Raw genomic sequence first — 56,925 nt, forward strand, 5'->3', positions numbered from 1 at the left:
CGGCGTGTACTTCTTGCGCTGTTGACTCACAATGAACATCCTCTCCTACGGACACAAGATCCGCACTAATAGGGTGTCCACTAAACGAGGGTAACCTCACATCGAAAACGCCCAAGGCCTCTGCACCCGATGCAACCTCGCCAAAGAAGCCCTCACCGTCACCACCACAACCACCAACACCACACCCCACACCACCACCTGGACCACCCCAACAGGCCGCACCTACACCAGCACCACACCCACATACGACAGCTAGGCAACCTGAACACCACGGGAAGAACGCTCGCGACAGATGCGAGAGTCTCGACAGATGCAAGAGTCTGAGGAAGCGGCCGCGCTGCCGAAAGCGGCACGCCGCCATTAGCGAGAGGACACCAGAGCCATTCGTGGAGATTGTCCGGGGGGCGAGAGGCGTCCCCTGCATTGGAGCGATGGGGCGCCTCAGTTCTGCCACGGGTCCCGGCCCGCGCACCTAGGATTGAGAGCGTGAGCACTAACGAACAGAAGAATGACCTTCGACAGGGCGCGGGCGAGCGTCGGAACGAAAACCTGGCTGCCACCGGCACCGACCCCAACACCAACAGTTCCGCCTCCACCGCCTACGCGACCCAACGCCCGAGCCGCATGCTCTCGAGCGTGTGGGGCGACGAGCAGCACGCCGTCGAAGCCGCGCAAAAGTGGGCACGCGAGCACACCGCTCTCGCCCACGACCCCAAGGCCACAGCGCGCCCCGCGGCTGAGCTCGACGCCGCAGTCAAGGCCCTCGCCGGCGAGATGATCACGGAAGAGGGCATCGGCGCCGACCGCGCCCTCGAGATCTACGAGAACATCCTCATCCCGGCAACCCGCGCCGCCGACGACCCCATGAACCTCGCCTACATTCCCGGCGCACCCACGCGCGCGGCCGTCGCCTTCGACAACGTCGTGAGCGCCGCTAACGTTTTCGGCGGCGTGTGGGAAGCCGGAGCGGGCGCAATCTGGGCCGAGAACCAGGTGCTGCGGTGGCTCATGGATCTGCTCGGCTGGCCCGAAGAGTCCGCTGGCGCCTTCGTCTCGGGAGGCACAAGCGGCAACCTTTCGGCGCTCGCCACGGCACGCGAGAAGGCCCGCGAAGAATGGGCCGCCCGCGGCGTGTTCATGGACGGCCGCCCCACAACCGGCTTCAAGGTCGCGTGCGCGAGCAGCGCCCACTCCTCGATCCGCAGCGCGGCGCGCCTCCTCGACGTCGAAGTCGTGACCGTTCCCGTTGATGAGCGCGGACACCTGAGCGGCCCGAATCTCGCACGCGCCCTCGACGAGAACCCCGGCGTGTTCGCAGTTGTCGCCTCGGGCGGCACGACCAACGCCGGCATCGTTGACGACATCCGCTCCGTGGTCGAGGTCGCTCACGCGCGCGGCGTGTGGGTTCACATCGACGGCGCTTACGGTGGCGCCGCCCTCGCTGCCCCGAGCGCGCGCCCGCGCTTCGACGGCATCGAACAGGCCGATTCCTTCATCGTCGACCCCCACAAGTGGCTCTTCGCCCCATACGATTGCTGCGCCCTCGTGTACCGGGACCCGAGCCCCGCCTACCGCGCGCATTCTCAGCACGCCGAATACTTGGATTCAATCGTGAGGTCCGACGCTAACCCGAGCGATCTCGCGGCCCATCTTTCGCGTCGCACGCGCGGCCTCCCGCTGTGGTATTCGCTGCTGACGCACGGCACGGCGAAGTACTCCGAAGCGATCGAGAAGTGCCTTTCGACCTCGCGCGCGGTGCGCCGCGGTATTGACGACATCGACCACCTCGAAATGGTCATCGAACCCGAGCTGAGCGTTCTCGTGTTCCGCCGCCCCGGCTGGACCGACGAGCAGTATCACGAGTGGTCGCAGCGCATGGCCCGCGACGGCGTGATCCTGTGCATCCCCACCAAGCACGGCGGCGAAACGGTGCTGCGACTTGTGTTCGTGAACCCCGATACGGAAGCGGACCGCGTAATCGCGGTTTTGCGCGACACGATGGCCTAACGCGCGTCTCAGAGCGAGTCCGCGAGCGCGAGGCTCTCGAATTCGGCAAGCACCGTTTCATCGGCATCGCCCGCGGCGCGAGCGCGTGCCATACGGCGTCGCATCGCCTCAATCTCGTGCGCTGCGGCTCGGTCTCGGCCGTCGGCTCGCATGTGCGCGAGCAGGTGTGCGCGTGCCCGAAGCGCCGAAATCGTCGCATCGCGGCGCAACTCGGGGGTGCTATCGAGGTCGTCGGCGACGCGCTCCGCAAGGCGCGCGACCTCATCGTGCGCGGCAACTTCAGCCCGCTCCCGCCCCATCATGCCGAGTGCTTGCGCCCGGATCCGCTCGGCGTGCCACTGACCTGCGAGGTCGCCTGCGCGATCCGCAAGAATTTTTGCGCGGTTAACGGGGATCAGCGCCTCATCCGGATTGCCGAGAGCGAGGCGCGCAATCGCGATCGACGACCACGCGTGGAAGCGCACATGCGAAGCCTCGACGTTCGGCGCAAGCTCCGCCACAACGGCAAGAGGTCGATCCACCGCCTCTGCTCGCTCAGCCACGAGTGCAGCGCGCACGAGGGTAAGGCCCAGTTCAACGGCAACGTCGGGAACACGGGCCACAGCGTCGTTCTCCCCCGCGGCTTCACACCACGCAAATGCCTCTGCTGCGGCATCGTAGGCATCCGTCGGACTAAAAACGCGCGCCCTTCGCCCTGAACGCACACCCCCAGGGTCGAGCACAGAAAGCGCGAACCTCTGCAAGAGAAGCGCTCGAAGAGCCTGGTCACGACCTTCCGCAGCCTCGAGCTTTTCGAGCGCAGCCCTGCATAACGCAGGCGACGGCGGCACAGCCGAAGTCACGATCTCGACCGCTCGCCGCTCGAACGATTCCGACGGTTGCCCCGCACACCACGCCTCCAACCCTGCACGCCGCTCCCGCGCGAAAGCACGCCGATCGGCGACGGCAAAAAGCGGTGCATGCCATGTGAAAAGCGAGCCGGCATCACATTCGTGCGCGGCTCGCTTTTTCATGGTCTCAGGCTATCAATCGCGAAATTCTACTTCTTGGCCTTCGCGATGATTGCTTTCACGAGGTCGGCTTTGAGCGTGCCGGGCTTTTCACCGTCGCCCATCCATTCCTCGCCATCGATGTATACCGTCGGGGTGCCCACCTGGCGTTCCTGGCCGACCTCTTCGATAGTCGCGACGTAGTCGCGGTACTTCTCGTCGAGGACGGCGTTCTTGACCTCTTCACTCGCGCCGGCCTTCACCGCGGCTTCGGCAACCTCGGCCGTATCGGGCGTGGGGTCCTCCGGCGATTCGGGCTGGAGCGCGAACATCGCGTCGTTCATGCCCCAGAACAGCTTCGGATCCTCAGCCCACGACGCGACGACGGCACTCGCCGTATCGTTCGAGAAATTGAGGCCCGTGACCTTATCGAGCATCGGGCGCGGGTACACGCGATAGTTGATATACCCCTTCTCAACGAGCTCGCGAATGTCCTTATCCTGCGCCTCGGCAAAGAGCTTGCAGTGAGGGCAGCGGTAATCGACGAGCAACTCGACGGCCGGCCCCTTGGAATCGGGGTTGAACTCGAGGTAGGGCCTCGATTCGTCGAACGGCACGCTGACCGCAGCGCTCTGCGTGGGCGACGGCAGGGCGGGGGCGGCGTCGGCATCGCCGGAGTCCGACGCTTGCCCGCCTCCCTTGCTCCCGGAGTTTCCGCATGCGGCAAGAAGTGCCGCGGCGGTTGCGCCACCAGCAAAAATCGCGGCGCGGCGGGTGGTGACAAGGCGGTTCAGGGCAGGTTCGTGCGAAGTCTTGTGACTATCCATGGAGCTATTGTGGCGCTTCCGGTTGAAGAAGCCTCGGGACTCATGGGGACTGAGACGAAAATCGTGCGAAATGTTCACGATGTGGGCAGCGGGCGGAGCGGAGCAGGGCGCTCACGTGAAGCCGGAAGTTCCATGACAATAGTTTCGTGGCGAAGGCCCGAATCACTGATCCACTCTTTCGTTTCCCCCGTGCGCGCGTACCCAAGGCGCTCCCAAAACGGGAGGACGTCGGCGTTGGTGTCGACCACCGTGAGGCGCCACCGCGCAGGAAACTCGGCGCGAAGTGCTCGGTGAAAGGCACGGGCGAGCCCACGACCTTGATGGCTTGTGCGCAGCTGAAGAAGGCCGAGATACGTGATGTCCGGGGACGGCCACCCCACGACAAACGAGGCGACTCCCGCGAGTTCATCGTCGACCCACAGACCCACGACGTGGTGATCATCGGCGCTCACCTCGGGCGGTTTGTCGCTCAGGAGCGAGGCCACAGTGCGGGAATCGGCTTGCTCGCCGTTGACGCGCATCGCGTAGCCGCCGTCATCCCGAAGAACGCGAAGAATCTCGTCGCTATCGGTCGAATCGAGGGAGCGAACCACGAGCATTGAGGATCGCTCCTTTCTTGCGGTTATTGAGTGGCGGCTGGCCGCCAATTATGCCGTAGCGTGGGCCAACTTGACGGTCGCACCACCAGCAGAAAGTGTGGCGCCTTCGATTGAAGACGCCTCGGATTCTTGGTGGCCGAGACGAAAACGTGAAAAATGTTCACGATATGGGCAGCGGGGAGCGTCTCGCGCGTGCTGCGGATCAAAATCGTGGGCGAGTTTCGCGGATCTGTCATCAAGCGACAAGCGCCGGCCCACGCCGTGCGCGGCGTCGACTACAAGCCCGGCATCTTTACGAAAGTGCGCGTGCGGGTCGAAGGCGGGCGGGATGTCACCCTGATACCGAATAAGAAGCACGACGCCGAGCGCTTCCGCGACGATCTCGATCTACCGGCGTCGGCAGATAATCCTCGATACGCGAGAATGCATCCTGACCGACTCCAAAGCGTTCGATGGCCATCTGGCGCAGGGCTGACTGAATGAATCCGAAAACGCCACAGAGTGGACCTCGCCGGGTAAGCGTAACCTCACGGTCGAAATCGTCTTGTACCTGCCTGATCATGAAAGGAAGAAGCTCCTGGATCGGCCCTCCGCGAATCGCGAGAATATCCATCTGCGAATGCTTGGAGGCCAGAGTCCGCTGAAAGGGTTCAAAACCGCAAAGTCATCGAGGATTTCCGTACGCTCGAAGTCGAGAGCGGGACCACGATTTGCGACACGCTCGAGGAGACACCCCACATCGCGCCCAGCCTGGCCAGCCTCAGGCTACGCCTCCCCTCGTCGCCCTTGACCTAGATGGTCACCGACAACCCTTCGGCACCGAAGCGGGCCGCATAGTCGCCTTACTCGGAAAGGTAGTCCGTCGCAACAGGCCATCATCTACCTCCTCCACGTGGGATTCTCAAACCTCAGATCACAACTGCACACGTTTTACTCCCCCGTAGTACTGATCGCCGGGCACTTCCGGACCTCTAGCACGCCGGACGTGCCCATCCACTGCAGAAGCTCGCTGCGTGGTTGTTGGCGTTAGGTGAGTTCGGCGATGCCTACACGCAGGGCAAAGAGCGCAAGCTGTACGCGGTCCCGGGATTGGGTCTTGGCGCGGAGGTTGCCGATGTGAGTTTTGATGGTGGGCATGGTGAGCCAGAGTTCGTCGCAGATTTCCTGGTTGGTTCGGCCTCTGGCGATGAGAGCGAGGATGTCGTGTTCTCGGGGTGTGAGTTCATCCGCGAGGCGATGATCGGTAGGTGAGGCTTCAACTGCGGAACCTCGCGGGCGCTTCCGGAACGTCGTGAAGAGTCGGCGGGTGGGGCCGGGTGAAATGACGGCGTCGCCGCCGTAAACGGTGCGGATCGCGGCGACGACATCGTCGGGAGCGGTGTTCTTGACCAGAAAGCCTGATGCGCCGGACTCGATTGCGGAGAGCACGTATTCGTCGGTGTCGAAGGTGGTCAGGATGATGATCTTGCTCGATGTACCAGCGGCGACGAGCCGCTGAGTGGCGGCGAGCCCATCGAGGGTGGGCATCTGGATGTCGAGGAGTAAGATGCTCGGCGCTTCACGAGCATGCTGGCGGAGAACATCGGTTCCATCGATGGCCTGCCAGAGGACGCACATGTCGGGTTGTGCGTCGAGGATCATCGCGAGTCCCTCGGTGAACAGGAGTTCGTCGTCGGCCAGTCCGATCGTGATCATGACCGTCTCCAGGGCAGAGTCGCTTCGACGCGCCATCCTCCGGTGTTCGAATCAGGGCCGGCGGTGAGCGTGCCTCCGAGTGCGCGCGCACGTTCCTGCATCCCAATGATCCCACGGTGCGAGTCATCTCGTAGCGAGGTGTGCGGGTCACTGATCGCGGAATTCAGAACGGTCAGTTCGACATCGTGATCGTGTACAAGGATGCGGACACTACCGTTTGCACCGTCAGCGTGTTTCAACATGTTGGTGAGGCTTTCCTGGATGATCCGGTAACCGGCGAGACCGACCTGATCGGGGATCGATGAGAGGTCCCCTTCGATGTGCAGCCGGATCGCAGATCTCGTATATTGCAAGTCGCTTATGAGTTCACCGACATCCCGCAACGTCGGGGTGGGGCGCATGGATGCGTCGCCGTCGGCATCAGTGGTGAATACGCAGATGAGACCGCGTACGTCATCGACGGCGGTACGGCTCAGGCGCCCAATGTTTGCGAGTATCTGATCGGCGCGCTGCAGATCGGTGCGCATGACGTAGCGGGCGCCTTCCGCCTGTACCGCGATCGTGTTTAGGGAGTGGCCGAGCACATCATGCATCTCACGAGCAATGCGGGTGCGCTCATCGACAGCAGCGAGCCGCCGCTCTACCTCCTGTCGCGCTTCAAGGAATGCTGTGCGCTCAAGAGCATCTTCGTAGCGTGTTCTCCGGTTGCGCCGGATCACGCCCACTAAGACGGCGATAGTGATCTGCGCCGCAGCGGCTACAGCGGTCACCAGTCTTATCTTCGCGCCGCTGTCCGGTATGGGCGCGGGCGAGGTGAGTACCGCCGCTCCTGCACCGACGTAAATGGCAGCGCCGTACCCCCACCGCCACGGCGGAAGCAGTCGCGTCTGCGTGGTGTATGCCGCAATCGAGCAGACCGCACCGGCGAAGACGGTCAGCTCTCGCACCGCTACGAGATGCACGACAAGCAGAACCCCAACGACAGCGAGAACGAGTCGCGGGCGCAGGCGGCGAAAGACTAGCGCGATCGAACAACCAAACACGACAATGCCGAAAGCTGTCTGCTCGGGCGTCGCGAACGACAGAGCGGGTCGGCTGATCGCCCCGAGAACACCGACGATTACCGCGAGAAAGATATCGGCGACCCAGGGGCTCGCCTGCCAGATGACACGGAGCCGTCTACGTATCGCGGGGCTAGTGAACGGTTCCATACCTGACTAGCGTACGGCGCAGTCCTGGATTGGGCTTCATACCCCGGTATGAAGCCCAACTTCGTGCCACAGCACGATCCGCTGCACGGCCGGCCCGGGGATCGTAGATAACGTGACCGATCCGAATGAAACGAGGCACGTATGAACAGCGCCATCACTACTCACGAACTGACCAAACAGTTCAAGACCCACACGGCCGTCGATTCCCTGAACCTTGACGTCCCGCAGGGCGAGGTGTACGGGTTCCTCGGCCCGAACGGTTCGGGCAAGTCGACCACGATGAAGATGATCCTGGGCCTGACCCAGCCGACCAGCGGCGACATCGAAGTCCTCGGCGAACCGCTCACGCGCGCATCGCGCACCAAGCTGCTGCCGTCGATCGGGTCGATGATCGAAGCTCCTCCCGGATACGGGCACCTCACTGGCCGCGAAAACATGCGGATCATTCAAGACATGCTCGACCTGTCCGCGGCACAGATCGACCACGCACTGGCGACGGTCAGGTTGACCAAGCATCAGCACAAGCTCGTCCGCAACTACTCCTTGGGCATGAAGCAGCGCCTCGGTATCGCCATGGCGCTCGCACGTGATCCTGCGCTGTTGATTCTCGACGAGCCTACGAACGGTTTAGATCCCGCCGGGATCGAGGAAATCCGCATGCTGCTTGTGGACCTGGCCAGTCAAGGGATCACCGTGATGGTATCGAGCCACCTGCTCGACGAGATCGACAAGATGGCCAGCGTCCTGGGCATCCTCTCCAGCGGGAAGATGATCTTCCAGGGCAGCCGCGACCAGCTCTTCGAACAGTCCGTGCCCGATCTGATCATCGAGACCTCCGACCCGCAGGCCGCCCTCGCACAAGGGCTCACTGCGACGCGGGTTCCCGAGGGCATCCGGATGAGCGGGATAGACAAGGGCCAGGCCGCGAAAGTCATTTACCAGCTCGCTGTCGCAGGTGTCCCAATCTACGAAGTGCGTCGTGTTGCTCAGAGCCTCGAAGACGTGTTCATGGATCTCACCGGCAGGGGTGGGCTGCTATGAAGCGCACAATCCGACTCGAATTTCGTAAAATGCGCCGCTTGCGCACGTTCCCCATCACCGCAATCCTCGTCATCGCCGTCGCGGGTCTGTCCAGCTTCTCCCTCTTCGCGGGCAGCACGCAGGAATCGTTCAACGACCCGGACGCGTTGCCCTGGGCGGGCCTGATGGTGACCTACACCCTCATGGCCGCGATGACCTCCCCGATCCTCGCCGCCGTGCTCGCCAGCCGACAGACCGACATCGAACACTCTGGCATCGGCTGGACCCTCGCCTCCACCGCTGGCTACTCACCCGGCATGCTGTGCCGGGCGAAACTCGTCGCGCTCAGCGCGGTCCTGCTGCCCGCCGTGATCGTGCAGACCCTGCTCGTGATCGGTATCGGCCTGTTCGCCGGTATCCGCGTGCCCCTCGATCCGGGGCCGTGGGTTCTGTACACGGGGCTGCTGTTCCTCATCGATGTCGCGTTCCTCGCGCTGCACATCTGGCTCGCCGCCATCGTGGAGAACCAGCTCGTCTCCGTCGGCGTCGGCATGCTCGGCGCGTTCCTCGGCGTCTTCACACTCCTCACCTCGACCGCCATCGCCCGGCTCATCCCCTGGGGGTACTACGCCATGATCTCCCCAATCGGGCAACAGGGAGACCGCCTCGTGTATCTCACGCCGCCGTTCGGATGGATCGCCGGCTTCCTCATCCTCGTCGGCATCGTCTTCGTCGTCGCCACCCGACATCTCGACCGGATCGAAAGGTAACCCCGTGCTCCGCGCAGAAATCCTCAAACTCAAGCGCTCCGCCACCTGGATCATTGCGCTCATCCTCCCGCTGCTGGCCGTCACCACCGGGACGATCAACCTCGCCAACAACCCCGACACCCTCGACGCCGGATGGGCATCCTTCACCTCGCAGGTCACCCTCTTCTACGGACTACTGTTCTTCTCCATCGGGATCGGCTTGATCGCGTCCACCGCCTGGCGGGTGGAACACCGCGGCACCAACTGGAACCTCCTCCTGACCACCACCCGCAAGCCCGTCAAGCTGGTCGTCGCCAAGGTCCTGGTCATCATGATCCCCGTCGCGTTCATGCAGCTCGTCCTCGTCGCAGGCACCCTGATCTCGGGCACGCTCGTACTCGGGCTAGAGGGAGCGATCCCGTGGCAGTTCGCCCTCATCGGCGCGATCTCCGTCCTCGCGGCCCTGCCTTTGATCGCCATCCAATCTCTGCTGTCAATGCTGCTCAAGTCATTCGCGGCACCCGTCGCAATCTGCCTGCTCGGATGCGTCGTCGGCGTCGCTACCGTGACCAGCGAAGCCCTACGCCCACTGAGCTTCCTCTGGCCGCAAGCCATTAACACCCGCGCCCTGAACCTCGGATCGACCGCGCTCGCTGGCTCTGGTGGGCTCAGCGCCCAGAGCGCGTTGCCGCTCATCGGTACGGCGCTCGGCCCTGCACTGATCATCGTTCTACTCACCGTCACGGCGATCCGCACCGTCAAACTCCGTTGAATGGCCAGCATGCACACCGCCCACGTCCAAGAAGATCGGGACACACTCATGGATCTTGCAAGTAGCGATGTCCGCAAGTGGAACCATAGGAAGCAGACGTTATAGCCGTGTCCGCGAAGGGATGCGCTTGCACGTTCACTGGCATCGCGATGCAACCTCGCGTCGCAGTGATCGACCGCTTCATTACTCGCATCGGCACAGTAGGAAGAGGCGGCAGATGTACTTCGCCAAGCTCGCCCGAGCCCAGTGGGCCATTACTATCTCCTCGCTCTTCTCAAAAAAGAACGGAGCCGCACCCGCGTCTGCCTCGACCAGATCACCACGCGTCTCGACCCCCTCGCGCACCAACATCGATGCCCCGACCGAGGTCACCGCAGATACAAAAGAAGCCCGGCATTACGCCGGGCTTCAATACTTTGTGGAGCTAAGGGGAATCGAACCCCTGACCTTTTCATTGCGAACGAAACGCTCTACCAACTGAGCTATAGCCCCTGAACCGGATCTACTTTACCGCACCAACAAGGCTCGCACCGAATTGGGGCGGTGACTTCCTCATCACGTTTGCAGCGAGGAAAACTCACCGAAGACTCGGTCCCTCATAGCATCGAAGAGTGACGACACCCGCCCCTTCTGCTGCCCCACGCACCGACGCGCGTGCGATCCTCGCGCTCGCGATTCCCGCGCTCGGCGCGCTCGTTGCCGAACCGCTCTTTATTCTCGTGGACTCGGCCTTTGTGGGGCACGTGTCCACGGCTGCCCTCGCTGGCCTCTCGATCGCCTCGACGACCCTCACAACGGTCGTGGGCCTCGCAATCTTCCTCGCGTACTCGACAACGGCAGCGGTGGCCCGCGCCGTGGGCGCCGGCAACATGACGAGGGCGCTCACGAAGGGCATCGATGCGACGTGGCTCGCCGCCCTCATTGGGCTCGCATGCGCGCTCGTGCTGGGCTTCGGCGCGGATGTCGTGATCGGCTTCTTCGGCCCCCGCGCCGAGGTTGCACACGAAGCATCGACATACTTGCAGATCTCCGCCGCAGGCCTTCCGGCGATGCTCATGATCCAGGCGGCCCTCGGTCTCGTGCGCGGCCTTCAGGACACGCGCATCACGCTCATCATCGCGGCCGTGGGGGCAGCGCTCAACGTTCCCATCAATTGGGCCCTCATTTTCGGCCTCAGCCTCGGCATCGCGGGCTCCGCGATCGGCACGCTCATCTGCCAGTGGGGTATGGCGGCGTGGTACATCGGGATTATCGTGCGCGGGGCCCGACGCCACTCGGTGAGCCTCGCCCCGAACTTCTCGGGCGTGAACTCGGCGTGGCGGGAGGGCCGCTGGCTTTTTATTCGCTCCGTGACGATGCGGATCGTGCTCCTTACGGCCACGGCCATCGCGATCAAGCTCGGCGAAGTCACGCTCGCCGCGCATCAGCTCATGAATTCCGTTTTCTCCCTTACGGCGCTCGCCCTCGACTCCCTCGCGATCGCGGCGCAAGCGCTCACGGGCAAGCACCTCGGGGCGGGCGACCGCAAGAGCGTCGAGTCCGTGACGCGCACGCTCGTGCGCTGGTCTTTCGTCGGCGGGATCGCGGTCGCCGCCGTGCTTCTCCTCGCGTCATTCGTGCTCCCCCAGGTGTTTACGCCCGATCCCGCGGTGCAGCGCTCGCTCACGTGGGCGCTTATCGTGCTGCTCATCGCGCAGCCGCTCGCGGGCTACGTATTCGTGCTCGACGGGGTCTACATGGGCGCGGGCGATGCCCGCTACCTCGGACTCGCCGGGCTCGTCACGATGGGTGCGTATCTCCCGTTTGCCCTGGGGCTCTGGTGGGTGTCCGACGCCGGCCTGCTTCCCGCTGATTCCCCGTTCGCACTGGCACTTCTGTGGGCCATCTTCACGTTCGTGTTCCTGGCCTCGCGCGCCGCGACACTCTGGTGGCGCGGCCGAAGCGACGCGTGGATGCACCTCGAAGAACACGAGAACGCCGAGGCGTAGGCGAGCGTCGGAACCACCCTACGGGACGCTTGCCTGCACGAGCCTGCCGTGCCCACGCACTGTGAGGGGTCCTTCGCTCGCGGCGATAAAGACGGCCTCGCCCCGCTCAAGCGTGTCCACTCCCGCCGAGGTTTCGAGGGTGAGCGGCCCCTCGATGCACAACACGATGCGCGGGCCAGTGCCCACGAGCGTGCGCGCCACCGCGTCCGCGTTCGTCCCGCCCGTCTCGCTCGTGAACGTCGAGAGCTCGAAGTCGTCGATCGGCGCGAAGTAGGCGCTCGTGGCGTCGCTCAGGCGCTCGGGCGCGATGCGGATCGGCGGGGCGGCGGTCACGGACACGCACTGGAGGAGCTCGTCGGCGTCGACTTTCTTGGGGGTGATGCCGGCGCGCAACACGTTATCGCTTGAGGCCATGATTTCGACCGCGAAACCGCTCAAATACGAATGCAGAGCACCCGCGGGAACAAACATCGCTTCGCCCGGTTTGAGTGACACGGGGTTGAGCAGGAGCGTTGCGGCAACGCCGGGATCGCCGGGGTATTTCTCGTTGAGCAGCGCCACGGCTCGGTCGATGCGAGGGGAGGGCGAGCGGTGCGACTCGAGGCGCGCCGCGCATTCGTTGGCAAGCACCGTGATGTCGGCCGGCTCCGGACGCATGGCAGGGGCGACGAGCATGCGAAAAGCCGCGCGCATTCCGTGCGCGCTCGGCTGCGAAACCAGGAGGGCGAGCATGCGTTTCGCGAGCGGCGCCTCGAGCCCCTCGAGGATCGAGGCGGCCTTGCGCGGGGTGCGGAATCCGCACAGTGCCTCGAAGGGTTCGAGGGCGAGGACCATTTCTGGTTTGTGGTTCGCATCGCGGTAGTTGCGCTCGGGAGAGTCCAGCGGGAGGCCCGCGGCGTTCTCCGCCGCGAAGCATTCGCGCGCATGCTCTCGCGTGGGGTGCACCTGGAGTGAGAGAGGCTCCGCGGGCGCGATGAGCTTCATTAGGTACGGCAGTGCGCCATCAAACGCACGCGCGACGGAATCGCCAAGCATCCCTTCGGGGTCGGCGCTGATCGCTTCGTTGAGCGCGAGATCGCTCGAGGCCACGGTGGCGGGAGCGAGCGGGTGAGCACCGAACCACAGTTCGGCCCAAGGCTCGCCGTCGGCTGCCGTTCGAAGGAATCGTGGCAGAACGGTGGGCGAGCCCCACGCGTAGCGCTGGCGATGGCCGTTGATTCGCCGCATCCTCTGCCTTCCGCCGCCAAGGTGTTACGAGAATCAATCCTAAACATACCCCCCACCCCATAAGGAAACCTTTGGGCGCCTGTAGACTTGCAGGCATGGATCCTCGCAGACTCGTGATCTTCAACAGGGTGGTCACCAAAGGCTCGATTGGCGCTGCGGCGCGTGAACTCGGCTGGACTCAGCCCGCGGTTTCTCAGCACATCGCGGCCCTCGAAAAGGACACGGGCATGCAGCTCGTCGTGCGCGGTACGGGTGGCGTGACCCCCACCGAAGCTGGGGCCCGTCTCGCCGTGCACGCCGCCGCTATCGCGGCGAACCTCGAGGCAGCGGAGACCGAAATGAACGACCTCGCCGCCTTGAAGAAGGGGCTCGTGCGCTGCGCCGCCTTCCCCTCGGCTGCCGCCATGCTGCTACCGCCAACCCTCGCCCGCATGGATAAGGACTACCCCGGCATCGAGCTCGGCTTCACCGAATGCGAGCCGCCCGAGGCGCTCGAAGGGGTGCGCGGCAATAACTTCGACGTGGCAATGATCTTCCGCTACGCGCAAACCCCGGCTGACGAAAATGAGTCACTCGAGTGGACGCCCATTCTCGCCGATCCCGTGCGCCTCATTCTGCCGCGAAATCATCCCCTCGCTTCGCGCGATGACATCTCGATGAGGGACCTCAAGAACGAGGCGTGGGTTGCGGGATGCGATCGCTGCAGCGCGAACCTCCGCCACCACGCACAGGTCGCGGGCTTCACGCCAAACATTCGGTACTGCACGGACGATTCGACGGTTGCCCAGCGCCTCGTGGGGCACGGCACGGGCGTCGTTGCGCTCCTCCCCGAAATCGCACTTGAGGCCTACCCCAACGATACTGTCGTCATCAAAGAAGTCACCGAACTCGACAATCGCGTGATCGGAATCGTGAACCGGCCCGGCGCCCTCAAGATTCCGGCAATCGCCGCGTTCGTCAACACCCTCCGGCACAACGCGAACGCCCACGGCTGCACGCTCACCCACGCCCACGTCCACCTTGATACGGGCGATCTCAGTGAACTCGAGGCGCTCGCCGACATCGAGGCCAGTGCGCGGGAAGGAGCCGAACAATGACCACTCACAATCGCTCGCACGGCCCATCCGCGATCCGCCTGTGGGCCCGCACACTCATGTTTCTGCTCGTGGGGGCCATTGCCGCGGCGATCTGTGCGTACTACGGGTGGTGGATCACGATGACGATCATCCTCGTGCCGACGCTCTTCTTCGCGTGGTGGGTCTCCCCCGTTCGCAAGGGCCAACACACGCCGTGGCTCGAGGCGCTGCAACGCCGCGCCCCGGATCACGCGATCATCGTGTGGTCACCGGTCAGCCGGCACAGTGCTCAAATCCAGATCGGCCTTCAGCCAACCGACCCCCGCACGACGTGGGTGAACTTCCACCAGGACACCGAGGCGTGGGCGTTCGCGCAGCAGCACGGCGGTTTCGCGGCGCTGCCCATCGCTATCGTGGGCGAGACGATCCTTGAGGGTGCGACCTCGGGCCAAGTTTTCGATGCCCTTGAGAGCACACCCGCCGCGGGCACTAGCGAATCCGGCGAAGAGCCCTCGCGCTAGATCCAGTCGAGGAAGCGGCGCACGTACTCGTCCCACACCGCCCATTCGTGGGCGCCGGGCGTGTACGTCACCTCGTGAGCGTGGCCGCGCTCTTCGAGCGTCCGCACGAATGTGCGCGTCTCTTCGAGCAGGAAATCCTCCGTCCCACACCCGATCCAGAGCCGCGGGAGCGATCCCGGCTCGGCAGCGCGCGCGAGCGCATTCACGTCATCGATTGCGGGGAACTTCCCCTGCTCGACGCCCTCGAAGAACGGCTCGTACACGCTGCCGGCCTCGGGCGTGAGGCCCTGCCCCCACACGCGCGCGGGCATCGCATGCCCGAACTCGGTGTAGTCGCGCTGGGCGACCGCGAGCGCGCCCGAGAATGAGCCTGCCGCAGCGAAGCGTTCGGGCTGGTTGAGCGCGAGTTTCATCGCGCCAAAGCCTCCCATTGAGAGGCCGGCAACGAACGTGTCCTCGCGAGCCGTCGAGACGCGGAAGGTCTGGTTGATGAGGGCGGGAAGCTCCTCGCTTACGTACGTCCAGTATTCTTCGCCGAGCACTTCGTCGGCATAGAACGAACGGCGCACCTCGGGCATGACCACGCAGATCCCCTTCGCGGAGGCGTAGCGCTCGATGCTCGTACGGCGCGTCCATCCCGTGCAGTCATCGCTCAGACCGTGCAGGAGGTACAGGACCCGAACGTGCGGCTCGCCGTTGTCGTCGAGGTCGATCCCTCCCGCCATGCCGATCTGGCCATCGGTCTGCTGCGGATAGAGCACAACGGCGCTCGTTCCCATGCCGAGGGCGGGCGAGTGGAAATCCATGCGTGAGTGAATCATGGCTCCAGCGTAGTCGCCGCTCCACACTCACACCCATCCACATTTGACTAGGGGCGCTAGTCTTGAACATCAAGGGGCTCTAGATTTACCCTATGGTCAAGCCAATAAAGTACCGCGACGCTGCCAAGGTGCTTCGGGCACGAGGGTGGAGACATGACAGTACGCGTGGCTCGCACGAGAAGTGGAAGCACCCCTTGAACCCTTCCCCGATCATCCTTCCAGCTCATCCAGAAATTTCGCCGGGCGTCATTCGAAGCATCGCACGAACGCTCGGCTCCCAAGCACCGAAAGAGTGGAGGTAGCACTCATGGTGGCTTCGCCATTTCACGTCCTTGCTCGCCGCGAAGGTCGATGGTGGGTTGTCGAGATTCCGGCCCTCGATATCGCGACTCAAACACGCAACCTCAAGGATGCCCGCGCCGTCGCAGCCGAGGCCATCGGCCTTTACCTCGATGTCGACGAATCAAAGGTGACCGTCGATCTCTCGATCCAGCTTCCGCGCGACGTGAGCTCGACATGGCAAAAAGCCCGCGACCTTGAGGAAGAGTCTCGAAAGACTTCCGCCGAGGCGGCCCGCCTCTCACGCGCTGCCGTCCGCACCTTGCGCGCAAGCGGCATGAGCCAACGCGACACCGCGGAGGCACTCGGCCTTTCGTATCAGCGCATCGCCCAGCTCGAGAAACAGACCGCTCCCACCTAGTGAAACAGCCCACATAAAACGGGAGCCGCCGGTAAAATCGTGCAGGCCATGCACAAAAACTCCGCGACCTCGCACCCGCATCCGATGATCCGGCTGTGGCGAATCGTTCGGCCCATACGCGTCCGTCTCATGCTCGGTCTCGTGTGCGCGATCGGCAGCGCGGTACTCGGGCTCATGATTCCTCAGGTGCTCGAGCGCCTCGTGAATTCCGACCTCGTCCAGGGTGGCACCGCTGCAGCTGTGTGGACCGCGGGCGCAACCGTGCTCGTGCTCGGTATTTTCGAGGCCCTCCTCCTGTTCCTCCGCCGCGTATTTGCGCTCGTTCCCGCAACCGCCATCGAACGCGACATGCGCACCGACCTGTACGACAAAATCCAGGACATGCCCGTCACCTTCCACGACCAATGGAGTTCAGGGCAGCTGCTCTCGCGCGCGATGAGCGATACGAACCTCATCCGTCGCTGGATCGCCTTCGGCGTCATCATGGGCGTGACCACAGCCGTCACGACCATCGTGGGCATCGCACTACTCATCCGCGCGAGCTGGATCCTCGCACTCGTCTTTATTGCAGCGGCGATCCCGATCGGGATTTTCTCGTTCCGGTTCAACCGGCAGTTCTCCACCCTCTCTCGCCTCTCGCAGGATCAAAACGGCGACCTCGCCACCACAATCGAACAATCCGTGCAGGGCATCCGCGTACTCAAAGCCTTCGGCCGTGGCCCCACGGCTCTCGAACAGTTCACCCTCCAGGCCGATGAGCTTCGCGGAACCGAGGTCAAAAAAGCCACCGCGATCGCGCGCTTCGACATGCTCATGTACGGCCTTCCCGAGATTGCCACCTCCATCAGCCTCCTGCTCGGGATCTACCTCACGGCACACGGCCACATGAACCTCGGCCAATTGAGCGCCTACTTCGTGACGGCCGTGCTCGTCACGGGCCCCGTGCGCATGCTCGGCCAGCTGTTCGGCATGCTCATCAATACGAACACCGCGCTCGACCGCTACTTCGAAGTCATGGACGCCCCGAACACGATCGCCGATCCCGAGACGCCGACGCTCGATCCCGGGCACACGTTCTCAGGCAGGCTCGCCCTCCACGACGTCCACTTCCGCTACTCCGATTCGCCCGCGCACATGCCCGACCTCCTCGACGGCGTGAGCCTCGAGGTCGAGCCGGGCGAGACGATGGCGCTCGTGGGGATCACGGGCTCCGGCAAATCCACCCTGCTTCAGCTCGTGCCTCGCCTCTACGACGTCACATCCGGCCAGGTCACGATCGACGGTCACGATGTGCGCGACATCCCCCTCGACACCCTCCACCGGATCACGGCCTTCGCGTTCGAAGACGCAACGCTTTTCAGCGATTCCGTTCGCGACAACGTGCTCCTTGGGGCACCCGGATACGAAAGAACCGTCGGAACCGTCGAGTTTGCGGACAGGCTCTTTGGTTCCGACGGCACCGTACCCCCGGTGACGCGCACGTCCATGCGAACCGCCGAGCTCGATCGGGCCCTCGAACTCGCCCTCGACACAGCCGACGCGCGCTACGCCTACGACCTGCCCGAGGGCATCGAGACCCACATCGGCGAGGAGGGAATGAGCCTTTCGGGCGGCCAGCGCCAGCGCCTCGCCCTCGCGCGAGCAATCGCTGCGAAACCCACGGTGCTCCTCCTCGACGACCCGCTCTCCGCCCTGGATACGAAAACCGAGGAGCGCGTCACGGAGCGGCTGCGAGAGGTGCTCTCGCACACGACAACTCTCATCGTCGCGCACCGCACGTCGACCGTGGCGCTCGCGGACCGCGTCGCACTCCTCGAGGATGGCCGCATCACGGCTGTCGGCACACACACGCAGCTCATGGCCTCGAGCGAACGCTACCGCTACGCGATCGCGAACCAGGAAGAAGAGGCGCGAGGAAACCGAAACCTGACGCGGGTCGCGACAGAAACGGGAAGCCTCGAGGTCGCCGAGATTCGCAAAGCGGTTGACGAGAAGGGAGGTGCGCGATGAGCCAAGCGGTCGAAGAAGAAGATCACGAGCTCACGAAGGAAGAAAACCGCGCCTCGCGCAAGCGCTCGCTCGCGCTGCTGCGCGAGCTGCTCGCGCCCGAAAAGGGTTCGATCGTGCTTGTCGCCATCATGGTGGTTCTCGCGCAGGCCGCTGTCGTGGCAGGCCCCGCGATTCTCGCGTGGGGCATCGACCACGGACTTCCCGCACTCATCAACGGCAACGCACTCCCCGCACTCGGCGCCGCCGGTCTCCACGCGACCTGCGCGATTCTCGCCGCGCTCCTCACGTTCGCCTTCACCCGCCAGTCCTCCGTCATCGGCCAGAGGCTCCTGCTCGAGCTGCGCCGCCGCGTTTTCCGGCACACGCAGCGCCTTTCTCTCGAATTCCACGAACGCTATACCTCCGGGCGCATCGTCTCTCGCCAAACGTCCGACATGGAGGCCCTGCGCGAGCTTCTCGAGTTCGGCGTGCCGATCCTCATCGGCTCGAGCCTCTCGATGGTTCTCACCGCCGCATCAATCGTCGCGATGGACTGGCCAACCGGGCTCATCATGCTCGTGCTGCTCATCCCGTGCATCGCCCTCACCGTGTGGTTCCAGGTGCGCTCGCGCATCGCCTATCGCGGCATGCGCACCCACTCGGCAGCCCTCATCGTGCAGTTCGTCGAGGCGATGAACGGTATCCGCGCCGTCAAGGCCTTCCGCAAGGAGGAATCGAACTCAACCGAATACCGCGCGCTCGCCGAAAACTATCGCCGCGCGACCCTCAACTCGATCTCCGTGTTCGGCATCTACCAGCCCGCGCTGCGCCTCCTCGCGAACGTCACGGTCGCGGCGGTCCTCGTCGTGGGCGGCTTCCGCGTCCTCGCGGGCGACTTGAGCGTGGGCGTGCTCCTCGCCCTCGTGCTGTACGCGAGGCGCTTCTTCCAGCCCGTCGATGAGATCGCGAACTTCTACAACTCGTTCCAGTCGGCCACGGCGGCACTCGAGAAGATCAGCGCGCTTTTGTGGGAGGTTCCGACGGTTGCCGAGCCCACCGTCGCGCACGCAAAATCTATTGCGAGCGGCCGCGGGGCAATTCAGTTCACGGATGCCGAGTTTCGCTATAGCGAGGATGGCCCCCTCGTGCTCAAGCCCCTCGATCTCACGATTCCCGCAGGCCAGACCGTCGCACTCGTCGGGCAGACGGGTGCGGGCAAGTCGACCATCGCGAAGCTCGTCTCGCGTTTTTACGACGTCACGCAGGGCTCCGTGGAGCTCGACGGTGTCGATCTTCGCGACCTCACGAGCGAGGAACTCACGCGCAATGTCGTGATGGTGACCCAAGAGGCGTACCTGTTCAGCGGCACCGTTGCCGACAACATCGAGTTAGGGCGGCCCGGCGCGAGTCGCGAGGAGATCGTCCGCGCGGCGAAAGCGATCGGGGCGCACGAGTTCATCGAGGCCCTCCCCTACGGCTACGACACCGACGTGAGCAAGCGCGGCGGGCGCGTCTCCGCTGGTCAGCGTCAGCTCATTTCGTTCGCGCGTGCGTTCCTCGCGAACCCGAACGTGCTCATCCTCGACGAAGCGACGAGTTCGCTCGACTTGCCGAGTGAACGCCTCGTGCAGGAGGGCCTCACGAAGCTCCTCGGCAACCGCACGGCGATCATCATCGCTCACCGCCTCTCGACCGTGATGATCGCGGACCGTGTGCTCGTGCTCCACGATGGGGTCGTGGTCGAAGACGACGCCCCCAGGGCGCTCATCGAGCAGGGAGGCCGCTTCGCCGCCCTCTACAAAGCGTGGCAGGATTCGCTCTAGGGTTCCTCGGCTTCACTCGCGCCTTCACCTAACCGCTCTAGTACTTCCTTGTAGCGCTCAAGGCCGAAGGCTGCTGCGTCGCTCACGATGCGCTCGTGTTCAGCCTGATTCGTCGCCATGAACTACTCCTTTTCCTAGTTCCATGAGCCGCATCGAGGTTGCCGTTGCGCGCTCGAGGTTACGCGGGCCGTCCTTGAGGGCCTCGTCAAGGGTTGAGACGCCCTGCACGATCGGCACAAGCGCGCTCACACCATGAGCGTAAAGCACCTCGGCGCCCTCACCAATGCGTCCCGCGAAGACCACGCACGGCACGCCGTGGCGCTGCGCAAGCGCGGCAACACCCGCGGGGGCCTTACCGTTAAGCGTCTGCGCGTCAATCGATCCCTCGCCGGTGAGGACAAGATCGGCGTGCGCAATCGTTCTTTCGAGGCTCACCGTACGCGCGACGAGATCGAAACCCGGCTCGAATCGCGCATCGAGGAACGTCGCGAGGGCCCAGCCGAGCCCACCCGCGGCGCCAGCACCGGGCTCGGTTGCATGAGCCCGGGCGCCAAGGGAAGGGTCCGACGCTTCCGCAGCCTCCACGAGTTCCCCGAGGAAACCCTCGAGCTTCGCCACCGTGGCGGGATCCGCGCCCTTTTGCGGGCCGAAGACCGCGCTTGCACCACTCGTGCCGAGGAGCGGGTTCGTCACGTCGCACGCGACCTCGATGCTGATCTCAAAGAGCCGAGGATCGAGGCCGCTCACGTCAATGCGGGCAAGGCGCCCGGCTAGAGAGGCGGGTACGGGGGGAAGCGGGCGACCGTCTGAATCAAGAAAACGCGCGCCGAGCGCACCGAGCATCCCCACCCCGCCATCATTCGTTGCGGAGCCGCCAATGCCGATGATGAGCCGGCCGCCCTCGCCAAGCCGATCGAGCGCGGAGGAGATGAGTTCGCCGACGCCGCGCGTGCTCGCCCTCATCGGGTCGCGCTCCCCCGATTGAAGGTGCATGAGGCCAGCGGCACTCGCCATCTCGAGGACCGCTGTGGACGGCTGCGCGCCTGGGGCGAAGGCGTACTCGGCGCTCACGGGGCGGCCCAGCGCATCCGCAACGGCGACGGAATGGAGGGTGGCCTCGAGCGCGGAAGAGAGGGACGCGGTGAAACCCTCACCACCGTCGGAAACGGGGACGCAAACGCACTCGGGGCGCGGAACCACGGAACGCACCCCGCGGGCAATGGCCTCGGCGGCCTCCCCGGCGCTCATCGACTCCTTAAAAGAATCGGGCGCGATCACAATCCTCATTTCGAGCCTCCCTGCCCTTGCCCCACGGCGACCTGGGCGTCTCCCGCCAGCTCTCTCACAGTGAACCTACCGGCTCTCCCACAGAAACCGTCAAGGAGGTACCGTGGAAACATGTCCCAGACCTTAAATTCCGATCCAACCCTGCTCTCGAGCCCCCGAGAAATTCTCGAGGCACTCGTGCGGATCGACAGCACCTCCCACACCGGGAACCTCGAGACGATCGAGCTGCTGCAGCGGATTTTTGCGAGCAAGGGCGTCACGACCCACGTGTTCCGCGAAGAAGATGGGCTCGACGCGAACCTCGTCGCCGTGTTCCCCGCAAAGGGCGAAAGCGCTCGTGAAAGCACCGATCGCAGGGCGAAAGACGTGCTCGGCGAGGACTACGGCACGGGTCGCGGCGGCGTGAACCGGCTCGATGGTGAGAGCACACCCGCGCACGTGCAGGGCGCCGAGCGCCGCGGCATCCTCATCGCGGGCCACACCGATTGCGTGCCCGTCACGGGGCAGAACTGGAGCAGCGATCCCTTCGAGCCCACCGAGCGGGACGGAAAACTCTATGGTCGCGGCACCGCCGACATGAAGGGGTACCTCGCGACCTTCACGGCCCTCGCCGACCGCTTCCTCGCGGCCGAGCTGACCGAACCCGTCTACCTCGCGGCGACGTGGGACGAAGAAACGAGCTGCAACGGTGCGCGCGAACTCGTCAAGCAACTCGAAACCCTCGATATTGCGCCGCGCATCGCCTACGTCGGTGAGCCCACGATGATGGACGTCATCACCGGCCACAAGTCGATGAACGCGTTCGAAGCGGACTTCCGCGGGATTGCGGCGCACTCGAGCCTCCTGCCCCGAGGTCTCAACGCGAACCGCTACGCAGCGGAGTTCACGACCTGGTTCCACGAAGAAATCATCGACCGCGGCGTAGCCGAAGGCCCGAACGATCCCGCCTTCCTCGTCCCCCACATCACGGGCGGTGTGAACCGCTTCGATGGCGGCAACGCGATCAACACGGTCGGGGCGCACGCCCACCTGCTCTTCGAATACCGCGCCCTGCCAAGCGACGACGCGATCGCGATCGCCCGCCGCATCCAAGCGAAGATCGCCGAACTCGACGACGAGATGAAGCAGGCAATTCCCGCCGATCCGGCCGATCCCGAGCAAGCGAAAAACGTCGGCGCGAGCCTCACGATCCGCTCGCTTCTCTACCCGCTCGATTGCGGGACCGACGGTGACGCCGCACAGCTCGCGCGCGAACTCGGCATGACCATCAGCCCCACGAAGGTCACGTACGGCACTGAGTCAGGCATCTACGAGGCCGCGGGCATGAGTGCCGTCGTGATCGGCCCCGGCGACATCGCCCAGGCCCACGGCGCCAACGAATACGTTGACCTCGAACAAATCGACAAATGCGAGGCGTTCTTCCTCGCCCTCCTCGAGAACCTGAGCGCCTCGTAGCTCAAGCGTCGCGAGAACCCCACTTCACCACACTCGACCAATCAGAAAGGCACGCAGTGAACAGCAAGCCGGCGTCGAAACACGACCTGCCCGCGCCCAAACCGGGCACCCCACGAAAAATCCTTGAGCAGGGAACCTTCCGCGAATACAGCCGCGTCGAAGAAATCCTCACGAAGGAATCGGCGGGCGGCATTGCTCTCGTCATCGCGACGATCCTCGCGCTCATCTGCGCGAACTCCCCGCTCGCGGACCTCTACTTCACCATCCGCGACGCCCACTTCGGCTTCGACCTCGGATGGCTGAACCTCAACCTCTCGGTTGCACACTGGGCAGCCGACGGTCTCCTCGCCGTGTTCTTCTTCCTCGTAGGCCTCGAGCTCAAGCACGAGTTCGTGCGTGGCGACCTGCGCGACCCGAAGCTTGCCCTCGTGCCGATGCTCGCCGCGGCCGGTGGCGTCGCGGTACCCGCAATCATCTACACGCTCGTGAACCTCGGTGGTCCCGAAGCTTCCCACAACGGATGGGCGATTCCCGCCGCGACCGACATTGCGTTCGCCGTTGCGGTGCTCACCCTGATCGGCTCGAAGCTTCCCGCCGCCTTGCGCACCTTCCTCCTCACCCTCGCCGTTGTCGACGACCTCATCGCCATCCTCATCATCGCGATCTTCTACGCGGAGGAAACGAAGTTCGTGTACCTCCTCGCGGCAATCCCCGTCATCGCGATCTACGCGCTCGTCGCCTACAAGGCCGAATGGCTGTTCAAGAAGCACTACTCTGCGGCCTGGATGATCCTCTTCCCGCTCGCGGTCATCACGTGGATCCTGTTCTACAACTCGGGCGTGCACGCCACCATCGCGGGCGTCGTACTCGCGTTCTGCGTGCCCGTCCATGCCCGCAGCGCCTACGGCAGCCAGCATTCGCTCGCCGAAACCCTCGAGCACAGGCTTCGCCCGTTCTCGACTGGCGTTGCCGTTCCCGTGTTCGCATTCTTCAGCGCTGGCGTCGCCGTGGGCGGCTTGAGCGGTCTTCTCGACGCCTGGACCACGACCGTCGCCCTCGGCGTCATCGTGGGCCTCGTGTGCGGCAAGATGCTCGGCATCACGGGTACGACCTTCCTCGTCACGAAGCTGACGAAGGCGAACCTGGACGACGAGATCAAGTGGATCGACCTCATCGGCATGTCCGCCATCGCCGGTATCGGCTTCACCGTGTCGCTTCTCGTTGCTGAGCTGAGCTTCGATCCCTCGAGCCCGCTCGTGGAAGACGCAAAGGTCGGGGTGCTGACCGCTTCGCTCCTCGCCGCGATCGTCGGCTCGATTCTTCTTATCCCCCGCAACAACCACTACAAGAAGATCGCCGAACTCGAATCGCGAGACGAGAACCAGGACGGCATTCCCGACGTGTTCTCCGACGACACCTCGCGCACGTCGCAGCCATAGGGCTTCGCACACCGCCCGCATGAATGGGGCTCGGGTCACACGACCCGGGCCCCATTCGCACCTCAGCCTGTAATGTGGGTGGCTGGTGTGCCGGGAAGTCTGGTCGGCACGGGCGAGGCTCCGGATGCTTCGCTCGTTGACAATGCCCGCCGAGCCCCAAGGACTCCCATGACGAGCAAGCACAAGAGCCGTACCGACGCGATCCTCGCCCGCGGCACCTACCGCGAACTCACGCGCATCGAAAGAATCCTCACGACCGAGACCACCGGTGGCCTCATCCTCGTCGGAGCGACCATCCTCGCACTCCTCCTCGCAAACTCCCCTGCCGCCGACGCCTACTTCTCCCTGCGCGACATGCACGTCGGTTTTTCGACAAGCTGGCTGGACCTCGACCTCTCCCTCGCACATTGGGCGGCCGACGGACTCCTCGCGATTTTCTTCTTCCTCGTAGGCCTCGAACTCAAGATGGAGCTCACGAAAGGAGACCTGCGTGATCCCCGCCGCGCGTTCGTGCCCGTCGCGGCCGCTGCGGGAGGCGTCGCGCTGCCGGCCCTGCTCTACTCGGCCATCAATGCGGCAAACCCCGAGACACTCGGTGGCTGGGCGATTCCCGCCGCAACCGACATTGCCTTCGCCGTCGCAGTCCTCGCAATCGTCGGCTCAAAGCTCCCCGCGGCGCTGCGCACCTTCCTCCTGACCCTCGCGATCGTCGATGACCTGATCGCCATCACGATCATCGCCGTGTTCTACTCGAGCGACCTCAAGCTCCACTACCTTGCCTTCGCGCTCATCCCTCTCGCGCTCTACTGGCTGGTCGCCAACAAGGCCGAGGCACTCTTTAAAAAGCACTACAGCGCCGCGTGGTTCGTTCTTCTCCCGCTCGGCCTCATCGTGTGGGCGCTCTTCTACAACTCCGGCATCCACGCGACGATCGCCGGCGTGGCCCTCGCCTTCATGATCCCGGTGAATCCGCTTTCGAAGTACGGCGAGCGCTACTCGCTTGCCGAAACGTTCGAGCACCGCTTCCGCCCGCTCTCCTCGGGCATCGCCGTGCCGATCTTTGCATTCTTTAGCGCGGGCGTCGCCGTCGGCGGCCTCAGCGGGCTCGCCGAGGCGTGGACCTCAAGCGTTGCGCTCGGGATCACCGTCGGTCTCGTCGCAGGAAAGATGCTCGGCATCGTGGGAACGACGTTCCTCGTGACGCGGATCCGAGGCGCAAACCTCGACCCCGACATTAAGTGGATCGACCTCACGGGTGTCGCGGCGCTCGCCGGCATCGGCTTCACCGTGTCACTCCTCGTGGCCGAGCTCAGCTTCGACGTTGCCAACCCCGCGCATGATTGGGCGAAGGTCGGCGTGCTCACCGCTTCGGTGCTCGCCGCGATCGTGGGCGCCGCTATCCTCACGCCGCGAAACGCCCGCTATGCGAAGATCGCCGAACGCGAAAAGGTCGATGTGAACCACGACGGCATCCCCGACGTGTTTGCCGACGATACTTCGCGCACGAAGTAGCCGCCGGGGAATAGACCGCCGCCTCTACTCGGCGGCGCCCTCCTCGCGCTGCGCGTAGTACGCGATGCGGTCGGTATGCACCCAAATGCGTGCCGCATCCGAGGTAAGCGTGAGAAGCGCGAGGGTGCTCAGCCCAACACCGAGCAGCTCGGTGGCACTCGCCGCTCCCGCGGGCTCGAGCGCGGCTACGCTAATGCGCGCAAGCGAGTCGAAGGCGAGAAGGGCCATGAGGCCGAGCCTCGCCCACCTGTTGCGACCAAGCATGAACAGGAACAGCAGGATCTGCCCCGCAACGAGCACGGTGAAAGGCAGAAGCGGGGCTTCGCCGAGCTGATCGAAGCCGAGGGCGCGCACGATGCCGTCGGCCTGCGCGGCCCCCGATCCCTTCGCCCACACGAGCCCCCACAGAGCCACCACCGCTGCCGCCTCAAGCGCGATCATGAGCCCGACGAACCCGATCGATGGGGGCGGCAGGTGGTGGTCGCCGACGTTGCGGAGTGCCTGCAGAAAATCCTCGCGAGCGCCATGCCATTCGCGCTCGAGCGACTGCATGAGTTCGCGCGGGCGCAGCGAGCGTCCACGCAGGTAGAAGATACCCGTGGCACGGTTGCGCGGCTGGATCACCGCGGTGGACCCGGTCGAGCGAGCCTCGGCGCCCGTCACGTCAACGACGGGCAAGTGGCCGTCCGTGCGAAGCGGATCCCCGCCGCCGTTCCTGTGGTGGTAGGAGGTCGAATAATCCTTGATAACGCCCACGGGGATCGCGTGGTCGGCGTGCAACAACGTATCGACGACGTAGTTACGTTCAACGTCCGTGTTTTCGTCGATCTTGTGCGTGACCTGGAACGTGAAGCGCGAAAGCCCCACGCCGCGGTCGAACGTCGCCGCGGCAAGCCACGTTACGCGGTGCCCGCCGGGCATGACCCACTTATGCGGCACTCGCCAGAACCGGATGTGGTGACGCCTGAGCGTCGTACCGCCCACCTCCTGCTGGTAGGCGAACTCGTGCCGTCGACCAAAGAGGAAGAGCGAACTCACCGGGGCCTGCGGGTAGGAGCGTCGAAGAAGAAACGAGATTACCGCGCGCCTCGCGCTGTGCAGCGTGTTCTCCTCCGCGAGAACCCAGCCGGCCTTGCGCATCGCCACGTGGATATCCTCGGCTGAGCCTTCGAACGCAAGGTTCACGGGGTCGCCCAGCAGACCGTCAGCCGTGCGCGTGCGCCCCATGAAGTAATCGGGAACGTACACGGCCGTGAGCGCCTGGTGAATGCGCGGGAGAGCGACGTAGGTGAACACGAGCCAAAACACGAGAAGGTTGACGAGGCGCCTCGGGTTGGTCGTGAGGCCCTGCCGCAGAAACACGTAGGCAAGCACGAGCGAGAGAACGGTCGCGAGCAGCACGAATAGGGCGTCAAGCCGAGGGTAGATCTCGAGGCGCGGGCGGTCGTGGCTATGGCCGGCCGCGTGATCATATTCGGGATACGTGAGCGGAACGGGCCGCTTCCACTTCGCGAACCGGGTGCGTTTCGTGTGCGGCGGGCGGGGCACGACGCGCGGTTTCTCCGGGAGAACAAACGGTTGCGACGGTCGCCTCGCCTCAGCGCGTGCGCGCCCCCCGTAAGCCTCCATGCCGCTCATTGTACGGGCGGCGCCTCCCGATCCCGATGATTCAGGGACCGCCCGATGGAGATTTATAGGCTTGTGTGAGGCTTTAGGAAGAAGGATTCGATGACCTCTACGAGCGAGTTCGCGTCGACAAGCCCGCTGCTCACCCTCAATGACGGCAAGAAGATCCCCCAACTCGGCTTCGGGGTGTACAAGACTCCGAACGATGAGGTGGAGGCCGCGATCGAGTGTGCGTTTGAGGCCGGCTACCGGCACATCGATACCGCGAAGCTCTACGGCAACGAAGAGGGCGTGGGGCGTGCCGTGCGAAACTCGGGCCTCGAGCGCTCGAGCGTGTTCGTCACGACAAAGGTGTGGAACGACGATCACGGGCGCGAAAAGACGCGCCGCGCTTTCGAGGAGAGCCTCGAGCGGCTCGGCCTCGACTACGTCGACCTCTACCTCATCCACTGGCCCATGCCCATGAACGGCCTCGCGGTCGACACTTGGGAGGAACTCATCAGGCTCCGTGAGGAGGGCCTCGCGACCTCGATCGGCGTCGCGAACTTCCCGGCACAGCGCATCGACGAGCTGACGGAGGCGACGGGGGTTGTGCCCGTGCTGAACCAGATCGAGCTCAACCCCTATTTCGCGCAAAACGACCTGCGCGAAGCCAATCGCGAGCGCGGCATCTTGAGCCAGGCCTGGGCGCCCCTTCATCGCGGCAAGGGCCTCTTCGACGAACCGATCATCCGCGAGATCGCCGAGCGCCTCGAGGCAACCCCCGCGCAGGTCGTGCTCACGTGGCACCTCGCGCTCGGCACGATCGCGATCCCGAAGTCGGTGACGCCGAGCCGAATCCGCGAGAACTTCGACGCGCTCAATGTGCGCCTCACGCCCGAGGACCTCGCGGCAATCGCGGCCCTCGACCGCGGCGAGGCCGGGCGCACCGGCTTCGACCCGGAAACCATGGAGCGAGGAGCTGGCTACCAAGGCTAGACACCACGCACCACAGCCCCCGACAGTCCGTGCCCGCCAACCGTAAGGAGACAACAATGGCCTACGAAAGCCCACTCACAACCCTGAACGACGGGAAGACAATCCCGCAGCTCGGCTTCGGCGTGTTCAAGGTTCCGAACGATGAAACCGCCGCCGCCGTCAAGGCCGCGATCGAGACCGGCTACCGCCACATCGACACCGCCGCCGTCTACGGCAACGAGAAGGGCGTTCGCGAGGGCATCGATGCCGCGGGCGTTGACCCGAAGGACCTTTTCATCACGACGAAGCTGTGGAACGCGAACCAGGGCTACGACGAGACAATGCGCGCCTTCGACGAGTCGATGGGCAAGCTCGGCCTCGACGTGCTCGACCTTTACCTCATCCACTGGGCGTGCCCGAGCTTCGGCCTCTACAACGACACGTGGAAGGCCTTCATCGAACTTCAGAAGCAAGGCCGCATCACCTCGATCGGTGTCTCGAACTTCCCCGCGGAAAACCTCGAGGATCTCATTGAGACGAGCGGCGTGACGCCCGTCCTCAACCAAATCGAGCTTCACCCCTACTTCAACCAAGCCGAGCTGCGTGTCACCAACACCAAGTACGGCGTAGCAACCGAGGCGTGGGGGCCGCTTGGCCAGGGCGGTGACGTCCTGAGCGATCCCGCGCTCGAGGCCATCGCGAAGGCTCATGACGCGAGCATCGCCCAGGTCATCCTCGCGTGGCACCGCCAGCTCGGCACCATTGCGATCCCGAAGTCGGTCACGCCTTCGCGCATCGCCGAGAACTGGGAGTCGCTCGGCCTCACGCTCAGCGGTGAGGAGATCGAGAAGATCAACGCCCTCTCGCGCGCCGACGGCCGCGGCGGCCCGGATCCGGCCACGGCGGATTTTAAGTAAACCGTCGGCGGCGAAGTTTCGTTCCGCCAAGCGGAAGGTAACAAGTTCACGAACACTGTGCGGAACCTGCCCGCGCCCTCTTCCCCGGGGGCGCGGGCCTTCCTATTTTGGAGGCATGAGTGACGCACGCACCCTTTCACGCACCGACTTCACGTTCCGCGCACGCGGTCATTTCGCGCTTTCGCAAGACGAGGCGTGGGACCGCATGACCCAGCAGTGGCTGCCCGCGTGGCTCGGCCTTCCGTCGATCCCCCTCATGGTGGGCGGCCCCCTCGTCAAGAACCCCGGTAAGAACCGCCAGATCATCGGCAAGGTGCTCGGCTCGGCACTCGGGCACCGCATCCGCGTCGAGTACGACAGCCCGCTCGTGAGCGCTCGCATCATCGTGCAAGCGACCCTCATGGAGGACGAGGGCGCGACGGTCCTCGAGCTCGATGTGGAGAACGCTCCGTCGCACGACGCACTCGAAACTCTCCGCGAAGTATGGGGCGAGCGCGTCGCGGCCGCCGAGGCCGAAGTTGCCCGTGAGCACGAGGCGTATCGAGCACTCTAAACACTCGCAAACCGCATACGCGAAAGCCCCGCCCGACTGGGCGGGGCATCCGTGCTGTTCACGCGTGAATGACATCCATGTAGTTCTCCCCAACCGTGGACAACGTTGTGGATAACTCTGTTGAGGCGGGGCTATACGAGAGTGAAACCCCGCCCGACCGAAGCGGCATTAGACAAGGTAGCCCGCCTGTGCCGCGAGCCACCACTTCACCGCGCACGCGGCGATCAGCAACACGACGAGTCCCGCAACCACGCCGCCGTGAATGAGCGCCGATTTTTTCGCGACAGCAACGCGATCCGCGCCAGGTTCGGCGGTCGGTCGGGTTGCGAAGAAAAGACCGACGGCTGCTGCCCCCACAACGAGGCCTCCAAGGTGGCCCTGCCACGAGATACCCGGGTAGAGGAAACCGATCACGAAGTTGAGCACGATAAGGATAAGAACCTGCGTGCTCTCCGCACCGAGGCGGCGTTGGAGGATCAGGAGCGCACCAAATAGGCCGAAAAGACCGCCCGAAGCGCCTACCGTGCCCGTGAACCACGCATCCGTGCCCATGCTTGACAGAAGCAGCACGGCGGTGTGCCCGCCGAACACGCTCACGAGGAACACCGCGAGATATCGCCAGTGGCCGAGCGCACGCTCAAGGAATTGACCCACGGCCCACAGGGCATACAGGTTGAGACCCACGTGCGCGATTCCCCCGTGGAGGAAGCCGCTCGTGAGGAAAGTCCACGGCATCGCGAGCGAGCGGAACGGCGCGAACATGAACCACTGCGAGAGCGTGCGGTCAAGCCCGATGAACTGGAGCGCGAAGATCACGGCGCACAGCCCCATGATCGCGTATGTCACGACGGGGAGGGTGCGCACGGGCTCGGCTCCCACAACGGTTCGCGGGGCACTCTGACGCTGACTGTGTTCGGCCTCGCTCACACAGTCGACGCAATGGACGCCGACGGCGGCCCGGCGCTGGCATTCGACACACGCGGGGCGATCGCAGCGCTGGCAGCGGATAAGAGAGGGCCGATCCGGGTGGCGCGGGCACACGGAGTCCGTACTACTCGTGTAGTGCGGCTCTTCCGCGCCCGGCTGCGGATCGGCTCCTTTTCCGTAGCTCTGGGACATCGACGAAGTGAACCTTCGGGTCAGTCCTCGATGGTCACCGAGTTGATGACGACGTCTTCGAGCGGGCGATCACGCATGTCGGTATCGACCTTGGCAATCTCGTCGACGACCTTCTTCGAGGCATCGTCGGCAACCTCACCAAACACGGTGTGCTTGCCGTGCAGGTACTGGGTCGGGGCAACGGTGATGAAGAACTGCGAGCCGTTGGTGCCCGAGGGGCGGCCCGTGATGGCGTTCATGCGCTTACCGGCATTGGCCATCGCGAGAACGTAGGGCTCGTTGAAGTTCTTTTCCGAGATTTCATCGTCGAAGTTGTAGCCGGGGCCGCCGGTGCCGGTGCCGGTCGGGTCGCCGCCCTGGATCATGAAGCCATCGATGATGCGGTGGAAGATCACGCCGTCGTAGTAGGGGCGCTTTTCCTTGTCGCCCGTGACCGGGTTCGTGAATTCGCGCTCGCCCTTCGCGAGCTCAACGAAGTTCGCGACGGTCTTGGGGGCGTGGTGAGCGAACAGTTCGAGGCGAATATCGCCGTGATTCGTATGAAGCGTTGCAAACATGACTCGATCCTCCCACACCCTCGCTGAATATCGCCGGGTGGCACTCGGTCATTCTGCATAGAAACTGTGATCTACCGCGGCGCCGCTAGTAGGCTTAAGGCATCGCGGCGTGGCTACCACCCGCACTTCCAGACCGCCGCCGGGGTAGTCCGGCGCACGAACGAAAGGGTCAGCGATGGCTTTCACCAATTCCAAGCGCGAGGCCAAGAAGGCCGCGAAGAAGCACGCAAAGCACGCGAGGAAGCAGGCCGAAAAGCAGGCAAAGCGCGCGCAGAGCACGTGGTACAAGGCGCTCAACAACGCCGGGCCGCTCTTCAACGAGGCATCGAAGGAGGCGCGTAAGCGCGCCGAAAAGTTCTACGGCGACTACGCCCCCGAGGTTGAAAAGCGCGTACGCAAGGGCCTCGATGCAGGCCAGGCACGCGTGAGCGGGCTTTCGAGCCGCCTTTCTGATGAGTTCGATCGCAACGTCGGCCCGCGCGCTCGCAAGTTCCGCAGCGATTTCGAGGCTGACTACCTCCCCCGCGCTCGCCGCACGGCGGATGCCGCGAACACGACCCTCAGCGCGGCCGTTGCCGCCGCTGTGGATGCCGCTCGCGCCGAATGGGAGAAGGGCGCGCCCGAGATCCGCACCGCCGCCACCACGAGCCCCGTTGCCGACAAGAAGAAGTCGAAGGTCGGCACCGTCCTCGTCGTCCTCGGTATTGCCGCGGTTGCCGGCACCGCCGGCTACCTCGCCTGGCAGAAGACCCGCCCCGTCGAAGATCCGTGGGCCCCGCCCGCGGACTTCGCTCGCTCGCACTACCCCGCAGCTGGCGTGAGCGAAGAAGATTCGACCGAAGTTTCCGATTCGGTAGCTGCAGCCGAGGCCGGCGACGTCTCCGAGTCCCTCGCCGATGGCGAGAAGGAAAACACCCACAAGGGTGAGTGACACTCCGCCGCACAGCAGCACGAGCCCCGTTCCCCACGCCCGCCGTGGGAGCGGGGCTCTCTCGCACACCCTCGCGCCTCTCACGCCGGCGGATCTTCCGCACCTGTGGCTCCTCCACTCGGATCCGCGCACGTTCACGCTCGACACGATCGGGCCGCTCGAAACCGTCGACCAGATGCAGCGCGTCCTGGGCATGTGGCTCGACTCGCATGAGCGCGACGGCTTCGGTTACTGCGCCATCCGCGAGGCAGGATCGGGCGAGTTCCTCGGTGTCGCGGGGCTTTCCGCGATGCCGCTCGGGAAGCGCTGGGTCGCCAACACCTACGTGCGTTTAGCGCCGAGGGCCTGGGGAACCGGGGTCGCCACGGCCGCGCTCACGACGTGTCTTCGCGAGGTCGCCGCGCTCGACACCGCGCCGCGCGAGGCCGCGTTTATTACCGCGGAGCACAACCTTCCCGCGCGCCGCCTCGCCGAGCGCCTCGGCTTCATCCTCTCTTCCGAAAGCGACCCGACCGAATCTGGCGCCCACGTCGTCTACCTCCTCGATCTCCATGACCACACCTGATCCCCGCTCGCCCTTCGGTTTCGCGGGCCGCTACGCACCCTCGCCGAGCGGCGATCTGCACCTCGGCAACCTTCGTACGGCCATCCTCGCGTGGGTTTTTGCGCGCCGCACCGGCCGTCATTTCCTCATGCGCATGGAGGATCTCAACCGCGTGAAGGAAGGAAGCGCCGCGAGGCAGCTCGAGGACATGGAGGCGCTTGGCCTCGACTGGGACGGCCCTGTCGCCTGGCAGTCGACGCGACTTGACCTGTATCGACGGGTCGTGGCGGCCCTCGATGAACGCGGGCTCGTCTACGAGTGCTATTGCACCCGCCGCGAGATTCACGAGGCGCCGTCGGCCCCTCACGCCCCGCCTGGGGCGTACCCCGGAACATGCCGGGACCTCACCGAAGTCGAGCGGGAGGCCGGTCGCACGAAGATGCGCGCGCTGAATCGCGAGCCGTCGCTGCGACTGCGCGCGGATACGCACTCCTACGAGGTCACCGACCTGTACGCCGGGCACACCCTGGGCGACGTCGACGACTTCGTGCTCGTGCGCGGCGATGGGATGTTCGCCTACAACCTCGTGGCGGTGGTCGACGATATTGAGACGGGCGTCGATCAGGTCGTGCGCGGGGATGATCTCCTCAGCTCGAGTCCGCGCCAGGCCTACCTCACCGACCTACTCGCGCACGCCGCGCCCTGGCTTTTCCCGCACCCTGATCGCCTCGGCGCGGGCCCGACGGTCGCCGGGACAGCCTCGCCACCGCCTCCGTCAGCGCGCCTCTCCTACATTCACGTCCCGCTCGCCCTCAATACAGATGGGGCGAGGCTCGCCAAGCGAGACGGGGCCGTGACGCTCAGGGATCGCCTCGCCAAAGGCGAAAGCCCCGAGGCCGTCGCCGAAACCATCGGAGACTCCCTGGGGCTTCCGGGGTGCCGAAGCGCCCGCGACATCCTCGAGGCCTTCGACCCTGGCGCCTTGCCGCGAGCGCCATGGATCTACACGCCCGGCGAGTGACCCGGCGCCTAAATCACGCTCACGCCGAGCAGCGTACCGATGCCGTAGGAGACGGCCATCGCTGCCGTGCCGCCGAGAATCGTGCGGATCGTCGCCCGGCCCGCTTTCGCCTGGCCGAGGCGCGCCGAAATAGAGCCGGTGAGGGCGAGCGCGATGACAACCGCGAGAACGACAGCGGGGACTTTGAAGGCAACGGGCGTGACGAGCACGGCGATCAACGGGAGGAGGCCGCCGAGCGTGAATGCGATGAGTGAGGCAAAGGCGGCGCCGAGCGGCGATGCGATCGACTCTTCTTCAATGCCGTAGCGCACGCGGGCATGAGCGTCGAGCGCGTCGTGCGCGCTCATGCGTTCGGCGGCTTCGCGCGCAAGGTCTTCGGGGATCCCGGTCTCCTCGAGAGAGGCCGCGAGGGCTGCGAGTTCACGTTCCGGATCCGCGGCGAGACGCTGCCGCTCACGCTCGAGGAGCGAACGTTCGGTGTCTCGCTGCGTCGAAACGGACACGTACTCGCCCATCGCCATCGAGAGCGCGCCGGCACTGAGCGCGGCGGCACCCGCGATCGCGAGAGCGCCGAAGGTCGGGGTTGCGGCGGCGACGCCAACGACCATGCCGGCGACGGACACGATGCCATCGTTTGCGCCGAGCACACCGGCACGCAGGCGGTTGAGGTTCGCCGATGACGCGGCGCGGTCGTGGGTGTCCTCGGAGGAGGTTTCTGAGGCGGTGCTAGAGCTACTCATAGCTCTCACGCTACGTCGCTAAAAACCTTGCCCGCTAGACCGGGAAGCCTACCCTTAGCGTCCTTCGCCACCCTCGACAGCGGCCGCCGGTTTATCGTCGTTCGTCTTCGGCGCCCACAGAAGCGAGGCGATAATCGCGATGATCATCGAACCGGCAATGACGGCGAGCGACAGCCAGATCGGGATCTCGGGGATCGAGTGCACGAAGTGTCCGAATCCGGAATTCTCGGGCCACAGCGGCGCCTCGTGGGCTGCGTGAATGACGAGCTTGAGGCCGATGAAGGCGAGGATCGCCGCGAGACCGTAGTGGAGGTACACGAGGCGATCCACGAGCCCGCCGAGCAGGAAGTACAGCTGGCGAAGGCCCATGAGCGCGAACAGGTTCGTCGTGAACACGATGAACGGGTTCTGCGAAATGCCGAGGATCGCGGGGATCGAGTCGAACGCGAACATCACGTCGGTCAGGCCGATCGTGAGGAACACGAGCAGCATCGGCGTGAAGACCTTCTTGCCGTTCACCACCGTGCGGAGCTTGTTTCCGTCGTACTCATCGTGAACGCGGATGGCCTTCTTGAGCTTCTTCATGACGAAGCCGTCCTCGGCCTCCTCCTCTTCCTCGCCCTGGACCTGCTTATAGGCCGTGTAGAACAGGAAGATCGCAAAGATGTAAAACACCCACGCGAAGGAATTGATCACGGCGATGCCGAGCAAAATCAAGATCGCACGCGCAATGAGCGCGATGATGATGCCCACCATGAGCACCTCTTGCTGGTATTTCCTCGGCACAGCAAACTTCGACATGATCACAATGAACACGAAGAGGTTGTCGATACTGAGCGAGTATTCGGTGAGCCAGCCCACGATGAATTGTCCCGCGACCTGGTGGTCGGCGAGGAAGTAGAGCGTGACGGCGAAGATGAGCGCGAGCGCCACGTAGAACACGACCCAGCCGATGCACTCCTTGAAGGACGGCACGTGGGGGCGCTTGAGAACGAGGAGAAGGTCGATAACGAGGATCGCAACGAGGACGATCAGCGAAATGACCTCGAACTGCAGGGAAATCTCACCCATCGGGGTCCCTTCGGGCTGGGGGCGGTGGAAATGACGAGGGCGCCTCACATCATGGGGCGCCCGTCTTCGGATTGTGTCTAGTCTACGTGTTCACCTTGGACGAGAGTCGAGCGAAGAGGTCAGGAATCACCTGCGCAATGTCGCTTGCGAGAATCGGCGCGTGGCCCTCACCCGCTGCGAGGGCCGCGGCGTGAGCGTGCAGGGTCACAGCGGCTTCGCACACCGCAAGGAGCGTCCGACGGTCGCCGCGCTCAAGCCCTTGCGCGATCTGTGCGTGGTTGAGCGCCAGCAACGCCCCGGTGATGCCCGCGAGCGCATCGCCCGTTCCCGCGGTCGCGAGGCGCGTCGTGGGCGATGTGACCGCGAGAGTGTCGGTCCCCGGCGCGGCAATCCACGTCGTGTGCCCCTTGAGGATCACCGTCGCACCAGTGCGCTCGGTGAGGGTCTCGGTGGCCTCGCGAGGCGAGGCTTCGATGCGGCCACGGTCCCAGCCGTCGAGCAGAGCCGCGGCCTCCCCCGCGTGAGGGGTGAGAACGAGGCGGGCGGAGAAATCGTCGGAATTCGCACGCGCCAGGGCGGGACTCAGCGCGCCCGCATCCGCGACCAGATGGGCACCCGGCGAGGTTTCCGTCATGCACGCGCGCACGGCCTCAAGACGGCCCGGCCCTTCCCATCCGGAGCCAGCCACGAATACCTGTGCACGGCCGACGGCGGGGACGACCTCGGGTGTACGCGCTATCACCATGCGCGCGACGGCTTCGGGCCCGAGGTAGCGCACCATGCCCACGCCGCAGCGGGCCGCCGCTTCACAGCCGATGAGCGCCGCACCCGGGTAGTGCTCGCTGCCCGTCGCCATGCACACAACGCCGCGCGTGTACTTGTGGTCGCGTTCGGTAGGCGCGGGCCAGTAGCGGGCGAGGTTGTCGAGACCGGTCACGAGAAGAGCTCCTTGACGTCGTCTGCGGTGATCTGTGCGCTGAACGCCTCGCCGCCGTCGGTGAGCGAATCGAACAGCGCGCGTTTCTTCTCCTGGAGCGCGAGGACCTTGTCCTCGATCGTATCTGCCGCAACGAGACGGTAGACCATGACGCGCTCCGTTTGGCCGATGCGGTGCGTGCGGTCAATCGCCTGGTTTTCGGCGGCGGGATTCCACCACGGATCGAGGAGAAACACGTAATCGGCCTCGGTGAGCGTCAGGCCGAAACCGCCGGCCTTGAGGGAGATGAGGAATACGGGATCGTTGCCCTCGCGGAAGTCTCGGATGACGTCGGCTCGATCGCGGGTCGAACCGTCGAGGTACTGGTAGGCGATCTGGCGTTCCCGAAGCTGCTCCGCGACGCGCGCGAGGAAGCTCGTGAACTGCGAGAATACGAGAACCCTGTGGCCCTCGGCGACGACCTCGTCGAGGCGCTCGAAAAGAACCGCGAGCTTCGTCGACGGCGCGTTCTTATCGCCGCCATCGTCCACGAGCGCGGGATCGAGCGCGAGCATCCGCAAGAGCGTGAGTGAGCGAAACACGATGAAGCGGTTCTTGTCCATGTCGTCGATGAGGCCGAGGACCTTCTTGCGTTCGCGTTGAAGCACCGAATCGTAGATCCTGCGGTGCGCCCCCTCGAGCTCGACCTTGACGACCTGCTCCTGCTTCTGAGGAAGGTCCTTCGCCACGAGTTCCTTCGTGCGCCGCAGCATGAACGGGCGGAGCCGGCGGCGAAGCACGGGCATCTTCTCCGGATGCTCGCCCGATTCGATCGGCTGCGTGAAGTGGGTGCGGAACTGCACGTGAGGGCCAAGAACACCCGGCGCGACGATCGACATGATCGCCCACAGGTCCCCGAGGGAGTTCTCCATGGGCGTGCCGGTGATCGCGAGGCGAAACGGCGCCTTGATCCTCTTGACCGCTTGATGGATGCGCGAGGCGCGGTTCTTCACGAATTGGGCCTCGTCGAGGATGAGGCCCGCAAACTGTTCGCGTGCGAAATCCTCCGAATCGATGCGGGCAATCGTGTAACTCGTGACGACAATATCGGCGCCCTCGATTTCGCGCCGCAGCTCCGTTTTTCGGGCGCGCCTCGTGCGATCCACGAGCGCAACCTTCAGGTTGGGCGTGAAGCGCTCGGCCTCCGCCTGCCACACACCGAGCACGCTGCTCGGCGCCAGGACGAGGAAGGGGCGATGGGTGCCGGAAGACGTCGGACCTGAACTTGCCTGGGCGGAGGTCTCCCCCGCGTGCACCATCACCGAGCCGTTCCCCTCCCCCGCGCTCGCCGTCTCTCGCGCGTGCTGGATAAGCGTGAGCGCCTGGAGGGTTTTGCCAAGCCCCATGTCATCGGCAAGAATCCCGCCGAGCCCGAGCGAATACAGCAGCGCAAGGAACTCGAAGCCCTCACGCTGGTAGGAGCGCAGCTTCGCGTGCAGCCCGGCTGGAATGGGCGTATGGGGGATGGCCTCGAGGTTCTTCAGTTTTCCGACGGTTTCTTCCCAACCGTCAGCAGCCTCGGTCGCATCCGCCGCGTCGGCGAGATCCTCCCAGAACCCCACCTGATACTTCGAGATCTGCTGGCGTTCGGGGTTCCATTCCGCGAGAGCCTCCCCCTCGGCGATGAGGGCGCGCAGGGCATCGAATGCCGGATGCTCAAGCGAAAAGTAGGTGCGATCCTCGAGCAGAAGCGTCGACTGCCCCTTCGCGAGCGCCACAAAAAGGGAGGGGAACGGGATCGTTCTGCCCTCGAGCGTGACCTCGAAACCAAGGTCGAACCAATCATTCTTCGAAGGATTCTCGGTCTGCCTCACGCGCACGGAAGGATCGCCATCGAGTTCACGATAGGTGTGGCGCGTGCCTGAAACGGTGACGTCGATGCCGTCCATCGCCTCGAGCTCAGGCAGAACACGCGTCGTGAAGTGGGCGGTGTCCACGTCGCTCAGCTTCTCGGTGCCTTCGGGGGCGCGGTCATCGGGGCGCGCGCCGCCAACCGTTGGCCACAGGTCACGCACCTCGGCAAGAAGCTCATCCTCGTAGTCGTGCTCGCGGCCAGCACCACCCTGCTGGTACACGCCGAAACGACTCCGAGTTGAGGGGGAGAACCACGACCACGCGAGTGCAACCGTGTTCGCACCGCTGTAGGCGACCTCGAGCTGCAGCCGCGGCTTTTTCGGCGCGGGCATCGTGACGCTTCCGTCGCCGCTTGCGACGCTCGTGACGCGGTTCAGGCGAGGAAGCGCGCTATCAAAGAACGCCTCGCGGTCGCTCTTTGGCACGTCGATGCGAGTGCGTGCCTCGAGGAGCTTCTGCACGGGCATCGGCACAGGCGCGGAGGTTGCCGCGAATTCAATATCGAACGTGTCGCGGGCGCCCTGGCGGATGTCGATGACGCCGTTCGAACCGAGCATGCGCGCCTCGGGCCTCGGTTCGCCGTCAATATGGGCGAGGGCCCGCACCGTGAGATCGTCGGCGCCGGTCAGGTCGAGGCCGACGTCGGCCCCCTCACCAAGCCGGACCTCGCCAACGTTCTCCAATCCCACAAACGCCACCCCCGCCTCGCGAGCGCGCGCGAGAGCCTCCCACAGGATCGGCGAGCGAAACTGGTTGATCCACAGCTGCTCGACCGCGGCCGTGTGGCTGCGATCCGCCTCCGACAGCGCAAAGATCCTGGTCAAGGCGTCAGCATGCGCGGGGTCGAAGCCTCGACCGTTCATGCGGTACTCGAACGTCCGCCACGACAGCCCCGACTTGATCCAGTTGTTGCGCTTACCGCGGCGCAGCGGGCGGATCGACAGATACACGCTCTTACCCGCCTCGAGGTGCGCCATCGTGAACGGCTCATACCCCCACGAGAACCTGGTCTTGTGGAGCTGCTCGGCCTTGAGGTCAAAACCGAGCGCGAGAGGGGTCGTGTCCTCCGTTTCCTCCTCGCTCGCCCGCAAGAGCGGTGCGAGGGTCTCGAGCCACGACGCTGCCTTCTCCTCGGGTTCCGCCTCGCGGGCCTCCGCCCACTCCTCTGCCTGCTGGCCCGACCACAGGGCAAGCGCCGCGCCGTGCTTGCAGTTCATGACCACGGGACACGAACACGTCGACTGCACGGGAATCCACAGGGGAAGCGCCCCCTCGGTCTCGCTTTCGTCATCGTCGACATGGTGGAGCGACACCCGCACCCGGTAGGACTCCGCGCCGCGCCCGTGCACGACGCCGATGAGCTCGCCCTTCGACCCGGTCGAGGTCGTCACCCAGTTGGGAAGGCGAACATGGTCGTCATTCGCGTAATCGGCCGCGCGCTCCACGACGACGCGCCCAAACACCGGTTCGATGAGGGCCTTCGGCACGAGGGGAAAGGGCGGCTGAGGGGTGCGCGCGGAAGAAGCCATAACTTCCAGGGTACAGGCCAGGAAAAGGCACCGTCGGACCACCAAGAGCCCTCCGCTCCCTAGCCGAGGGGCGAGCCTGCGCCGCCCCCTGCCCGGGATCCCGCGTTCCGGGGCCCCGTTTCCCTGCCCCGACCCGGCGTCCGGGACCCCGGGTACCGGCCTAGAAAACTAAACCCTACGTTTGTGGCGCAATTCGGCTGAGTTCCGCCGCAAACGTTGGGTTTAGATTCGCGCGACCTCGAGGAGCCTCCAGGCGCGACCGTTTAGCCATGAGCCATGGTGAACCAGGGCACATTCAAGAACGAATTCGAAGAGTGGGCACCCGCCTGTGTGCAACTCGCTTACACCTATGCCGACGGCCACGAGGCACTCGACCGACTCTGGGTGATCGCGCACCTCGGTGCAACTGTGACGCCGCACGCCGCCTTCGAGGTCGCGGGTCGCGTTTATGAACCCCACAACCTCGACGAGGCGATTCCTGAACTCGACTGCTCCCCCGACGCGCAGGGGGAACTTCTCGATCCCCTCCTCGAGAACTCGGTCGCACTGCGAAACAAAGTCGTCGAGGCGGGCGAGGAACTGCCCACTCGCATCGTGCTGCGCTACGACGTCAAGCAAGAGGAACTGACGGCGAGCATGACCTACGACTCGCTCGAACCCGGAGTTCCCGAAGAGAAGCAGGTGAGCAATACCGGACTCATCGAGCGGTGGATTGAGCGACTACGCGAGACCGGCGATGACTCTGCATCCGCGCTCCCCGAGGAACCCGGCGACGAACAGGACGCTCACGCCGCCCCTATCGAGTTCGAGCCGACGGACCCCACCGACTGCGAGACGCCTTTCGACCAGTGGTCGGCATACTGCTTACAGGTCGCCTATAGCTTCGCCGACTGCCACGATTCACTTCAGCGCGTATGGGTCGTTGCCCACCTCGGCGGAGCCGTCTCGGTGAACGCCGTCTACGAGATCGACGGCGTCATCGTCCGGTCGCACGAACTCGGCAAAGCAATCCCCGAGCTCGAAAGCCCGATCGAGGAGCAGGTCGAGTATCTCCTCGAACCGCTCACCGAAAATACGGCCGATTTCCAGGACGAACTAGAGGCCGCGGGCGAGCCAGTTCCTACCCGTATCGTGCTGCGCTTCAACGTCGCCGATGACGACGTGAATGAAGACGTCACCTACGAACCACTCGAGCCCGGTGTGCCCGAAGAGGAACAAAACCCCGCGAGCGTGCTCCACGAACGCTGGGTCGAGCGCTTGCGCGACACGGGCAACGACGCAGCTGGTGCCCTATGAAACTAACCCCCACGTTTGTGGCGGTATGAGATCGAGTTCCGCCACAATTGTTGGGTACAGATTCTCCTGGTTTCGCTAGGGACGCCGTCAGCCCTTGCGGACAACGTTGCGCGCGCCGCCGATTGGCTCCTCGATCAAGCCGACGCCGACGGCGAGCTCTTCCTCGAATACATCGACGAATCAGGCCACGGCCTTGCGAACCAGGGCTGGAAGGACTCGGATGACTCCGTGCGATTCGCGGACGGCACGATCGTCGAAGGACCGATCGCCCTCACTGAAGTACAGGGGTACGCCTATGAAGCTAGGCTCGTGGCCGCGCGACTCCTCGAGGAGCGCGAAGAGCGCCTCGTCATCGACCGGCTCATGGATTCGACGATGTTCACGGGCTTCGGCATCCGCACCCTCTCAAGCGACAACGGCGCCTACTTCCCCACCCGGTACCACGGCGGCAGCGTGTGGAGCCACGACACGGCCTTCATCCTGCGCCAAGCTATGCGCGCGGGCTTCATGCGCGAGGCGCAGCAGATTGCGCGGGCGCTCGTGCGGGCAGCGCAGGGCTTCGACTGGCGCCTGCCGGAACTGTTTGCGGGGGATCCGACGGTTGCCGTGCAGCAGCCGCTGCCCTATCCCGCATCGTGTCGTCCGCAGGCGTGGGCTGCGGCGAGCGCCGTTCCGATCGCCGAAGTGCTCGGGCTGCTCCCCGCACGAAACTAGGCCTTGGCCTCGACTTTCACGACGTACCCGCTGAGTGGGAGATGCACGAGGGCGTAATCGGGGCGACGCCCCGTGCGTTCCTCGAGGGCGTTCAGGTAGGTCGCGAGCTGGCCCACGTATTCGCGGCGAATGAAATCGAGGACGTCGGCTGGTTCGGTCCGCGAATTCGTTTTGTGATCCACGACGATGCTGCGACCGTTCTCGAGGGTCAGGAGCGAGTCGATCCAGCCTTCCATGGCTTGACCGTCGGCATTCCACCACGCCACCGGAACCTCGGTGCCGGCGGTGTGCCCCGGGAACTCACGCGTGATCCAGGCGTGCCATCGCTCGCCGGCCTCGACGATGACCTCGGGCGTGACCTTCGCTTTGAGCAGAGGGTTTGTGCCGAGCCATCGCTCGGTGATCCTCCGGGCGAGGGTGAGTTGGCGCTCGCGCGGTAGCTGCGAGTACGGGGTCGCAAGGTAGGCGTGGACGGCTTCGCCTACGAGTTCTCGATGCGTGCCGCCCTCCCAGACGAGCGGGGCGCCGAGCTTCACGTGAATCGTGACTCGCGCGTCGATGCCGGTGGAATCAACGGCGCTCGCGGCAAAACGCGCGGGAAGGCCGCCCTCGTGCTCGATGAAACTGGACGGCGCCCCCGTGGGAGCCGCCGTGGGTTCCGCCGCGAGTGGGCTTCGCTCCCGGCGGTACGGTTCGAGAGGCGAATCGGGGTCATCGGCGTCGCCTGGGGTCTCGTGGTGGAGAACCGTCACGGGGATCGTTGAGACGCGAGGACCGCACTCACACTCGTTCGCCTGGGCATTGTCGTCAGCATCAGCGGCGCAGTGAGGCTCGCTCTGGCCCGGCAGGCCGGTCGGGACGCGCGCCCCGGTCACGGTGAGGGTTGCGCAGCCGTCGGATTTCTCCGTGAGCTCGAGCGTATACGCGACTTTCTGATCCCGAGCCTCCTTGCGTTCTTTCACGCCCTTCGTGGATTCGTCCCGCTCGGGCGTCCACGTGGCTGCTTCGGCGATTTCCGCCTCGAGAACCTCGGGGGAAAACTGCGCGTACAGCGTCTCGGTAAGGTCTTTGTGACCTGCGAGAACGAGCTGATATTTCGCTCGCGTGAGCGCAACGTAGTGGATGCGGGCCTCCTCCGCGCGGTTGGCGAGGCGCGCGCGCGTCACATCGCTATCGTGTGCGAGTGCCTTTGCCATGGGCACGAAAGAGTCGTTGATGATCGGGTTAAAGCGCAGCGCTCGACCGGTGAGGGGGTGTTCGGGATCGAATTCCGACGCTGGCCTCGGCCGCACCGTGACCGCGTCTCGAACATTTTTCGCTTTCTCGGGAACGATCGTGACGACCACGGGCCACTGCAGGCCCTTTGCACCGTGGATGGTGCTGACGGTGACGGCGTTCGGGTTGTGCGCAAGCCTGTGCTCCTTGCCGTGCTCCGCCAGAAAGGCCCCGAGGCCGGCAAGGCCCATGGCGCGGCCTCTGCCCGCGCACTCCTCCTCGTATTCGCGGGCAAGCGAATGAAGGGCATCGAGAACAGCGAGTCGCTCCTCGCTCGCACTCCACTGCTTGACGCGCCGGGGAAGCTCGAGCGCATCGATGAGGGCAAGGACGACTTCGCTCGGACTGAGTTGAGCGGCGCGCGCACGCAAAACTTCGAGGCCCGCAAGTGCGGGATCTTCACGCCAGGTGCGCATGCGCCGCGCACGCTCGGCACGATTGGGGAGTGCGCCAAGCTCGTGGAACCAGCTTTCGTGCGACGCATGCTCCGGCACGAGACTCACCAGCTCGGCGAGTGCGAGCGTGTCGTTCGGGTCGAGGAGGGACGCGAGGCCGGCACGCATCATGTGCGCTTCGCGCCCGGTCCATAGATCACGCTTCGCGCCAGTCGTGGGTATGCCGAGTGTTTCAAGCGCGTCCGTCACGGTGGCAAGCGCTCCCCCGCCTCTCGCGAGCACGGCAATGTCACCGGGCGTCAGGGGCTCTCCGGCGATTGTGGCGCCCGAGGTAAGGAGCGCGTGGATGCCCATCGCGATCGAGCTTCGCAATGCTGCGTCCTTCGCGCGTGGCAGGTTCTCGGGGCCCTTCCACAGCTCCACGCGGCCCTCGTGCCGCGTGTTCTCGCGGGCACCGGGCACGTCAAGCGCGACAGTCGATGGCTTCATGTCTCGAAAGATTGCCGTGAACAGGGCGTTTGTGAGGGCGAGCGGCGGCTCAGAGCTTCGATAGGAATCGGTAAGCGCCTCGACGTTTCCGCCAGCGAACCCTCCGCGGCCCTCACGCACGGCATCGACGACGCCCGACATGAGCTCGGGGGCTGCGTCGCGAAAGCCGTAGATCGACTGCTTTTGATCACCCACCCACACGACATCCTCAACAAGGTCGCCAAGGCGCATGAAAAGCTCGAGCTGAATCGGAGACGTGTCCTGAAATTCGTCAACGGCGAGGAATCGGAAGCGGCTCTTGAGCGAGGAGCGCACGCGCTCGTTGTTCGTGACGAGATCGAGCGCGAGGGTCTCTTGATCGGCGAAATCCATGACCCCCAGTGCTGCCTTGTGCTCGGTATACGCTTCGAGCGCGTGCGCCGCAGTCGAGAACGCGAGGCGAATCAATTTCTCGACATCCGCGAGGAACGCTTCGTTGCCGAGAACCCCCACGCCGTCGCTCGCGCCAAGGATGAGGTCGGCAAGCGGTGCGAAGACTGCCTGAGGTCGCGCACCGGGCTTTTTGCCTCCGTGGGCCGGGCGCACTTTCGTCACGTCGGCGAGTGCCATCCACTGCGTCCACGGCACGTTCTCGATACCGCGGCTCATGCGACGGTAGAGCGACTCGAGCGTGACGATCGATCCCTCGATGTTTCCGAGTGTCGACGAGACCCGTTTCGCGGGCTCGCCGTCGCTCGGCCAATGCGTAAGTTCCTCACCCTGGGCTTCGGCCGCACGCGCCGCGTCGCGATCCGCCGTGAGTTCTGCGAGGCAACGTTCGAAGGTGCGCAGCCAGGCTCCGCGCTGATCGGGTCCACTCTCGTAGCCTGCCTCATCGATCATCGAGCGGAAAGCGGTGATCGATTCCTCGGCGCTGTGCTCGAGGGCGGCGGGTGTGATGCCGTTTGTGCGAGCGAGCCTCGTCATGCTCGTAACGGCGCTCGCCCACGATTCATCGCGCTCAAACGAGTTCGCGCCTTGGTCTGGCGCTCCTTCGTATCCGAGTCGAGCAAGAAGCTTGTGCTCGCGCTCCTCGATCTCGGCGATGGTGTGGTTGATCGACGCCGTGAAAATGAGTTCGCTTTCCTCTTCGCTCAGCACTCGCAGCTCGGGGCTAAGCCCCATGTCGATCGCGTAGTCCTGAACGATGCTTCCCGCGATCGAGTTGACCGTGCCAATGAGTGCCGAGCCGATCTCGTTCGCCTGCTCCACGTGCCCGAGCTCGAGAAGACGTACTTGGAGACGCTCGCGGAGCTCGGCCGCGGCCTTCACCGTGAAGGTCGTCGCGATGATTTCGCTCGTGCGCACACCGCCCGCGAGCGCATCAGCCAGTCGCGTGGTGAGGGTGTAGGTTTTGCCGGATCCCGCCGACGCGGTGATGACGGTGAAGGTCATGAGTAGTCTCCCGTGAGTCCCGTGAGCAGGCAGTAGTCGCTGTAGGCGGCGTTAGCGTCGACGAATACGCGCCCCGCTTGCGCGCGTTCCTCGGCAAGTTCCGCCGCGGCTTTTTTGTGGGCGGTGTCGAGGGGCGAAAGACCGCTGGCCAGGGCGATGTCCCCCAGCGCACTCGTCACGTGGCCCTGGGCGATCGCGCTCAGTTCTTCCTCGATCGTGGCGCGAAGCCGCTCGAAAAGGGCGAGGCTTCCGTCGGAAATTTCGCCGCTTTCCCTTCGCCCGCCGAGGCCCCGGTCGAGGGTCACGAATTCCGCGTGGCGCAGCATGAAGTATCCGGAGCGCGGCTCGCGCATCTCACCCCTCTGTGCGCCATAGGCCCACGCGTAGGTCGCTAGCTGGAGCGCTTCGTGTGTGGCGACGTAGTTCGCGTATCGCGACGTGCTGTTCGTCCATTTGAAGTCGAGGAGAACGGGACTCCCGTTCTCGTCGATTCCCGTGAAGTCGATCGAACCGAAGAGGGGCGCGGTGAACTGTTGGGCTGCGCCGGTGGCTTCCACCGTGAAGGCGAGGGGCACGCCTTCGAGTGCGTGCTCGATCTGAAGCACGCTGATGCCCGCGCTGCGGAGCGTGCGAAACAGCATGCCGATGCTAGTTTTCGCCCGCCGTAGGACGTACGCGCGCAGCGCCTCGTTGCCGGGGAGGTCGAGGTGGCTCGCGTAGCGGGGGATGAGCCGCGCCGCGAGTTCCTCGACGGTGCTTTCGGGAACCTCGTAGCTTGGCGGCACGAGCTTGTCATTGACGAGAGTTTCGATAACGGCGTGGACGAGCGTGCCTATCGCGCGGTTGCCACTCGGGACGCTCGCGGCGCTGCCCGGTTTGATCCCGAACGGGTAGCGAAGCACCCATTCAAGGGCATCGCGGTGAAGTTTTTCGAGCTGCGTAAACGACAGGCGTTCTGGCATGAGATGCATTCCGGGCGTCACGTCGCGCGCGAGGGTTGACGGTGGCATGAATCGAAGCTCGGGCACTGTTTCGAGCAAGCCCGCTTCGAGCCGTCGCGCAGCCCATTGACGCGCATCGATAGTGAGCGCCCGGTGCTGCGTGGGATCCGATTGCTTCGCGTCCAGATCCTTGATCTCGGGGTGGGCGTTAAGCCATGCTCCTGCGAGTGGCGCGAGTGCAGGGTTGAGGCTCGCACGCTCGCCATCCACGACATCGGCAACGACGGCGATGATCGTTGAGGCACGACTCAAAGCACGCAGTTTCGTGCCCATCTCGAGCGCCTCGAGTGCCTCCGGTTCAATCACGCGCGCCCCGCCCTCTTCGAGCAGGTCGACTTCCGAGCGGTCCCACGTGGCACTGCGCCTTCCTTGGACTCCGGCGGCGCCCCACCACACGACCGTTCCTCCATCCACGTGAGCCTCGCTGATCGCCGTTTCCCACGGGACGACGGATGGACGTGCAAGCACCGACCTTGCCGAAGGCGCGGATGCCGAGACGAGGTCGCGCAGCTCACGCTCACTGAGCGAGGGCCCGCCCACGAGATCCACGAGATCGCGAAGGGTCGCGAGGTGCTGGCGAATAACGCTCTTCGCGGGCCCGGCCGCTCTCGGCATCGATTCCACTCGTGCCTCGAGAAACTCAAGGCGCCTGTCGAGAGCACCGACCGCCACGCGGTCCCCCGGCGTTTCGGCGGTGAACGCGCACAGCTCACGCACGATCGCGACATTGTGCGTGCCGGCTTCGGGATCCGCAGCTATCTCCTCGAGCGCCCGTGAGAACGCCGAATGCGGATCGCTCGCGTCGATCCCCGCTTCCTCTCCGAGGGCGCGAAGGAGCGCGCGGGTCACCTTCCACGGCAGCACGGGGGCCGACGCTTGCCCCTCCCCCGCAGATTCCCGCCTCTTCTCGCACGGAACCTCGACACTGAGGAATTCCACGAGCGCCTGTACGTTCACGGGCGCGCTACTCGCCTCGAGAAAGAGCGGCACGATCTGTGCGGCAAGCCGTGGCAACTCCGACGGCGCATGCGCCACGGGCGGAAGGCCGCGCCGCGTCAACGACAGGTCAAGCGGGAGTGTTCCCCTGCTTGCAAGCACGGTCACCGTGCCCTCGCCCGCGCATGCGTCTTCGAGAATCTGCGCGGCGACTTCTCCGGCCGAAAGTTCCTGGGGCGCACGCACGATCGACAGTGAACTGGGCACGCGTGCATCTTCCTCGCGAACCGTCACCTCGACACCGCAGCGCGAGAGGAGCGTAAAAATCGCCGGCCAGCGGCCGGGGAGACTGCGAGGATCCTCGGCGCACTCGATGGCCTCGATCCCCAGTGGCCACACCTCGCTCGAAACCGCAAGCTCTTCGAGCTCGGCGTGAACACTCGCGAGATCATCGGCAAACCCCGGTGGCAGATTCGCACCGGCAACTCCTTCGACGCCCACGACAATGGCCTGTTCGAGAGCCGCGAGCGCCTGAAGCCGAGGCTGGCGTACTCCATCAACCCGGCGAGGCTCCGGCGCACGCCAACCCAACTCGAGTGCCTCATCGCGTAGCCGAAGCAGCACGCGCGCCGTGTTCCACGGATCCAGCTCTCGCGAGCGCCGATACCACGAGTGATCCACCTCGCCGAGAAGGCGGTGCGTGCGCGCGACCCTCACCGCGTGCGACGTTTCCGGATGGCGCAGCCCCAGGCGCGTGAGCAGCACCCCCACGAGCTCGCGCGGCCCCGCGACCATGTCCCACGCACGCTCCGCGCCACCGCGCGACGCCCACGCGGCGCCATCGGCAAGCCAGCCAAATCGAATCTTCACGAGGGCCCCTCTCGACCGTTTCCCGTTACGCTCACAACGGTATCCCGGGGGTGAGACATTTAAACCGGCAACCGTCGGACCCGCCCTCAACCGCACGCCGAAGGCGACCCGAGGAACCCAACTCCAGCGCTGCCCTACCTGTGTGCCGTCCCTGGTGGCCAGCACGCCGCGGCGCGAGCCTCATAGTCCCGGCTCTGCGCAACCAAAACACGGTAGCTAGCAACAAAGTGGCGGAGTGCACATGCCCTAATTTCCCAAAACGACGTCTCTGAATAGCGCTTGACCAGCGGCTGTTATATATTCGTGATGTTGTTCGTGTCGCGGGTCTCCCCGTGACTGAACCGCATTCCTCATTTTCACAAACGAGGGCTCAGGCCCGCGCCGCCAAGCGGCGTTCACATCGCCACCCGCCGCTGACACCATCGCGCGGGTGGGGCGGTGCCGCGGTGAGGGGATTTCCGCGGTACGAGAAGCGCCCGGCGGAGGGGGTCCGACGGGCGCTTCTCTACATCTCCGGCCCCTTCCGGGTGCCGGTCCTGGATTACTCGGGCGCAGCCTCACCGGAGGCCACGGAAGCGTCGGACTCCTCCCCCGCATTCTCCCCAGCCGGGTTACCACCGAGGTAGCCGAGGTAGCCGAAGCCGCCCTCCCACGGTTCCAGGTCGTCCTTCAACGCGTGCTCTGCCGACTCGTGCACGAGCCGAGTCGTAGCCTCCATGCCTTCGGCAATCACGAAGCCGAGCGGCATGTATTCCTTGAACTGATCCCAGAGTGCGCGCGCATCGGCGCTGCTCAGCCTCGACTCCCCCACGGGAAGCTCAAGGAAAATATCCTCGAGAACTCCCTGGTTAGACGGCACAAGATCAAGCGTCCCGCGCATCTCCGGCCCGCTCAGACACCACGTGATCATCGCGGGCGATGCCTCCGCTGACATACCCACCACGGCCTCGCGATCCCACGGCGCACGAGAAATTTCACTTCGCCCCACCCGCACGCTCGGGAGTCCGACGGTTGCCGCGAGAAGGCGCTCGCTTGCTTCGCCCACCGCCTCCGTGTCGTCAAGGGGGTGAAGCACCTGGAGCCGAATGCGCAAACTCTGCGGGGTAAAGTGCGCAACGCTGCGCCCCTCCGCCTGCTCGAGAACGCCATTACTCGTCCAGTCGTACCCGAGGCCCGTGATCCCCTCGACGGGCCCATCGGCGGTTTCGCGTATCCACAGCACCTGGAACGTCTCGAAAATGCGGCGCATGTACGGGGTGATGCGCGTACGTTCCGGCGTGCGAATGATGAGCGAATGGGGCTCGGCCTGCGCACTCGCGATGAGCGCGGAGATCCACGGGCTGTACTCGATGACCTCGACGGGCATGTCGATCACGCGCGGCACAAGAGGCGTGTCGTCCTCGTAGTATTCACCGCGGCTGATCTGCTCCCGCGGGGTCCGGTTCGCCCAGCCCGCATCGTCCACGAGGTCCACGTCGATGCTCACGTCGCTCGCGCTCGCAGAGAATGCACGCGCACATGCTTTCGCGAGTGCGATCGTCTCGGCGCGTGGCCCGACGATCTCGGCCGCATAGTAGGGAGCGGCGATAACCGCATCGTCAACGAACCAGATGGGCGGGATGTTGGACGTGCCGTCAGTAATCGCGACCGCATCACAGTCAGTCGACCACATCTCGTGATCGGGCGAAAACACGGCGCTCACGACATCGGCGAGGCGCTCGGCCTCCCACTCGCGCGGGCTGTGAAGCCGCACAATGGCCTGCTGGTTCATGCCTTCACCTCTCAGTTGTTTGCATGTGGACTGCCGAAGCCACGCGAGTGCGTCACTTCCTCATCTCCACCCTCGTACACGATCTGAACAGTTTCACCCGGCTGCCCCATGCGGAACATGCGAGCCCGGCCCGTCGGGAGGGATCGGGCGCGCTCGCCACCGAGGAGGAGGCCCTCAGTACGGTCGCCCGAGAACATGAAGCCCGTCGCACCACTCTCACGCACCGTGTTGAACACCGGCTCGTATAGACCGCGCGAAGCACCCGCGACACGGCGAGCAATGATCGCGGAGAGGTTGATCTCCGGCCCCATCGCGAGGAACGGCTGAAGAGCTTGAAGTGGGCTCATGCTTCCGGCCGTGAGCACGTCATAGTCATCGATAAGCAGAACGATGCGCGGCTGCGTTTCACCCTCGGCCTCCGCCGCTTCGGGTGAGCCGGGAACGCGCTTCTTAAGCTCGGGAATAATGGCGGCCACGAGCTGCTCAGCCAAGGTCGCGGAAGCCGCATACCCGCCGAGATAGGGCTCGGGGATGGCATCCGCGAGGTTCCTGCGGGGATCGAATACGGCAAAGACCAGCTCCTCCTCGCTCCACCGCTTCATCATCTCGCGCGCGATGTACTTGAGCATGCTTGTGCGGCCCATCTTGTTGGAGCCGAGGAGCACCATGTTCCAGTCGGTGCCTTCCACGTCGAGTTGCGCCGTGCCGAGGTCGCCCTCGTAAAGGCCGATCGGGATGAGATTCTTCGATTCGCTCTGCTCGAGCAGATCGGGCGTGACAACCGTCGGAAGCAGGCGCACCTTGGGCGCGCGGTCCGTGGTCGATGCCGAAACCGCTTCGACGAGGTTGGAAAGCCCCTCGACGGTCGTTTCGCGGTCCGCCTTCGAGTCGATGCGCGGGAGCGCGATCTGGCCGAACAGGCTCTTCGAGGTCAAGCACTGACCAGGTCGGTCAGCGGCAATCGTCGCCGAGAGCTTACGCGCAACGCTCGACTCACCCGGGTCGGTGAGGCGCAGTTCGAGGCGGTTACCGAAGTAGGTCTGCATCGTCAGTCGCGCGTCATTGAGGCGCGAACCGGTCGCGACCACGTGAACACCGAGGCCAGCACCGCGGCGGACGATGTCCTTGATGTTCTCCTCGAGGTCGTTGAACTCCTCGTTGAACTGGCCGAACCCGTCAACGAGCAGCACGATCTCGCTCATGAGCTTCGGATCAACGTCGAGGCCCGCCGCACGCCGTACCGATTCGAGGTCGGGAAGCTGGCTTTGGTGGAGCAAAAGCTCGCGCGCCTGCATAGCCGCCTGAACCTCTTCGACCGTGCGGCGCACGGCCTCGCGCTGCTGGCGAGTCGCGATGCCCGCAACGTTCGGAAGCTTCTCGATTGCCATGAGACCAGAGCCGAGAAGGTCAATTCCGTACACTATCGCCTCCGCGGAAGGATGCGTGAGCGCGAGCGACGCCGCGATCGTGTGGAGTGCCGTCGTTTTGCCTGAACGGGGAGCACCCACGATAAAGACGTGACCGCCTGGGCCAGCAAGATCGAGGTTGAGTTTGCCCTGCCACTGACGCGCCGGATCGTCAATCATGCCAATCGGCACCGAGAGGAGCTTGTCCTTCGGCAGACGCAGACCACGCCTCGTAGCCATGGGCTTGCCGGCAGCCTGGTCGAGCGTAATGACCTTGTCGATCGGGTCGAGCCAGATGGGGCGCGTGACGCGAGGCTGCTTCTCGAGCTGGGCAACGACGGTCGAGAGAATCGTGTCCCCCTCTTCGTCCTCATCATCGGCGCCGCCCGGGGCAGCTTTCTTATCGGGCTCCGAATCGGTATCGAGGACGGCAAACTCATCGATAAGGGAGACGTGAGGGAGGTCCGCAACCTCCATCTCATCCTCTTGCGCCGGCAAGAGGCCCGACACGTAGCCCGAACGGAACTTCGTGTAGGTCGTCGTGTCGACCTTGAGATAGCCGTAACCGGGCAACGGCGGAAGTGAGAACGCATCAACCGTGTCGATCACGGTGCGCGACTCGGCCGCCGACAGGGTACGAAGACCGATGCGGTACGACAGGTAGGTTTCGAGGCCGCGAAGCTTGCCGCCCTCGATGCGCTGGCTCGACAGAAGCAAGTGCACACCGATCGAACGACCGATACGGCCAATCGACAGGAACAGATCGATGAAGTCCGGGCGGGCGGTCAGAAGCTCGCCGAACTCGTCAATGATCACGAGCAGATGCGGAAGCGGCTCCATGTGTTCGCCACCGTCGGCCGCCTGACGACGCCGGTACGTCGTAATATCCGAGAGGCTTCCAGCGTCCTTCAGGAGTTGCTGGCGGCGTTTGACTTCGCCCTCGAGGCTCGCGTACACCCTCTCCACGAGGTTCGCGTCGTCGCCAAGGTTCGTGATGACGCCCGCAACGTGCGGGAGATTCTCGAACGGCGCGAAGGCTGCACCGCCCTTGTAGTCGATGAGCACCATGTTGACGTCCGCCGGCGAGTGTCCCGTGACGAGGCCGAGCACCAAGGTGCGCAGGAGCTCAGACTTACCGGAACCGGTCGCACCGATCGCGAGACCGTGAGGCCCCATGCCGTACTGTGCCGACTCCTTGAGGTCGAGCATGACCGGAGCGCCCTGGTCGTCGGTACCGATCTGTACGCGCAGGAAGCTCGAGCGGGGGCGCGGGGCCCACGCTTCCTCAAGGTTGATGTTCGTGAGTTCGCCGACGCCAAGAAGGTCCGAGGCGCGCAGTGCTTGCTGCGTTTCGTCGTGTTCAAGCGAGTCGGGTGCGAGGCGAACGCCGGAGAGATAGCGCGCGAGCGCCCTCGCCTCTTCGTGCGTGAATTCGTCGAGCTTCACCGTGAGGCGCTCCGGCTCTTGATCTCGCGACGTGTAGCGCTCGATGATCGCCTCATCGGACTTGACCGATGAGGGGCTGATGCGAAGCGTGATGTCGTCGGGCTCGTGTTCGCGACTCGCGAGCAGGTGCAGCATCGTAAGGCCGACGTCCGACGGGCGCACCTCGCGGTCACCGATGGGAAGATCGAGCGCATCTTCTCCGTGATGGTCCGAGACGATCCACATGCGCGCCATGGTGCTCGAGATGTTGCCACCACCGAGATTGCGTCGAAGCTGCGCGGCTTCCGTGAGGCGTCGGTGAAGCTCGGGGCGCAGCACTTCTCCGAGCTGTCGCTCATCCTTCGCGATGCGGCGAATGGGACCGTGCTGAGTCGCACGAGACTGGTCAGCCATGTGCGGAAGCCACGTCATCCACGACCAAAATTCGCGCGCTTCGCCCTCGGGGTAGGTGAGAGCCATTTGGATGTCCTCGGGCGAGGATAGCGCTGCCGCATGACTCGTGAGCAGTACGGCAATGCGACGGCAGAACGGCTGATCGCCCACGATACTCACGTTGCCCACGGAATCGAACGGGATGGTCACGGGCGCATCGGGCATCGTCGAAAAACGAGCTTCGACGCGATCCAGCTCGCTCGACATGAACTCATCGTCGAGGCTCATCGCGTTGTCTTCGCCGACACGATCGAACTCGACCGCCGGCGCGAAGCCCGTACCGAGCCGCAAGCGCATGAAGTCCTGGTCGTCGCGGCGGCGCTCCCACAGCCTGGAGGTGGAGCGCGCGAGTGACAGAAGCGCCCCGGGGTGGGGTTCAGCTGCGCGCGCAAGTTCGGCCCGACGCTGCTCGGCTTCAAAGAGCTCGCTCGATTGACGGTCGAGGTAGGTCAGGTACCGGTCGCGGAGGGATTGCCGACGCCTGATTGTGCGACCACGGTTGCTCATAAACATGATGACGAACGCGATGACCGTCACGATCATCATGAGGGCACCGATCGCGGCGAGGGCAGAGCCCCTGAACAGCATCATGAGGGTCATACTCGTCGCGGCACCGAGCATGGGGATCAGCATGAGGAAGTTCGCCGTGCCATCGTTCTCGGGCAGCGCCGGCGGCAGCTCGATCTCGTGGCGTGTGATCCCCGGGGCCGAGGGCGAGGTTCGGGCGGGACGGTGGACGATTCGTGTACTCACCGACTGACCGCCAACTGCATCATGAGCGCACCCAGCTCCTCGATTGCGACGCGGGAGGGTTCTGAAATGTTGGCGATACGAACGTGGGAGTCGCCCGCGAGATGCTGATCCTGCGGGATGACCACGAGGTCGCCGAGCTGAATGCCGCCGCGGGGCTTTCCAAGGCCGCTTTCCGGGGTCTCGCGAAGCAAGCGAATAGTAGCGCCGTGCTTGTCACCGAGAGCCTCACGAATGTTCTCGACCTTCTCGATGCCCTGCACGGTACGGCGGCCCACGATGACGATCACGTGCGGCATGAGCATCGAAAGCTCGTCGTCATTCACGTGTGAGTCGCAGTCGACGAGAAGCACCTGCTGCGATCGCGAGATCTCGCCGATCGATTCACGCGCCTGCAGGAGAGGTGTCTGCTGAAGGCGAAGACCTCGCTGGTGGTAGTTCTCACCGAGGAACCACGCAAGGTCGCTCGTCGAGCGCAGTCCGGCGACGGTCACCGAACCGCCGCGCGCCTGCGCGAGGTAGCCTGCGCTCGCGACGAGGAGCGCGGTCGCGCCTGCGCCGCCGTGGGCACCGAGAAAAGCGATGCGGCGCCCGGTCGTGATGGGCAGTTGCTCATCGCGTCGTGCCTGTGCGATGCGAGTCGGGGTCTCGTCGTTGCCGATCCATCCGGTCACTCGGCGCAGCGCACGACGCGCCCCGCCTTCGCCCTTGCGTCTACTGATCTTGAGTGCGCGGTCTTTTTGGTTCACTGGAAAGTCCTCAACAATTCGCTATACACACCGAAAATACCGACGAGCGCAGGCACGGTCACGAGCGTGCAAATGCGTTCAATTACGCCGGAGATGCGACGTCCAAGGGCTGAGTTCACGGAGCTACGGAAGGCGAAACGCGGGACCGTGTACACAGCGATCGCCACAACGATGACGCCCACGCCGAGCCAAACTGAAAGGTCGGGTTTCGACGCGACAATCGCCTGAGCGCAACACACACCAGTCACGATTGCGGCGCCCCACAGAACGGCCCGGTGGAGCGCGAACGGGAAGTGACGAGTGCGGAACACCATGGCAATGGCGACGGCTGCCACGGTGATTGCCGCGAAGATGTTCTCCACGACGAGGGCCGACGCAAGACCGAGGGAGATAGCCAAGGTCACCGCGAGAACGACGACCGACATGGAGAGAGCCTCGTACGCCTCTGAAATAGCGACATCGACGCGCTTGACTTTCACGTCCTCGTCCTCGGCGAGGGCATCCTGGACCTTGTAGAGACCTGCCCCCTGCATCGCGAAGCGCGGCACCAGGCCGAGCGCCGCGAGAGCGATCACTGCAACAATCGCACCAGCCTGCTCGGCCGTTGCACCGAGCGTTGTCGACAGGATGAAGATACCGATGCCTGCGGCAAGGGTGGCGAGGGCAGTGCCGAGCGCAAGGAAGCGTCGGCGGAGAACTCCAAACACTGCAAGGTTTGCCGCGAACGCGCTAAGCCACCAAATCGCACTCTCCTTGCTCCCGAATTCGAAGTTGATCCCTCCGAGGAAAGTGAGCAGGAGCGAGCCCGCGTACAGCGGCCACGCAAGGGTGTGGACCTTCAGCGCCGCGGTGACGATGGTGAGCGCGTACATTCCCGCGACGGGCCACCACGGGCGGGAAAACGCACCGGGGATGAACCACAGGGAAAGAAGGAGAAGGACAGTGGAAAGAATCCCAAGCACCCACGGGCGGCTGGTGTCGTTCCATAAACCCCGGACATCGATGGACGTGAGGCGATCGACGACGTCGTGGACGACCGGTTCCAAGGGAGCATCGGCGAGAGGCAGAACCTGCACAACCTGGCCGTCAAGAAGCTCTTGCTCACCAACGGGAACCGTGTGTTCAAGTCGCGCGCCGAGGACCGTGAAAAGGCCGAGGCTTGAAACTTTCGTGGTTTCGCCTACGAGCTCAATGAACTCGGGGATCACATCGGCGGGCGTGAGCGAGCCGGGGACGATCACGTCCGCAGCGCGCTCACTTCCGCGAATAGTGAGGCGAACGTAAGGGCTTTGGGTCATTGCTTGTCCTCATCAGCAGTGTTCGGCGTGGAAGCCGGCGTAGTGGGAGGTGTGGCGGGAGTGGTAATCGACGTGCCCTGCATGGGCTGTCGTTTAAAGGTCGTGTCGGTCGCGAGGAGATGCATAACGAATGACACGGCTACGCATACAGCACACGCGAGGACGGCGAAGAAAATACTGGCGAGCATCGTGCCGAGGCCGTCCGTCCACGTCCGACGCAGCCTCTCCGACCGGTGCAAAAGCGCCTGGGCAAGCCGTTTCCGGCGCACCTTAACGGCGTCGAGAAGCTGGTCATCATAGGTGTACACGCAGTCCAAACCCCCTGCTGAGCGCGTCAGCGGTCAATATGCGAGAGCCATTGTGCACACAATCCCTGAGATAGGCCACTTGGGTGAACATTACGGGAACATAACGGAACCTTTTGGTGGATTGGCGTGACACCGTCAGGACGTTGTGGTTTTGTGTAACGGTCAGATAACGGGACGTGTGTCCCGGACAGCACAAGGGGGAAGCGTGGGAACCGCACGCGCTCTGACGCCGTGGTTCACACACTCCCACCAC

The 56,925-nt window shown here is 64.6% G+C and carries 46 protein-coding genes and 1 tRNA gene; 23 read left to right on the forward strand and 24 right to left on the reverse strand.

From position 1 onward, the window contains the following. The first annotated feature begins 486 nt into the window (after positions 1-486). Positions 487-2,007, forward strand: coding sequence for an aminotransferase class V-fold PLP-dependent enzyme (locus tag E6X30_RS09485; RefSeq protein ID WP_316336100.1), 1,521 nt, complete (start codon positions 487-489; stop codon positions 2,005-2,007). A gap of 8 nt (positions 2,008-2,015) precedes the next feature. On the opposite strand, the gene E6X30_RS09490 is transcribed toward E6X30_RS09485, so the two are convergent. The 3 genes from E6X30_RS09490 to E6X30_RS09500 all read right to left on the reverse strand — a co-directional run bounded on the left by E6X30_RS09490 (position 2,016) and on the right by E6X30_RS09500 (position 4,422). Further along, entirely contained in the window at positions 2,016-3,020 is a 1,005-nt protein-coding gene (locus E6X30_RS09490) for a hypothetical protein (protein WP_316336101.1), read from the reverse strand. A gap of 26 nt (positions 3,021-3,046) precedes the next feature. Then, the gene (locus E6X30_RS09495; RefSeq protein WP_316336102.1) at positions 3,047-3,823 is read right to left on the reverse strand and encodes a thioredoxin domain-containing protein; all 777 of its coding nucleotides are present in this window, start codon (positions 3,821-3,823) and stop codon (positions 3,047-3,049) included. Positions 3,824-3,897: 74 nt separating this feature from the next. Next, positions 3,898-4,422 (reverse strand): GNAT family N-acetyltransferase, encoded by a 525-nt coding sequence (locus E6X30_RS09500; RefSeq protein WP_316336103.1) that lies wholly within the window; start codon positions 4,420-4,422, stop codon positions 3,898-3,900. A gap of 192 nt (positions 4,423-4,614) precedes the next feature. On the opposite strand from E6X30_RS09500, the gene E6X30_RS09505 reads away from it, so the two are divergent. Next, entirely contained in the window at positions 4,615-4,905 is a 291-nt protein-coding gene (locus E6X30_RS09505; RefSeq protein ID WP_316336104.1) for a hypothetical protein, read from the forward strand. Positions 4,906-5,448: 543 nt separating this feature from the next. Here E6X30_RS09505 and E6X30_RS09510 read toward each other — a convergent pair. Beyond that, the gene (locus tag E6X30_RS09510; protein ID WP_316336105.1) at positions 5,449-6,117 is read right to left on the reverse strand and encodes a response regulator transcription factor; all 669 of its coding nucleotides are present in this window, start codon (positions 6,115-6,117) and stop codon (positions 5,449-5,451) included. Beyond that, complete coding sequence (locus E6X30_RS09515; protein ID WP_316336106.1) at positions 6,114-7,328, reverse strand: histidine kinase; 1,215 nt, start codon at positions 7,326-7,328, stop codon at positions 6,114-6,116. The genes E6X30_RS09510 and E6X30_RS09515 overlap by 4 nt, the downstream gene beginning before the upstream one ends. A gap of 141 nt (positions 7,329-7,469) precedes the next feature. Here E6X30_RS09515 and E6X30_RS09520 point away from each other — a divergent pair, with 141 nt between their 5' ends. From E6X30_RS09520 to E6X30_RS09530, 3 genes are read left to right on the forward strand one after another with little or no spacing between them, the layout of a single operon-like run. Beyond that, positions 7,470-8,369 carry an ATP-binding cassette domain-containing protein gene (locus E6X30_RS09520; RefSeq protein WP_316336107.1) on the forward strand — a complete coding sequence of 300 codons (900 nt, stop codon included), beginning with the start codon at positions 7,470-7,472 and terminating at the stop codon, positions 8,367-8,369. Next, positions 8,366-9,118, forward strand: coding sequence for an ABC transporter permease (locus E6X30_RS09525; protein WP_316336108.1), 753 nt, complete (start codon positions 8,366-8,368; stop codon positions 9,116-9,118). Before E6X30_RS09520 ends, E6X30_RS09525 begins: the two co-directional genes overlap by 4 nt. A 4-nt stretch (positions 9,119-9,122) precedes the next feature. Further along, positions 9,123-9,869, forward strand: coding sequence for an ABC transporter permease (locus E6X30_RS09530; RefSeq protein ID WP_316336109.1), 747 nt, complete (start codon positions 9,123-9,125; stop codon positions 9,867-9,869). Positions 9,870-10,288: 419 nt separating this feature from the next. On the opposite strand, the gene E6X30_RS09535 is transcribed toward E6X30_RS09530, so the two are convergent. Then, positions 10,289-10,361 (reverse strand) — tRNA-Ala (locus E6X30_RS09535). Between the two features lie 119 nt (positions 10,362-10,480). On the opposite strand from E6X30_RS09535, the gene E6X30_RS09540 reads away from it, so the two are divergent. Next, positions 10,481-11,857 carry an MATE family efflux transporter gene (locus E6X30_RS09540; protein ID WP_316336110.1) on the forward strand — a complete coding sequence of 459 codons (1,377 nt, stop codon included), beginning with the start codon at positions 10,481-10,483 and terminating at the stop codon, positions 11,855-11,857. An 18-nt stretch (positions 11,858-11,875) separates the two neighbouring features. On the opposite strand, the gene manA is transcribed toward E6X30_RS09540, so the two are convergent. Next, positions 11,876-13,084: a mannose-6-phosphate isomerase, class I gene (gene manA, locus E6X30_RS09545; protein ID WP_316336112.1), complete on the reverse strand. Its 1,209-nt coding sequence runs from the start codon at positions 13,082-13,084 to the stop codon at positions 11,876-11,878. A gap of 95 nt (positions 13,085-13,179) precedes the next feature. On the opposite strand from manA, the gene E6X30_RS09550 reads away from it, so the two are divergent. Further along, positions 13,180-14,181: a LysR family transcriptional regulator gene (locus E6X30_RS09550; RefSeq protein ID WP_316336113.1), complete on the forward strand. Its 1,002-nt coding sequence runs from the start codon at positions 13,180-13,182 to the stop codon at positions 14,179-14,181. Next, entirely contained in the window at positions 14,178-14,681 is a 504-nt protein-coding gene (locus E6X30_RS09555) for a hypothetical protein (RefSeq protein ID WP_316336114.1), read from the forward strand. The genes E6X30_RS09550 and E6X30_RS09555 overlap by 4 nt, the downstream gene beginning before the upstream one ends. On the opposite strand, the gene E6X30_RS09560 is transcribed toward E6X30_RS09555, so the two are convergent. Continuing rightward, positions 14,678-15,502, reverse strand: a complete 825-nt coding sequence (locus E6X30_RS09560; protein ID WP_316336115.1) for an alpha/beta hydrolase family protein — start codon at positions 15,500-15,502, stop codon at positions 14,678-14,680. The two genes, E6X30_RS09555 and E6X30_RS09560, sit on opposite strands and share 4 nt — an antisense overlap. A gap of 92 nt (positions 15,503-15,594) precedes the next feature. Here E6X30_RS09560 and E6X30_RS10385 point away from each other — a divergent pair, with 92 nt between their 5' ends. The 4 genes from E6X30_RS10385 to E6X30_RS09575 are packed head-to-tail and all read left to right on the forward strand — an operon-like array spanning position 15,595 to position 20,014. Continuing rightward, entirely contained in the window at positions 15,595-15,804 is a 210-nt protein-coding gene (locus E6X30_RS10385; RefSeq protein ID WP_081976409.1) for a type II toxin-antitoxin system HicA family toxin, read from the forward strand. A gap of 5 nt (positions 15,805-15,809) precedes the next feature. Further along, on the forward strand, positions 15,810-16,202 hold the full coding sequence (locus tag E6X30_RS09565) for a type II toxin-antitoxin system HicB family antitoxin (RefSeq protein WP_070435183.1): 393 nt from the start codon (positions 15,810-15,812) through the stop codon (positions 16,200-16,202). Between the two features lie 48 nt (positions 16,203-16,250). Then, positions 16,251-18,212 carry an ABC transporter ATP-binding protein gene (locus tag E6X30_RS09570; protein WP_316336116.1) on the forward strand — a complete coding sequence of 654 codons (1,962 nt, stop codon included), beginning with the start codon at positions 16,251-16,253 and terminating at the stop codon, positions 18,210-18,212. Then, a complete protein-coding gene (locus E6X30_RS09575; RefSeq protein ID WP_316336117.1) occupies positions 18,209-20,014 on the forward strand; it encodes an ABC transporter ATP-binding protein in 1,806 nt (601 codons plus the stop codon). The genes E6X30_RS09570 and E6X30_RS09575 overlap by 4 nt, the downstream gene beginning before the upstream one ends. Here the strand turns inward: E6X30_RS09575 and E6X30_RS09580 are convergent. Further along, on the reverse strand, positions 20,011-20,133 hold the full coding sequence (locus E6X30_RS09580) for a hypothetical protein (RefSeq protein WP_016663664.1): 123 nt from the start codon (positions 20,131-20,133) through the stop codon (positions 20,011-20,013). The genes E6X30_RS09575 and E6X30_RS09580 overlap by 4 nt on opposite strands. Further along, positions 20,114-21,301 carry a glycerate kinase gene (locus E6X30_RS09585; protein WP_316336118.1) on the reverse strand — a complete coding sequence of 396 codons (1,188 nt, stop codon included), beginning with the start codon at positions 21,299-21,301 and terminating at the stop codon, positions 20,114-20,116. Before E6X30_RS09585 ends, E6X30_RS09580 begins: the two co-directional genes overlap by 20 nt. A 111-nt stretch (positions 21,302-21,412) precedes the next feature. On the opposite strand from E6X30_RS09585, the gene E6X30_RS09590 reads away from it, so the two are divergent. From E6X30_RS09590 to nhaA (E6X30_RS09600), 3 genes are all read left to right on the forward strand, one after another. Continuing rightward, positions 21,413-22,756, forward strand: a complete 1,344-nt coding sequence (locus E6X30_RS09590) for a M20/M25/M40 family metallo-hydrolase (RefSeq protein ID WP_316336119.1) — start codon at positions 21,413-21,415, stop codon at positions 22,754-22,756. 56 nt (positions 22,757-22,812) lie between these two features. Further along, positions 22,813-24,195, forward strand: coding sequence for a Na+/H+ antiporter NhaA (nhaA, locus tag E6X30_RS09595; RefSeq protein ID WP_016663661.1), 1,383 nt, complete (start codon positions 22,813-22,815; stop codon positions 24,193-24,195). A 168-nt stretch (positions 24,196-24,363) separates the two neighbouring features. Next, entirely contained in the window at positions 24,364-25,707 is a 1,344-nt protein-coding gene (gene nhaA / locus E6X30_RS09600; protein ID WP_316336120.1) for a Na+/H+ antiporter NhaA, read from the forward strand. Between the two features lie 24 nt (positions 25,708-25,731). Here the strand turns inward: nhaA (E6X30_RS09600) and E6X30_RS09605 are convergent, their stop codons facing one another. Then, the gene (locus tag E6X30_RS09605) at positions 25,732-27,336 is read right to left on the reverse strand and encodes an LssY C-terminal domain-containing protein (RefSeq protein WP_259893701.1); all 1,605 of its coding nucleotides are present in this window, start codon (positions 27,334-27,336) and stop codon (positions 25,732-25,734) included. A gap of 99 nt (positions 27,337-27,435) precedes the next feature. On the opposite strand from E6X30_RS09605, the gene E6X30_RS09610 reads away from it, so the two are divergent. The 3 genes from E6X30_RS09610 (at position 27,436) to E6X30_RS09620 (ending at position 29,760) form a co-directional block, all read left to right on the forward strand. Continuing rightward, on the forward strand, positions 27,436-28,311 hold the full coding sequence (locus tag E6X30_RS09610; protein ID WP_016663658.1) for an aldo/keto reductase: 876 nt from the start codon (positions 27,436-27,438) through the stop codon (positions 28,309-28,311). Positions 28,312-28,367: 56 nt separating this feature from the next. Further along, a complete protein-coding gene (locus E6X30_RS09615) occupies positions 28,368-29,207 on the forward strand; it encodes an aldo/keto reductase (RefSeq protein WP_016663657.1) in 840 nt (279 codons plus the stop codon). 115 nt (positions 29,208-29,322) lie between these two features. Then, positions 29,323-29,760 (forward strand): hypothetical protein, encoded by a 438-nt coding sequence (locus E6X30_RS09620; RefSeq protein ID WP_034371526.1) that lies wholly within the window; start codon positions 29,323-29,325, stop codon positions 29,758-29,760. Between the two features lie 168 nt (positions 29,761-29,928). Here E6X30_RS09620 and E6X30_RS09625 read toward each other — a convergent pair whose 3' ends face one another. Continuing rightward, entirely contained in the window at positions 29,929-30,879 is a 951-nt protein-coding gene (locus tag E6X30_RS09625; RefSeq protein ID WP_316336121.1) for a rhomboid family intramembrane serine protease, read from the reverse strand. A gap of 20 nt (positions 30,880-30,899) precedes the next feature. Further along, positions 30,900-31,436, reverse strand: coding sequence for a peptidylprolyl isomerase (locus tag E6X30_RS09630; RefSeq protein WP_016663654.1), 537 nt, complete (start codon positions 31,434-31,436; stop codon positions 30,900-30,902). 175 nt (positions 31,437-31,611) lie between these two features. Between E6X30_RS09630 and E6X30_RS09635 the strand changes: the two genes are divergently transcribed. From E6X30_RS09635 to gluQRS, 3 genes are read left to right on the forward strand one after another with little or no spacing between them, the layout of a single operon-like run. Then, positions 31,612-32,367 carry a hypothetical protein gene (locus E6X30_RS09635; protein ID WP_052126776.1) on the forward strand — a complete coding sequence of 252 codons (756 nt, stop codon included), beginning with the start codon at positions 31,612-31,614 and terminating at the stop codon, positions 32,365-32,367. Continuing rightward, positions 32,360-32,932, forward strand: a complete 573-nt coding sequence (locus E6X30_RS09640; protein WP_070435174.1) for a GNAT family N-acetyltransferase — start codon at positions 32,360-32,362, stop codon at positions 32,930-32,932. The genes E6X30_RS09635 and E6X30_RS09640 overlap by 8 nt, the downstream gene beginning before the upstream one ends. After that, positions 32,919-33,932, forward strand: a complete 1,014-nt coding sequence (gene gluQRS / locus E6X30_RS09645) for a tRNA glutamyl-Q(34) synthetase GluQRS (protein ID WP_259893703.1) — start codon at positions 32,919-32,921, stop codon at positions 33,930-33,932. Before E6X30_RS09640 ends, gluQRS begins: the two co-directional genes overlap by 14 nt. A gap of 8 nt (positions 33,933-33,940) precedes the next feature. Here gluQRS and E6X30_RS09650 read toward each other — a convergent pair whose 3' ends face one another. The 4 genes from E6X30_RS09650 to E6X30_RS09665 all read right to left on the reverse strand — a co-directional run bounded on the left by E6X30_RS09650 (position 33,941) and on the right by E6X30_RS09665 (position 40,102). Then, a complete protein-coding gene (locus tag E6X30_RS09650) occupies positions 33,941-34,672 on the reverse strand; it encodes a VIT family protein (RefSeq protein ID WP_016663650.1) in 732 nt (243 codons plus the stop codon). Between the two features lie 54 nt (positions 34,673-34,726). Then, complete coding sequence (locus E6X30_RS09655) at positions 34,727-35,743, reverse strand: TerC/Alx family metal homeostasis membrane protein (RefSeq protein WP_016663649.1); 1,017 nt, start codon at positions 35,741-35,743, stop codon at positions 34,727-34,729. A gap of 82 nt (positions 35,744-35,825) precedes the next feature. After that, entirely contained in the window at positions 35,826-36,680 is an 855-nt protein-coding gene (locus tag E6X30_RS09660) for an ADP/ATP-dependent (S)-NAD(P)H-hydrate dehydratase (protein ID WP_016663648.1), read from the reverse strand. Beyond that, on the reverse strand, positions 36,677-40,102 hold the full coding sequence (locus E6X30_RS09665; RefSeq protein ID WP_316336122.1) for a DEAD/DEAH box helicase: 3,426 nt from the start codon (positions 40,100-40,102) through the stop codon (positions 36,677-36,679). Before E6X30_RS09665 ends, E6X30_RS09660 begins: the two co-directional genes overlap by 4 nt. Before the next feature lie 276 nt (positions 40,103-40,378). Here E6X30_RS09665 and E6X30_RS09670 point away from each other — a divergent pair, with 276 nt between their 5' ends. Beyond that, the gene (locus E6X30_RS09670; protein ID WP_259893706.1) at positions 40,379-41,398 is read left to right on the forward strand and encodes a hypothetical protein; all 1,020 of its coding nucleotides are present in this window, start codon (positions 40,379-40,381) and stop codon (positions 41,396-41,398) included. 15 nt (positions 41,399-41,413) lie between these two features. After that, complete coding sequence (locus tag E6X30_RS09675; RefSeq protein ID WP_316336123.1) at positions 41,414-42,112, forward strand: amylo-alpha-1,6-glucosidase; 699 nt, start codon at positions 41,414-41,416, stop codon at positions 42,110-42,112. Here E6X30_RS09675 and E6X30_RS09680 read toward each other — a convergent pair. The 7 genes from E6X30_RS09680 to E6X30_RS09710 form a co-directional block, all read right to left on the reverse strand. Next, positions 42,109-45,705 carry a UvrD-helicase domain-containing protein gene (locus E6X30_RS09680; protein WP_316336124.1) on the reverse strand — a complete coding sequence of 1,199 codons (3,597 nt, stop codon included), beginning with the start codon at positions 45,703-45,705 and terminating at the stop codon, positions 42,109-42,111. The two genes, E6X30_RS09675 and E6X30_RS09680, sit on opposite strands and share 4 nt — an antisense overlap. Then, positions 45,702-48,512, reverse strand: coding sequence for a PD-(D/E)XK nuclease family protein (locus E6X30_RS09685; protein WP_316336125.1), 2,811 nt, complete (start codon positions 48,510-48,512; stop codon positions 45,702-45,704). The genes E6X30_RS09680 and E6X30_RS09685 overlap by 4 nt, the downstream gene beginning before the upstream one ends. A gap of 541 nt (positions 48,513-49,053) precedes the next feature. Then, entirely contained in the window at positions 49,054-50,283 is a 1,230-nt protein-coding gene (locus E6X30_RS09690; protein ID WP_259893710.1) for a DUF6177 family protein, read from the reverse strand. An 11-nt stretch (positions 50,284-50,294) separates the two neighbouring features. Continuing rightward, positions 50,295-54,320 (reverse strand): type VII secretion protein EccCa, encoded by a 4,026-nt coding sequence (eccCa, locus tag E6X30_RS09695; RefSeq protein WP_316336126.1) that lies wholly within the window; start codon positions 54,318-54,320, stop codon positions 50,295-50,297. Next, entirely contained in the window at positions 54,317-55,066 is a 750-nt protein-coding gene (locus E6X30_RS09700) for a hypothetical protein (RefSeq protein ID WP_316336127.1), read from the reverse strand. Before E6X30_RS09700 ends, eccCa begins: the two co-directional genes overlap by 4 nt. Continuing rightward, positions 55,063-56,364 carry a hypothetical protein gene (locus E6X30_RS09705; RefSeq protein ID WP_316336128.1) on the reverse strand — a complete coding sequence of 434 codons (1,302 nt, stop codon included), beginning with the start codon at positions 56,362-56,364 and terminating at the stop codon, positions 55,063-55,065. The genes E6X30_RS09700 and E6X30_RS09705 overlap by 4 nt, the downstream gene beginning before the upstream one ends. Then, positions 56,361-56,672, reverse strand: a complete 312-nt coding sequence (locus tag E6X30_RS09710) for a hypothetical protein (RefSeq protein WP_034371485.1) — start codon at positions 56,670-56,672, stop codon at positions 56,361-56,363. The genes E6X30_RS09705 and E6X30_RS09710 overlap by 4 nt, the downstream gene beginning before the upstream one ends. Positions 56,673-56,925: the final 253 nt, after the last annotated feature.

Origin of the sequence: Dermabacter sp., from assembly GCF_032550575.1 — a bacterium.
In the GTDB taxonomy this organism is placed as follows: Bacteria; Actinomycetota; Actinomycetes; order Actinomycetales; family Dermabacteraceae; genus Dermabacter; species Dermabacter hominis.

Excerpts from the sequence above, each read along its gene's own strand:
- E6X30_RS09490 (WP_316336101.1), bottom strand. The coding sequence starts at position 3,020 with ATGAAAAAGCGAGCCGCGCACGAATGTGATGCCGGCTCGCTTTTCACA.
- E6X30_RS09495 (WP_316336102.1), bottom strand. The coding sequence starts at position 3,823 with ATGGATAGTCACAAGACTTCGCACGAACCTGCCCTGAACCGCCTTGTC.
- E6X30_RS09500 (WP_316336103.1), bottom strand. The coding sequence starts at position 4,422 with ATGCTCGTGGTTCGCTCCCTCGATTCGACCGATAGCGACGAGATTCTT.
- E6X30_RS09510 (WP_316336105.1), bottom strand. The coding sequence starts at position 6,117 with ATGATCACGATCGGACTGGCCGACGACGAACTCCTGTTCACCGAGGGA.
- E6X30_RS09515 (WP_316336106.1), bottom strand. The coding sequence starts at position 7,328 with ATGGAACCGTTCACTAGCCCCGCGATACGTAGACGGCTCCGTGTCATC.
- E6X30_RS09520 (WP_316336107.1), top strand. The coding sequence starts at position 7,470 with ATGAACAGCGCCATCACTACTCACGAACTGACCAAACAGTTCAAGACC.
- E6X30_RS09525 (WP_316336108.1), top strand. The coding sequence starts at position 8,366 with ATGAAGCGCACAATCCGACTCGAATTTCGTAAAATGCGCCGCTTGCGC.
- manA (WP_316336112.1), bottom strand. The coding sequence starts at position 13,084 with ATGCGGCGAATCAACGGCCATCGCCAGCGCTACGCGTGGGGCTCGCCC.
- E6X30_RS09550 (WP_316336113.1), top strand. The coding sequence starts at position 13,180 with ATGGATCCTCGCAGACTCGTGATCTTCAACAGGGTGGTCACCAAAGGC.
- E6X30_RS09555 (WP_316336114.1), top strand. The coding sequence starts at position 14,178 with ATGACCACTCACAATCGCTCGCACGGCCCATCCGCGATCCGCCTGTGG.
- E6X30_RS09560 (WP_316336115.1), bottom strand. The coding sequence starts at position 15,502 with ATGATTCACTCACGCATGGATTTCCACTCGCCCGCCCTCGGCATGGGA.
- E6X30_RS10385 (WP_081976409.1), top strand. The coding sequence starts at position 15,595 with ATGGTCAAGCCAATAAAGTACCGCGACGCTGCCAAGGTGCTTCGGGCA.
- E6X30_RS09565 (WP_070435183.1), top strand. The coding sequence starts at position 15,810 with ATGGTGGCTTCGCCATTTCACGTCCTTGCTCGCCGCGAAGGTCGATGG.
- E6X30_RS09570 (WP_316336116.1), top strand. The coding sequence starts at position 16,251 with ATGCACAAAAACTCCGCGACCTCGCACCCGCATCCGATGATCCGGCTG.
- E6X30_RS09575 (WP_316336117.1), top strand. The coding sequence starts at position 18,209 with ATGAGCCAAGCGGTCGAAGAAGAAGATCACGAGCTCACGAAGGAAGAA.
- E6X30_RS09580 (WP_016663664.1), bottom strand. The coding sequence starts at position 20,133 with ATGGCGACGAATCAGGCTGAACACGAGCGCATCGTGAGCGACGCAGCA.
- E6X30_RS09585 (WP_316336118.1), bottom strand. The coding sequence starts at position 21,301 with ATGAGGATTGTGATCGCGCCCGATTCTTTTAAGGAGTCGATGAGCGCC.
- E6X30_RS09590 (WP_316336119.1), top strand. The coding sequence starts at position 21,413 with ATGTCCCAGACCTTAAATTCCGATCCAACCCTGCTCTCGAGCCCCCGA.
- nhaA (WP_316336120.1), top strand. The coding sequence starts at position 24,364 with ATGACGAGCAAGCACAAGAGCCGTACCGACGCGATCCTCGCCCGCGGC.
- E6X30_RS09605 (WP_259893701.1), bottom strand. The coding sequence starts at position 27,336 with ATGGAGGCTTACGGGGGGCGCGCACGCGCTGAGGCGAGGCGACCGTCG.
- E6X30_RS09610 (WP_016663658.1), top strand. The coding sequence starts at position 27,436 with ATGACCTCTACGAGCGAGTTCGCGTCGACAAGCCCGCTGCTCACCCTC.
- E6X30_RS09615 (WP_016663657.1), top strand. The coding sequence starts at position 28,368 with ATGGCCTACGAAAGCCCACTCACAACCCTGAACGACGGGAAGACAATC.
- E6X30_RS09620 (WP_034371526.1), top strand. The coding sequence starts at position 29,323 with ATGAGTGACGCACGCACCCTTTCACGCACCGACTTCACGTTCCGCGCA.
- E6X30_RS09625 (WP_316336121.1), bottom strand. The coding sequence starts at position 30,879 with ATGTCCCAGAGCTACGGAAAAGGAGCCGATCCGCAGCCGGGCGCGGAA.
- E6X30_RS09630 (WP_016663654.1), bottom strand. The coding sequence starts at position 31,436 with ATGTTTGCAACGCTTCATACGAATCACGGCGATATTCGCCTCGAACTG.
- E6X30_RS09635 (WP_052126776.1), top strand. The coding sequence starts at position 31,612 with ATGGCTTTCACCAATTCCAAGCGCGAGGCCAAGAAGGCCGCGAAGAAG.
- gluQRS (WP_259893703.1), top strand. The coding sequence starts at position 32,919 with ATGACCACACCTGATCCCCGCTCGCCCTTCGGTTTCGCGGGCCGCTAC.
- E6X30_RS09650 (WP_016663650.1), bottom strand. The coding sequence starts at position 34,672 with ATGAGTAGCTCTAGCACCGCCTCAGAAACCTCCTCCGAGGACACCCAC.
- E6X30_RS09655 (WP_016663649.1), bottom strand. The coding sequence starts at position 35,743 with ATGGGTGAGATTTCCCTGCAGTTCGAGGTCATTTCGCTGATCGTCCTC.
- E6X30_RS09665 (WP_316336122.1), bottom strand. The coding sequence starts at position 40,102 with ATGGCTTCTTCCGCGCGCACCCCTCAGCCGCCCTTTCCCCTCGTGCCG.
- E6X30_RS09670 (WP_259893706.1), top strand. The coding sequence starts at position 40,379 with ATGGTGAACCAGGGCACATTCAAGAACGAATTCGAAGAGTGGGCACCC.
- E6X30_RS09680 (WP_316336124.1), bottom strand. The coding sequence starts at position 45,705 with ATGACCTTCACCGTCATCACCGCGTCGGCGGGATCCGGCAAAACCTAC.
- E6X30_RS09690 (WP_259893710.1), bottom strand. The coding sequence starts at position 50,283 with ATGAACCAGCAGGCCATTGTGCGGCTTCACAGCCCGCGCGAGTGGGAG.
- E6X30_RS09705 (WP_316336128.1), bottom strand. The coding sequence starts at position 56,364 with ATGACCCAAAGCCCTTACGTTCGCCTCACTATTCGCGGAAGTGAGCGC.